The organism is Pseudomonas sp. GM48 (assembly GCF_000282335.1).
GTDB lineage: Bacteria > Pseudomonadota > Gammaproteobacteria > Pseudomonadales > Pseudomonadaceae > Aquipseudomonas.
Genome location: NZ_AKJM01000062.1, coordinates 1 through 40,994, shown reverse-complemented (window position 1 = coordinate 40,994; position 40,994 = coordinate 1). Strand labels below are relative to the sequence as shown.

At 60.1% G+C, this 40,994-nt stretch carries 31 protein-coding genes; 15 read left to right on the top strand and 16 right to left on the bottom strand.

All coding sequences use genetic code 11. The annotated features are described in order from the left end of the window. Nucleotides 1-178: 178 nt before the first annotated feature. Entirely contained in the window at nt 179-1,003 is an 825-nt protein-coding gene (locus tag PMI28_RS16815; RefSeq protein ID WP_007985985.1) for an SDR family oxidoreductase, read from the top strand. A gap of 118 nt (nt 1,004-1,121) precedes the next feature. Here the strand turns inward: PMI28_RS16815 and gbcB are convergent, their stop codons facing one another. Next, complete coding sequence (gene gbcB, locus PMI28_RS16820) at nt 1,122-2,222, bottom strand: glycine-betaine demethylase subunit GbcB (RefSeq protein WP_007985984.1); 1,101 nt, start codon at nt 2,220-2,222, stop codon at nt 1,122-1,124. A gap of 295 nt (nt 2,223-2,517) precedes the next feature. Here gbcB and gbcA point away from each other — a divergent pair, with 295 nt between their 5' ends. Next, a complete protein-coding gene (gene gbcA / locus PMI28_RS16825; protein WP_007985983.1) occupies nt 2,518-3,813 on the top strand; it encodes a glycine-betaine demethylase subunit GbcA in 1,296 nt (431 codons plus the stop codon). A 107-nt stretch (nt 3,814-3,920) separates the two neighbouring features. Here the strand turns inward: gbcA and PMI28_RS16830 are convergent, their stop codons facing one another. The 11 genes from PMI28_RS16830 to PMI28_RS16880 form a co-directional block, all read right to left on the bottom strand. After that, entirely contained in the window at nt 3,921-5,165 is a 1,245-nt protein-coding gene (locus PMI28_RS16830) for a metallophosphoesterase (RefSeq protein WP_007985982.1), read from the bottom strand. Between the two features lie 27 nt (nt 5,166-5,192). Then, nucleotides 5,193-7,061: a hypothetical protein gene (locus PMI28_RS16835; RefSeq protein ID WP_007985981.1), complete on the bottom strand. Its 1,869-nt coding sequence runs from the start codon at nt 7,059-7,061 to the stop codon at nt 5,193-5,195. 192 nt (nt 7,062-7,253) lie between these two features. Next, nucleotides 7,254-10,706 (bottom strand): alpha/beta fold hydrolase, encoded by a 3,453-nt coding sequence (locus PMI28_RS16840; RefSeq protein ID WP_007985980.1) that lies wholly within the window; start codon nt 10,704-10,706, stop codon nt 7,254-7,256. 993 nt (nt 10,707-11,699) lie between these two features. Then, nucleotides 11,700-12,935, bottom strand: a complete 1,236-nt coding sequence (locus tag PMI28_RS16845) for a retropepsin-like aspartic protease (RefSeq protein ID WP_007985976.1) — start codon at nt 12,933-12,935, stop codon at nt 11,700-11,702. Nucleotides 12,936-13,105: 170 nt separating this feature from the next. Beyond that, a complete protein-coding gene (locus PMI28_RS16850) occupies nt 13,106-13,672 on the bottom strand; it encodes a GNAT family N-acetyltransferase (protein WP_007985974.1) in 567 nt (188 codons plus the stop codon). 148 nt (nt 13,673-13,820) lie between these two features. Beyond that, nucleotides 13,821-14,591, bottom strand: a complete 771-nt coding sequence (gene etfB / locus PMI28_RS16855) for an electron transfer flavoprotein subunit beta (protein ID WP_007985972.1) — start codon at nt 14,589-14,591, stop codon at nt 13,821-13,823. A 15-nt stretch (nt 14,592-14,606) separates the two neighbouring features. Further along, nucleotides 14,607-15,827, bottom strand: coding sequence for an electron transfer flavoprotein subunit alpha (gene etfA, locus PMI28_RS16860; RefSeq protein ID WP_007985970.1), 1,221 nt, complete (start codon nt 15,825-15,827; stop codon nt 14,607-14,609). After that, nucleotides 15,827-17,770: a dimethylglycine demethylation protein DgcB gene (dgcB, locus tag PMI28_RS16865; RefSeq protein ID WP_007985969.1), complete on the bottom strand. Its 1,944-nt coding sequence runs from the start codon at nt 17,768-17,770 to the stop codon at nt 15,827-15,829. Before dgcB ends, etfA begins: the two co-directional genes overlap by 1 nt. 162 nt (nt 17,771-17,932) lie before the next feature. Continuing rightward, nucleotides 17,933-19,993 carry a dimethylglycine demethylation protein DgcA gene (dgcA, locus tag PMI28_RS16870; RefSeq protein ID WP_007985967.1) on the bottom strand — a complete coding sequence of 687 codons (2,061 nt, stop codon included), beginning with the start codon at nt 19,991-19,993 and terminating at the stop codon, nt 17,933-17,935. Nucleotides 19,994-20,008: 15 nt separating this feature from the next. Continuing rightward, entirely contained in the window at nt 20,009-20,539 is a 531-nt protein-coding gene (locus tag PMI28_RS16875; protein ID WP_007975505.1) for a DUF5943 domain-containing protein, read from the bottom strand. Between the two features lie 162 nt (nt 20,540-20,701). Further along, nucleotides 20,702-21,679 (bottom strand): dipeptidase, encoded by a 978-nt coding sequence (locus PMI28_RS16880; protein ID WP_033052003.1) that lies wholly within the window; start codon nt 21,677-21,679, stop codon nt 20,702-20,704. A gap of 223 nt (nt 21,680-21,902) precedes the next feature. Between PMI28_RS16880 and PMI28_RS16885 the strand changes: the two genes are divergently transcribed. Then, nucleotides 21,903-22,304, top strand: a complete 402-nt coding sequence (locus tag PMI28_RS16885) for a lysozyme inhibitor LprI family protein (protein ID WP_007985963.1) — start codon at nt 21,903-21,905, stop codon at nt 22,302-22,304. A gap of 61 nt (nt 22,305-22,365) precedes the next feature. Then, a complete protein-coding gene (locus tag PMI28_RS16890; protein WP_007985961.1) occupies nt 22,366-22,782 on the top strand; it encodes a DUF3010 family protein in 417 nt (138 codons plus the stop codon). A 146-nt stretch (nt 22,783-22,928) separates the two neighbouring features. Here the strand turns inward: PMI28_RS16890 and PMI28_RS16895 are convergent, their stop codons facing one another. Continuing rightward, entirely contained in the window at nt 22,929-23,873 is a 945-nt protein-coding gene (locus tag PMI28_RS16895; RefSeq protein ID WP_007985957.1) for a GlxA family transcriptional regulator, read from the bottom strand. A 211-nt stretch (nt 23,874-24,084) separates the two neighbouring features. Between PMI28_RS16895 and PMI28_RS16900 the strand changes: the two genes are divergently transcribed. The 6 genes from PMI28_RS16900 to PMI28_RS16925 all read left to right on the top strand — a co-directional run bounded on the left by PMI28_RS16900 (nt 24,085) and on the right by PMI28_RS16925 (nt 29,661). After that, the gene (locus PMI28_RS16900; protein ID WP_007985955.1) at nt 24,085-25,029 is read left to right on the top strand and encodes a choline ABC transporter substrate-binding protein; all 945 of its coding nucleotides are present in this window, start codon (nt 24,085-24,087) and stop codon (nt 25,027-25,029) included. A 94-nt stretch (nt 25,030-25,123) separates the two neighbouring features. Next, nucleotides 25,124-26,011, top strand: a complete 888-nt coding sequence (locus PMI28_RS16905) for a 3-keto-5-aminohexanoate cleavage protein (RefSeq protein WP_007985953.1) — start codon at nt 25,124-25,126, stop codon at nt 26,009-26,011. A 216-nt stretch (nt 26,012-26,227) separates the two neighbouring features. Next, the gene (locus tag PMI28_RS16910) at nt 26,228-27,193 is read left to right on the top strand and encodes an L-carnitine dehydrogenase (RefSeq protein ID WP_007985952.1); all 966 of its coding nucleotides are present in this window, start codon (nt 26,228-26,230) and stop codon (nt 27,191-27,193) included. Between the two features lie 164 nt (nt 27,194-27,357). Further along, entirely contained in the window at nt 27,358-27,834 is a 477-nt protein-coding gene (locus PMI28_RS16915) for a thioesterase family protein (protein ID WP_007985951.1), read from the top strand. A gap of 13 nt (nt 27,835-27,847) precedes the next feature. Then, complete coding sequence (locus PMI28_RS16920; RefSeq protein WP_007985950.1) at nt 27,848-29,011, top strand: gamma-butyrobetaine dioxygenase; 1,164 nt, start codon at nt 27,848-27,850, stop codon at nt 29,009-29,011. Between the two features lie 386 nt (nt 29,012-29,397). Next, complete coding sequence (locus PMI28_RS16925; RefSeq protein WP_007985949.1) at nt 29,398-29,661, top strand: hypothetical protein; 264 nt, start codon at nt 29,398-29,400, stop codon at nt 29,659-29,661. A gap of 166 nt (nt 29,662-29,827) precedes the next feature. On the opposite strand, the gene PMI28_RS16930 is transcribed toward PMI28_RS16925, so the two are convergent. Both PMI28_RS16930 and PMI28_RS16935 read right to left on the bottom strand, forming a co-directional pair. After that, the gene (locus PMI28_RS16930; RefSeq protein ID WP_007975492.1) at nt 29,828-30,931 is read right to left on the bottom strand and encodes a GlxA family transcriptional regulator; all 1,104 of its coding nucleotides are present in this window, start codon (nt 30,929-30,931) and stop codon (nt 29,828-29,830) included. Nucleotides 30,932-31,453: 522 nt separating this feature from the next. Further along, on the bottom strand, nt 31,454-32,830 hold the full coding sequence (locus tag PMI28_RS16935; RefSeq protein ID WP_007985947.1) for an L-serine ammonia-lyase: 1,377 nt from the start codon (nt 32,828-32,830) through the stop codon (nt 31,454-31,456). Between the two features lie 437 nt (nt 32,831-33,267). Between PMI28_RS16935 and PMI28_RS16940 the strand changes: the two genes are divergently transcribed. The 3 genes from PMI28_RS16940 to choV all read left to right on the top strand — a co-directional run bounded on the left by PMI28_RS16940 (nt 33,268) and on the right by choV (nt 36,302). Then, the gene (locus PMI28_RS16940; protein WP_007985945.1) at nt 33,268-34,215 is read left to right on the top strand and encodes a choline ABC transporter substrate-binding protein; all 948 of its coding nucleotides are present in this window, start codon (nt 33,268-33,270) and stop codon (nt 34,213-34,215) included. Nucleotides 34,216-34,281: 66 nt separating this feature from the next. Beyond that, nucleotides 34,282-35,127, top strand: a complete 846-nt coding sequence (choW, locus tag PMI28_RS16945; protein ID WP_007985943.1) for a choline ABC transporter permease subunit — start codon at nt 34,282-34,284, stop codon at nt 35,125-35,127. Continuing rightward, nucleotides 35,124-36,302 (top strand): choline ABC transporter ATP-binding protein, encoded by a 1,179-nt coding sequence (gene choV / locus PMI28_RS16950; protein ID WP_007985940.1) that lies wholly within the window; start codon nt 35,124-35,126, stop codon nt 36,300-36,302. The genes choW and choV overlap by 4 nt, the downstream gene beginning before the upstream one ends. A 216-nt stretch (nt 36,303-36,518) precedes the next feature. Here the strand turns inward: choV and PMI28_RS16955 are convergent, their stop codons facing one another. Then, on the bottom strand, nt 36,519-38,459 hold the full coding sequence (locus tag PMI28_RS16955) for a BCCT family transporter (RefSeq protein ID WP_238540686.1): 1,941 nt from the start codon (nt 38,457-38,459) through the stop codon (nt 36,519-36,521). A gap of 381 nt (nt 38,460-38,840) precedes the next feature. Here PMI28_RS16955 and betI point away from each other — a divergent pair, with 381 nt between their 5' ends. Together betI and betB are read left to right on the top strand one after the other, a co-directional pair. Beyond that, a complete protein-coding gene (gene betI / locus PMI28_RS16960; RefSeq protein ID WP_007985937.1) occupies nt 38,841-39,434 on the top strand; it encodes a transcriptional regulator BetI in 594 nt (197 codons plus the stop codon). Between the two features lie 62 nt (nt 39,435-39,496). Further along, on the top strand, nt 39,497-40,969 hold the full coding sequence (betB, locus tag PMI28_RS16965) for a betaine-aldehyde dehydrogenase (RefSeq protein WP_007985935.1): 1,473 nt from the start codon (nt 39,497-39,499) through the stop codon (nt 40,967-40,969). Nucleotides 40,970-40,994: the final 25 nt, after the last annotated feature.

The window sequence follows — 40,994 nt, the reverse complement described above, 5'->3', positions numbered from 1 at the left end:
CTTGCTCGCGAAAGCGGTAGTACATTCAGCATCTGCGGTAACTGACCCACCGTATTCGCGAGCAAGCCCGCTCCCACAGAAGCCAATCCAGTCGCCCCTCATCGTTCGCACCTGAAGACTTCGTCTACATTGTTTGTCGAGCCGACCCGCTCACATAACAACAATCAGGAGCGTCAGCATGTCATTGCAAGGCAAAACCCTGTTCATCACCGGCGCCAGCCGTGGCATCGGCCGCGAGATTGCGCTGCGGGCCGCACGCGATGGGGCCAACATAGTGATCGCCGCCAAAAGTGCCGACCCCCACCCCAAGCTGCCGGGGACGATTTTCAGCGTGGCCCGGGAAGTGGAAGCCGCAGGCGGCAAGGCGCTGGCCTTGCAGGTGGATGTGCGTGAAGAGGATGCCGTACGTGAAGCGCTGGCCCGGGCCAACGAACATTTCGGCAGTATCGATGCGCTGATCAACAACGCCGGGGCGATCAAGCTGACCGGAGTCCAACACCTCGAACTCAAGCGTTTTGACCTGATGCACCAGATCAACACCCGTGCCGTATTGCTGTGCAGCCAAGCTGCTTTGCCCTATCTGAAGAAGTCCGGCGGCCATATCCTCAATCTTTCCCCGCCGCTGAACCTGGCCACCAAATGGTTCGCCCAATACAGCCCCTACACCGTCACCAAGTACGGCATGAGCATGCTGACCCTGGGCATGAGCGAGGAATTCAAGAACTACGGCATCAGCGTCAACTCGCTGTGGCCACAGACCATGATTGCCACTGCAGCCATCGAGTTTCAGTTGGGATCGCGCGAGTCATTCAAGCATGCGCGCACGCCTGCGATCATGGCCGATGCGGCGCATGTGATTCTGAGCAGCGCAAACCGTAGCTTGACCGGACGGTTGTTGATCGATGAGGAAATACTGCGAGAACACGGTGTAACCGAGTTCGAGCACTATCGGTTCGCGCCCGACAGCGATGCAGCACTGATGCCTGACTTGTTTGTAGATTGAAACACCGACCATTGTGGGAGCGGGCTTGCTCGCGAAGGCGTCGGATCAGTCAACATTGATGTTGAATGACACACCGCCTTCGCGAGCAAGCCCGCTCCCACAGGTTTTACGATGTGAATCAGTACTCGATGCGCACGTCGCCCTTCGGCACGCTGCAGCACGACAGGATGAACCCTTCGGCTTCGTCTTCCTCGGTGATCCCGCCGTTGTGTTCCATCTCCACTTCGCCGCCCAGCTTCAACACCTTGCAGGTGCCGCAGATGCCCATGCCGCACGCCTTGGGAATCATCAGGCCAACCTTCGCCGCCGCCGCATGCACGGTTTCGCCCGGGGCCACGCGGATGCTCTTGCCGGAGGCGGTAAATTCCACCTCGTGCAAATCCGCCGCATCGATTTCCGGTGCCTCGGCAGCCTGTTCGGCATTCTCCACGGCATCGGCGATCGCCTCTGGCGGCGTGGCGCCAAAGGATTCCTCGTGGTAGTGCTTCATATTGAAGCCGGCGTTTTCCAGCAGGCGCTTGACCGCGTTCATATACGGCGTCGGGCCGCAGCAGAACACTTCGCGCTCAAGGAAGTCCGGAACCATCAATTCGAGCATCTTGTGGTTCAGATAACCACGGTAACCGGCCCACGGCTCACCGAAACCGTGTTTTTCGCAAATCAGGTGCAGATTGAAGTTTTCGATCCGCGCCGCCATATGTTCCAGCTCGCGGTGATAAATGATGTCCTTGGGCGAGCGGGCGCTATGGATGAACGCCATGTCAACGTTGCCGTTGGTGTCGAAGAACCAGCGTGCCATGGACATGCACGGTGTGATCCCCACGCCGCCGCTGAGGTACAGCACTTTCGGGTTTGGGAAATCAATGGCGTTGAACAGCCCCACCGGGCCGTGCACTGCCAGTTCGTAGCCCTCATGCAGGGTGTCGTGCAACCAGTTCGAGACCTTGCCGCCCGGAACCCGCTTGATCGTCACCGAAAAGCTGTAAGGCACCGAAGGCGAACTGGAAATGGTGTACGAACGCATGATCGGCTGGCCTTCAATCTCCAGCTCCAGGGTGACAAACTGCCCCGGCTTGAAGAAGAACATGATCGGCTGATCGGCCATGAAGCAAAAGGTGCGCACATCCCAGGTTTCCTGGATGACTTTGACGCAACGGACGATGTGTCGACCATTGGCCCAGGTCTGGGTGGTTACCGGGTTCAGGAAGTTATTGGACATGCTGATCTCCACGGCCGACTGTCGGCCTTCATGTTGGCGATTCTGCGTATAGCGCGAACCACCCATTTACCTATCTGCGACATTGACATGCTTATCGCGACCAGCCCCCAACTGCCGGGGCTTGCGCGTCGGGAACAGATTGCACCATGTCGCCCATGGATAAGGTTCTGGCCGGCGCCGGCCCCACACTCGCCCCATACCAAGACATAACCTTTACACCTTGCGTAGCACCCTGAACAGCACACCTGATTAGCCACTTTCGCCGGCCACACAGAATGGCCTTGAGGATTAAACGATGGACGTCACTACTACCCTGAGCCTGGGCGATCCGCTGGAACCCGCACGCAAGGCCACCGCCCAGATGCTGCAAGAGCGCGAGCGCACGTTCTCGCTGCCGCAGCCGTTTTACTCTGACGAGCGCCTGTTTGATATCGACATGCAGGAAATCTTTCAGAAAGAGTGGCTGATCGCCGGCATGACCTGCGAGATCCCCACCAAGGGCAACTACCTGACCCTGCAGATCGGCAAGAACCCGATCATCGTCATCCGTGGTGCCGAAGGCGTGGTGCACGCGTTCCATAACGTCTGCCGCCACCGTGGCTCGCGCCTGTGCACCAGCGACAAGGGCAAGGTCGCCAAGCTGGTTTGCCACTACCACCAGTGGACCTACGAACTCGACGGTCGCCTGCTGTTCGCCGGCACCGAAATGGGCGCCGACTTCGACATGAATCAGTACGGCCTCAAACCGGTGAACGTGAAGACCGCCGGCGGCTACATCTTCATCAGCCTGGCGGAGAACCCGCCGGCCATCGATGACTTCCTGTCGACGCTCAACCATTACATGGAACCGTACGACATGGAAAACACCAAGGTGGCGGTGCAAACCACCTTGATGGAAAAGGCCAACTGGAAGCTTGTGCTGGAAAACAACCGCGAGTGCTACCACTGCAACGCGTCGCACCCGGAACTGCTGAAAACCCTGCTGGAATGGGACGACGTCACCGACCCGCGCGCCGACCAGGCGTTCAAGGACCACGTCGCCGCCTCCGCCGCTGCCTGGGAAGCCGAGAAGATTCCTTACGCCCACGCCAGCTTCGGCCTGCGTAACCGCATCGTGCGCATGCCGCTGCTCAAGGGCACCGTATCGATGACCATGGACGGCAAACAGGGCTGCGCCAAACTGATGGGCCGCATCAAGAACCCGGACCTGGGCTCGATGCGCATCCTGCACCTGCCGCACTCCTGGAACCACTGCATGGGCGACCACATCATTGTGTTCACCGTGTGGCCGATCAGCGCCCAGGAAACCATGGTCACCACCAAGTGGATCGTGCACAAGGACGCGGTCGAAGGCGTGGACTACGACGTGGAGCGCATGCGCCAGGTCTGGGACGCCACCAACGACCAGGACCGTCGCCTGGCCGAAGAGAACCAGCGCGGCATCAACTCCACCGCCTACCAGCCTGGCCCGTACTCCAAGACCTATGAGTTTGGCGTGGTCAACTTCGTGGACTGGTACAGCGAGCGTCTGCTGAGCAATCTTGGGGCCGAGCCTGCGCCGTACCTCAAAGGGGTTCCGGTTAGCGGCTGATCAAGATCAAAAGCTTCGCGAGCAAGCCCGCTCCCACAATGATTTGTGTCGCTCACAAAACCTGTGGGAGCGGGCTTGCTCGCGAAAACGGCCTCACATTCACCCCATCAGCTTGAAGACCACCGCACCGTCCCATTCTCGCCAATAAACGTCTCTTCGATGTTCTCCCCCACCAGCCGCACCTTCACATACCCGTTCAATACCCGATCCGGATAGGCCGGATCCCGCGCATTCTGCGTTTCTGACCACAACACCCGCGAATGCCCGTTCAGCTCACTGGCATTGCCATAGGGAATCGCCCCATGCCCGGCGCAACGTGCGTGCAACCCGCCCTGGGCCGCGTAGCAGATGCCATTATGCAAATGGCCCCAATACCAGTAGTCCGGCTCGCGCCCCAGTGCATCGCACACCGGTTGATACAGCGCGGTCTTGTTGTGCCCTGAGATGTCAAAGCCCTGATGATGACTGAGCACCATCAGTTTCTTGCGCTTTGGCAGGCTTTTCATCCAGTCGATCTGCGGTTGGTTCAGGGTGCCATCCATGTACAGGTTCATGGCGTCCGAGGCATACGCCGAGTCGAGGCCGATCACCAGCCAGTCGTCGTTGTACAGCGCGAAGTAACTGGTGCCCTGCTGCACCGGAAAACGCTCGGCCAGTTCCTTGAAATAGCCGTGGGCGCCGCTGTACATCTCGTGGTTGGAATTGAGCGTGAACGAACCCTGCGTGCCCATCGGCCAACCGGCCATGTCCGCGTCCTCCTGGGAACGGGTGCCGGCGTAGTACACATCCCCCAGGTGAATGGTGAAATTGGCCCGGGCCAGTTGCATCTGATTGGCCACCGCCACCGCCGGGGCATGGCTGTCGAATGGCCCGGTGCCCCAGTCGCCGGCGATCGCCAGGGTCACGTCGCGTTCCATTTTCACCAATGCCGGGTTCGTGGCGAACGGTGCGTGATGGCGCAGGTTTTCGATCCACTTCAGCAGCGCCTCGCTCCATAAAAGATCGAGTAGTTCCCATTTGCGGCAACCGAGCAGACTGCCGTCCTTCAGCACCTGGGTTTTCAGCTGATCCACCGATTGCGGCAACGGGCTGGCGTTACCGATGCGCAGGATCGACAAGCCGTGGGCCAACTCCCACGGCACGCTCGGCTGATCGTCCGGCAACTCACCGTGCTTGAGCACGTACTGCGCCTGATCATGACCCCGTTGCAGCAGCGCGATGATCGCCTGGAACTCCTCGGGCTCGAGCTCGCTGATGAGCTTCATCCAGGCTATTTCCACCCGTGCGAACAAACCGTGCAGGCGCACCTTGACCTTGTCGTATTCATGTTCCCAATGAGCAGCTAATGACATGTTGGCACTCCTCCATCCGTAGTGGATTCACAGGGTTTTCATGAACTCAATGAGCGCCCGCTTATCGAGTTCCGACAGTTGCGTGCCGTATAGATGGCCACCGTTGTGGTTGCCCTCCAGACGAGTGTCGTATTTGAAGTCCGCCGAGGCTTTCACTTGCTCGCCACTGGTGACGAAACCAACCTTGTCCTGGTCGTAAATGTCGGAGCCAGTGAAGAACACCTGCGGCCGTAGTTGCGGTGGTTGCAGCAAATCCCACAGTGTCGGCACCGAACCGTTGTGCAAGTACGGCGCGCGTAACCAGATGCCGTCGGTGGGCGTGTTGCTGTAGCTCTGGGTCTTGCGGTAGGCGCCAAAATCGAACGGCGATTTCTTGAAGCCGTGGAAGGCCGTCACCAGACCAGTGGTGAACGAATTCAGCCGATGGGGATCGGTACCCAGTTCATCAATGTTGGTGGTGACCTGACCGGTGTCGGTGCGGCCGAAATCATGGCAACCGGCGCAGTTGTTTTCCCAGACCGGCTTGCCCCGGGCGACCTTGGCCTGATCCAGCGCGAACGGCCAGGCCGGTGCCTTGTGGCCCAGCAGCCAGTTGGTCACCCGGTTGAAACTGGCCGGCAGCACCGACTCCGGCGTCGCGCCCACAGCCATGGCCGCCGCATAGTTGCGCTCGTGGATGTCGTTGTTGTTGCCGTCCCAGTGCAGGTACAGCGACTCCCGGGGTTTCTGGTTCCAGACTTGTGGCAAGTCGACGGTGCCGATGGTCGAGTCATCCGGGAAGCCGAATACCACCATTTTCGTCGGGTTGAAGGTGTCGGTGCGACCCGGCCCTTGCGGTGCGCGCAATTGTTGCCAGGCATAGGCCTGTTTCTGCTTGATCAGCGCGCTCGTGGCCATCGGGATGATCAGGTAGCGGTTGTACAACCGCTCGAAAAATCCGAGCTGGAACTTGCTGTTGATCGCCGCCATCACCGCATCGGTGGTGAATTTCGGGTCGCTGGCGCAATCGTAGGCGAACCACTGGAAGGCTTGCAGTTGCAGGGTGTTGGCCGGCGCACTGGCCACCGCAGTGGCGACGTCGCTGGCATTGGCGCGGTAGGAGCCGGTATGGCACAGCGCGCAGTTGGGCTCCACGGTCGGGTAGCCGATTTGTCGTTTGGCCATGCCGATCGGCAGATCCTTGCCGTTTTCGTAGAGGAAACCGAACACTTCGTAGCCGCCAGGCTTCGGCAATTTTTCCGGGCACATTTGCGGCAGCACGGCGAACAGGTAATACGGGATCCGCGCCTCAATACCGAGGCCAATGGCGGCGTACTTGTAGTGGTCTTCGTCGGAAGCGTATTGCTCGGCCGGCACCACCCGCAGCATCTGATACCAGGTCTGGTAACCGATGAACCCCAGCGCCAGCACCACGATCAGCGTGGCGACCTTGAAGCTGTGCTGCTGCCAGCGTCGCGCCCAGGCTGCACACCACTCGCGCCAGCCGTCGCGAAGCAACGCCCAGGGCCGATTGACCGGAGCGCTGCCCAGGTACAGCAGAATCCCGAGGATCAGAAACATGCTCAGATCGCCCAGCAGCATCGGCACGAATACCTGGGCCTGGTTGCTGGTGTTGATCAGGTAGATCCAGAACGCCACGGCGACCAGTCGCGACAACACGCACAACCACGAATGCACGACATAGCGCGGTGCGTTGAAGCCTGATGGCATGTAGAACAGGCTGATCCCCACCAGCAGCATGCCGGCATTTTCCAGCCACGGGTCGGAGAGTTGCGGCGGCATACCGAGCATCGAGGTCAGCAATGCCGGCGCAAAGAGCGCCGGGATTGCGAACACCATGTTCATTAAAATGCCTAGCCAGATGAAGCGTTGAAACCAGCGGATGTAACTGTCCATAGCATCCCTTTCCTTGTAGTCACCAATCCCAAGTCAGCACACGGCTTTTGTGGCGAGGGAGCTTGCTCCCGCTCGGCTGCGAAGCAGTCGTAAAACCAGAAAACGCGGTGTATCCGATAGATCGCATCCTCAGGTTTTGGGGCTGCTACGCAACCCAGCGGGAGCAAGCTCCCTCGCCACAGGTAAGCAGTGCTAGCCGAGAGCTGTTTTCTCCAGGTGTCCAAGGATGATCGGGTACACATCCACCACCGCGTTCTTGCCGAACATGCAGTCGATGTGGCCGTAGCCCGGCACCACATGCCGGCTGTAGCGCTCCGGTCCGTGGACCTTGCATACCCGCTCGTAGGTCTTGAGCGTGCTTTCCGGCAGGTAGCATTGGTTGTCGGCGCCGCTGATGAAGCAAATCGGCATGCTCAAGCGCTCGAAGTGCGGCATGTACACGTCATGACCCTTGAAGTCCACCAGATGCCCCTTGCGCACAATCAGCGCCAGATGCTCGAAGGTGTGCATGTTCGACTCACCAAACAGCTCGTGTAGGTTGTCGTGCAGGGTTTCATTGAGGGTGTCGTGGCGGTACAGCGAGGCGTACATGAAGGTGATGCGGTGGCACACCGGGTTGGTGCAGTAACCCTGGGCTTCGATCCGCGCATAGCCGTTGAGGGCTTTGTCGTAGAGTTTGTTGAACCAGTTCTCCTTGCTGTCGGCATAGGCAGTCAGTGATTTGATGCCGACCGCGTCGAGCATCCCCGGCAGGTGCAGCCCGGCCTTCAACCCTGTCGCCGTGGCGACCACGGTGTCGGCGGCAATCTGCGAGCAGACCACCGAGCGCACGCCCTGCAACCCGGCCAGCAGCGACATGAAGAACGTCGTCGCGCCGTAGCAATGCACCACGCACTGCACATCGTCAGCCTTGGTTTCCTGCTGGATCCGAGCGATGGCCGCCTTGAAATCGTATTGGGCAATCTGGTCGCCGTTCCATTCCCGCTTGCTCGCCGGTAGCAGAATGCTCACCCGCAAATCCAGCAACCAGACGTCGTAGTCATGCTTGCACAGGTATTCCAGCAGGTTGGTCTGGATGGTGTCGGTGGAGAAAATGTTCGAACCCACCCCCAAGCCATGCACCAGCATCACCGGGCCTTTTGTGCCGCCCTGATAGCGGGTCAGCCTTAGTTCGACGCCATCCTCGGTGGAAAAGAAATGCACGCTCGGTGACGGTGCATCCAGCGGTCGTTTTTGCCGTGGCGGTGCATCGGGGTTGAAGTAGATGTCACCGGCGAACACCCCACCGTAGCTTTCCCAGAGGATGCCGGCGAAGAACTTGCCGAAGCGCGCCAGACCGTCGATGCGCTCGCGCTCGTTGCGGGCGTTGAGCACCTTCATGGTGGTCATCTGTTTGGCGAAATCGGTCGGGTGGATGTGCATCACCCCGCAGCCGATCACCTCGCCACTCTTGTCCGGCCCGCGATACAGCGTGATGTAGAGGGTACTGGTGTCGTGCCAGATGTTCAGCACGCCATTGTCTTCCGGCACGGTTTTGAAGGCGCTGAAGAAATAATCGCTGCCGTCCTCGGCGGTCAGCTTCATGTCGTAGTTCATGTGGCGCACGCCGACCTGTTGCTGATACTGCTCGAACAGGTTGAACACACCATTGCTGGCGGTCAGCGGCTGAGGCGACAACGCCGGAGCGTTAACCGTGCCGACCAGGGTTGCGGCATGCTCCGGCTCCTTGATCATACGATTGAGGTCGGCGGCAGTGATGGTCAGGGTAAAGTCGATCGGTGAATTGTCCGCTTCGCCACGCTTGGCCGCGGCTTCATAGACTTTCAGGTCGGTGCTTTGCGCAGCGCTGAAGGCCCGGGAGAAATAGCCCTTCATGGTTTCGGTGAACTGCACGCCGAGAGTCTGCGGCACCGACGGTTTACGCGGCGCCGACGGCAGTGTGTAGTCGATGTGCCAGCCGCGGTCAGCCGCCAGCAGTCCCATATTGCGCTCGCTCACCGCCGAGATGGTCAGCAGTGGGTTGACCGCCAGCGACGTCGGGATCACCGCACCGTCGGTCACATACAACGAGGCGTACACATCGCTGCCGCTGGCACCACTGAACACCTGCCCCTTGTGGTTGACCACGCCTTGCGCCGCGTCCTCGCCCATCACGCAACCGCCCAACGGGTGTACCGAGACGATGCTGTGCTTGAGCAACTTGGTCCAGATCGGATTTTCCACCCAGATCCCGCCCAGCGCCTTGGTGCTCTGGTGCAGCCGTTCGTTGCCGAGTTTGACGTTTTCCTGCTCGCCGACACCCGGCCAGTCGATACGCAGTTGGTCCTTGCTGTCGAGCAGCATGCGTCCGTTGCCGCTGTCGTGACTCATGATCAGGTAGGTCTGCATATTGTGCAGCGCGCCGTAGTACGGGCCACGCAGGAAGCTCTCGACTTCGCGTTCCTTGTACTTCAACTTGGCGCTGAACGTGTCGTCACTCGGCACGCCAATCAACTCGGCGAACCCGGCCATGCTCGGCACCATCGGCCGGCCAAGGGCGCCGGGGATCGAACCTTCTTCGATGACCATGCGGCTGCGCCAATCGCCTTCGGTACGCATGTCGATGATCGAGGTAATGCACGGACCGACCGGGTGCAGTTCCTTGGCCGGATGCGCGCCGAAACCGATACCGTTGATGCTCTGTTCGCAGTTGTGGCCGAAGCCGAGGATGTCACCGTTGCCGCTCATGTTCTCGCCAAGCTGGCCGGACATTGCCAGGCCTTTGTCGCGAGAGCGCAGGAGGATTTCGGTGGAGCCGAGAGTACCGGCAGAAACCACGACGATGTCGGCTTTGACGAACAGGGTCGGCGCGGAAAACTTTTCGCGACCGCTGTCCAGGTACTGGAAGTGCACGATCCAGCCATCGCCGTCGCGCTCCAGATACCGCACCTCGGCCTGACAGAAAATCTCCGCGCCATGGTTCCAGGCGTCCGGCAGGTAATTCATCAGCGTGGTGTTCTTGGCCTTGTTGTTACAGCCCGAAACACAGTCGCCGCAGTGATTGCACGGCAGCTGCTCGACGCCGACGTGGTTGGTGTTGTTTGGCAGTTTGTCGAAGGTCACGTTGATCGGCGGCTTGTAGAAATGTGCGCCCTGCTTGAGGTAATCCGCGGACTTTTTGTTGGCGTCGAGTTTGGGCAGGTTCGGCGCAGTGTTCGGATAGGGATTGGGCTTGAGCATTTCCCGGGCACGGGCGTAACCGTCCTTGAGCAGGGTGTCACGGTGTTCGCGCACTTGTAGCGGCCAACGCGGGTCGTCAAACACCCCGGGCTCCGGTTCCAGGGCGACGTTGGCGTTGATCAACGACGTTCCACCGAGGCCGCAGCCCACCACCACGTTCTGTTGGGCATTGACGTGCAAGTCGAACAGCCCGGTGCGTGACCCGATGTGGCCGTCCGGATCATGCACTTGCAGCTCTTCAGTGGCGGCGAGCATGGTGTTGGGGTACTCGCCGGGGCGGATTTCCCGACCTCGCTCCAGCAGGCACACCCGTTTACCGGCCCGGGACAGCCGCGACGCGGCAATGCCGCCGCCGTAACCGGAACCGATGACGATCACGTCGTAGTGTTCCTTGATCTCGCTGATGGGCGTTGCAATCCGTGTCATGAGTAGGTTCCTCTCAGGCAAATCGGGCAACTCTGAGGTTGCCTGCAATCAATGGGCGAACGGGCACCTGGCCTCCGGGCGCACCCGGCGGCAGCACAACGGTTTGGGGAGGGTTCAGGCGCTATAGGCGAGCGCGCTGGTTGGCGGTACGACGCAGCGTACGTTTGCGCGGCAACGGCGTCGTCAGCAAAGCGCGGAACGTACAGGGATTAGGGGACGAGCGATGGGGCTGGCTATCCATCATGTGTTCTCCCTGAACCTGATGTGGATAAGTGACGGCTGTCCTTGTGCCATTGGAGTGAAGACAGGCGACAGATTGAAGTCAAGGCATTGACCTAGAACTGTACGAAATCTGAGCTATCGCGTTGCGCACTATAGCCGGCGGGGCTTGCGGGGTTTGGCGAACAAGTTATCCACATAGCCACCCACAGCAAATGGGGACAACTATGCAAATGCTGGAAACTTTCTCCACAGAAACTGAAGAAAATCCGTGACTTATTCAAAACCAGAGTTCTCGGCGGGCATAGATCATTTTTTGATCAACACTATGAACGCCACGTTCTACATGGCCTGTAGCGGATGACAAACACCTTATCCACAGAAGCGCCAACAGACTTTGGGGGCAACTTCGAAGGGGCTGTGGAAAACCGCTGATAACCACGGACTTTCTGAGTTTGCGGACGGTATAACCGTGAAAACAGGTCAGTTGATCGTTTTTTAACCAAATACCTGAAGAGCACGTTTTATAAGGCTCGTAGCGGTAAGCGAACATCTTATCCACAGAAGCGCCAACAGAGATTGGGGGCAAGTCCTTGCTCTCGCATGCACTCATTCAGTGGAAAAGTCGTTCAAAAACCGCAGGTTAAGCTGGGTGTTTTTTGATCTAAGGGCTGTAGCCCCCGATTTGTATGGGCTGTAGCGAGGGGCGAACATGTTATCCACAGAAGCGCTAACAGGGATTGTGGGTAAACACCTGGGGGTGAACTGAAATGGTTAGATCTTGTTAAAACACGACCGCCCCGACTCGATATCCAGATTCAATTCAAAGTCCTTGAATGCACGCCACCCGAGCAGAATCGAAGGCACGTATCGCCCAAGCACCAACGACGGCGGGATGGTGAAGCCTGGATAGTATTTGTAGTGAATTGCCATGGTATTGCCCGGCAAGGTCAATACGCCTTTGAAGGTCTGGTAGCGCTCTTGAGAGGCGGCGCTGATGGGTGAGCTGCCAGGGGTCAGGGACGCGACGACGTTCATCGGACTGCCCGGCGAAGCCGACGTCAGGTAATCGATATTCCCGGTATCCACAATCGCCAAAGTCACCCGGTTGTCCAGCCTCGCGGTGATGGCCAGTCGTTGGTTGATATCCATACGGGTGTAGATAATCGGCGAGTCACAGCGCTCGGAAGGCGCGGCATTGAGCTCCAGCGTTTTCCTGGTGATTTTCAGCCGCCCCAGCTTGCTGATCAAATCCAGCCCCAACAAGTTGTCCCTATCGCTGACAAAGACCAGGACGTTCCTGAATTCGCTTGCTCCTACTTTTATGGATTCAAGTATCCCGAGCCTGGCAGACACGTCACGCTCACCATAAAAAGTGCTGTAGGCATAGTGCGAGTCGGTTAACAGCCTGACCCCCATCCGTTTCGCAGTTTCGTTGTTGACTCGGGTTTGCGGCGCACCCGTATCAAGAATGAAACGTGAGGAATAACCATTTGCCGCGCTGACATCAATGAATGGCAGCACCTCTTCGGTGATGGAAAACTCACTGGAAAAAGGATGAATCGCCAGCACTTCCCGCTGCCTGGTTCTTTCCACAGAGAAATCGTCGAGGGCTCTCAGGGTCGAGAGAGATTCGTTGCCGAACATTGAAAACAATGCTTTGAGCTCTGGATCCCTTTCGATCGCCAGAGCGTGTTTACGCTTGATTGCCAGATAATATTCGGGGAGCTGATTTGCGGCTTTGGCCTCGAATATTCTGGCTAGCACCGACACAGAGCAACTGAGGTTTTCTGCAGCATCCAGCACTTTCTCGCACTGCTGCCTAAGTTGCACCAGAGACGCTTTCTGCCCCTGCTCAGACTCCATCCACTGATAGAAATCCGCAACGCCATCGGCACCTGCCGCGGGAGCTTTTGTCTGGATGGCAGACATCAATCCCGAAGACAGACACATAGCCGATGCAAAGAGCATCAGCGCCCGACCGCAAGCGTTCATATTCAACCCATTCATAAAAGCCAGGTTTTATGAGTAAGCGCTGAACGTCAGATAGCTCCCGAAACCGTGCTGCACCCTTAAACAGCGCCTAGAAAACTGTAGCTCAGCAGGCTGGGGTACGCAGGGTGACAGAGGTTATCCATGGGGTTGTGGATAACCTCCGTTTGCACTTTCACGCGGCAGGCTCAGGGCCTGTGCATAAGATAGGCGTCGCCGGTGACGCGGATCATTGGATGAGGGGTGACCTGGCAGGTTTTGATGATCCCGAAACCGTGCCGCTCGTAGAAGCGCCGGGCGCCAGTGTTGGCGGCATAGTCGATCAGGCTCAGGCCATTGAGCCCCAGCCGCTCGGCACGTTCTTGAGCATGGGCGAGAAACTGCACGCCCAGCCCCCGATTGCGCCAGCCTTCATGCAGGGCCAGGCTGGAGATGTACAGGGTATCGGGCACCTCCATGTCGGCGTAAGGCGCCAGTACCGGATCGGTCGTCGGCTCCGCCAGTGGATCGTGACGCATCACGTAGCTGTGCATCATGCCAATGACTTGGCCATCGGCCTCGGCAATCAGGCAGTTCTGGTAGGAAAAATCCACGTCGTCGCGGGCATACCGAATGGCGCCGACATCCAACAGATCCTGGCCGGGCTCTGCGATCTGGCTCCAGATGTAATCTGAAGCGCCCTCGGATGAAATCTGGAACAAGCGCGCAATCTCACGCGCATCGGCGCGCACTGCCGAACGAAATTCAACTGCCATTGTTCCCCCATAAATGTCGGTGAGATGAAGCTTTTCTGTGGGAGCGGGCTTGCTCGCGAAAGCGGACTGTCAGTCAACTTAAATGTTGAATGTGACAACCTCTTCGCGAGCAAGCCCGCTCCCACATTTGATCCGGCGTGACTATTTGTCAGCGGACCACACCCTCTTCAATCAGCAACTTGAGGATCGCTTCAGCCCCCGCTTGTGCCGTAACGCCCTTGAGCACCTGCCCGCCTCCGCCACTGGCCTTGGCCGTCGCGGCTTTCATGCGGTCGGCACCGCTCTTGGCCTTGATCACCTTCAGGCGCTTGGGCCGTGGCTTGGCCGGTTGCAGGCTGGCGACCGCGAGCAGTTCATCGTCGATGACTTCAACCTCCTGCGCTTGCAGCACGCCGCGTCGGGCCGGGCCATAGGCACTCTGCCGAGGCTTGGGTGCAGCATTGTCCACCGTCGCCAGAAACGGCAGGCGTACCTTCAGCCGACGACGTTGACCGCGCGGCAAGGCTTGCAACACCAGCGCCGAACTGCCATCGATGGACTCGACCTGCGCCAGTCCCACCACCAGCGGCCAGCCCAGGCTTTCGGCCAGCAGGAACGGCAACATGCCCGAGCCTTCACCGGTTTCCGCCTGGCTGCCAGTCAACACCACCTGAGCACCGGCATCGCGCAGATACTCGGTCAGTGCCGGTAGCGCGTCGGCGCCTTGCGGTTGTTCCAGCACATGCAGTTGCTCCAGGCCCATCCCCAGGTAAGCGCGTAATGCAGGCTCGGCAATGTCGCCGGCATGCAGCACTTGCAGGTTATCCCCAGCCAGTTGCAGGCCCAGTTCCACCGCCCGTGCATCCTGTTCCGCGCGACGCGGCCGACCGGACGTCGGGTGGGCGCCGATGGACACCAGGCTGATGATTTTCGTGCTCATAACCCTTTCCTTCCCTTAAGCCGCATCGCGCTTGGCGTCGTTGCGGTAAGCCTCTACCGCCTCGATCAAGGCTTGAAGAATCTCCGCACTCTCGCCGATCACCGAGAGGTCCGCGCGCTTGATCATGTCGCAGCCAGGGTCGAGGTTGATCGCCACCACCTTGTCGCAGGCACCAATGCCTTGCAGGTGCTGGATCGCCCCGGAAATCCCCACCGCCACATAGACCCGTGCGGTGACCCAGGTGCCGGACGCGCCGACCTGACGGTCGCGAGCCATGAAGCCATCGTCCACCGCCACCCGGGATGCGCCCTCCGTCGCGCCGAGGGCTTCGGCGGTCCTGTGGAAAAGTCCCCAGTCCTTGACCCCGTTGCCGCCAGAGAAAATGAACTCGGCTTCGGCCATGGGAATGGCTGCCGGATCGACTGCCACCGCGCCCAGGTCCTCGATCCGCGACAGGCTGCGTGCCACGGTTGTGGATAACTCCACCGGTAAGGCTTCGTGACGGGTTTCGCTGACAGGTTCAGCGCACTCGGCAGCCGCCAGGATCAAGCGCGCCAGCGGACGGGCAAGGTCTTGCAGACCCGCGCCGGCGCGGCCGATGCACTCTTGATCCTTGACTTGCCAGACCCGCGTGGCCGGGCGTTCGCCCAGTGCCGCAGCAAAACGCCGGCCGAGTTCGCCGCCACCACTGCGGCTGTCCGGCAGCAGCCAGTGACGCGGGCTGAACTGGTTATCCACAGCCCGCAGGCCCTGGACCCGTTGTTCCGGTGCATAACCGTTGAATTCTTCACCTTCCAGCACCAGCAGACGGTCGACGCCCGCCGTTGCAAACGCGTTTTCCTTGTGCTCACCGAACACCACCGCCAGCACCGCGCCGTCCTTGCCGGCCAGTTGATGCGCGAGGCCCAGCAAGTCGCGGTCGTGACTGCTCAAGCGACCGCCAACCATGTCCGGCACCACGCTGATGTAAAACGCCGGCGCGGCCACCTGATGCAATGGCAATTGCACTTCGACAGCGGCTGAACGTTTAGTCGCCCCGCCCTGCTGGGCGCCGCTGCGGTCGATGCGCTTGATGCCGTTGGGGCCGATAAAGCCAATGCCATGGGGATTCTTGCGGATGACGCCGTTAGGCCCCATCCAGCTGTGTTGCGCCGGCTGCATGGCCGCGTGCAGCGGATGCAGACGGTTGCGGGCGATCCATTCGGCCCGGGGGTCGCGGCGGATAATGTCGCTCATCAGTGGGCCTCCGCAGGTTCGCGCTTGGCGGGTGTCTTGGCGGGCGCGGCGTCGTCGAGCAACGCGTCAGCCACCAGTTCGGCAATGTCCTTGATCAGCGGTCGGGGTTCGACCACGCCTTCGAGCATCGCCGTGCATTGTGGACAACCCACGGCCACCAGTTCGGCACCGGTCTCGCGGATGTCTTCCATGCGCATGTCGGGAATGCGTTGCTTGCCGGGAATGTCGGTGATCGGCGCGCCGCCACCGCCGCCGCAGCAGCGCGAACGGAAGCCGGAACGTTGCATCTCCTTCACTTCGATCCCGAGGGCGCGCAGTACCTCGCGCGGTGCCTCGTATTCGCCGTTGTAGCGACCGAGGTAGCACGGGTCGTGGTAGGTCACGCTGTCGCCTTTGTGCTGACCGAGGTTCAGCGCGCCGGCCTGGATGATTTCCGCCATGTAGGTGCTGTGGTGCTGCACCAGGTAGTTGCCGTCGAATGCGCCGTACTCGTTTTTCAGCACGTGGAAGCTGTGCGGATCGCAGGTGACGATGCGGTTGAAGCTGTACTTGGCCAGGGTCTGGATGTTGCGCTTGGCCAACAGCTGGAAGGTTGCTTCGTCGCCCAGGCGCCGCGCCACGTCACCGCTGTCGCGTTCTTCGAGGCCGAGCACGGCGAAGTCGATTTTCGCCGCCTTGAGCACTTTGACGAAGGCGCGCAGGGTGCGCTGGTTGCGCATGTCGAAGGCGCCGTCGCCAACCCAGAACAGCACGTCGGTGGATTTCTTTTCGCTGAGCAGGTTGAGGTTCAAGTCTGCCGCCCAGTTCATCCGCCCGCCCGGCGCAAAGCCGCCCGGGTTGTCGGTGGCGATCAGGTTTTCCAGGACTTCCGCGCCTTTGTTCGGCGTGGCGCCCTTTTCCAGGGTCAGATGACGGCGCATGTCGACGATGGCATCGACGTGCTCGATCATCATCGGGCATTCCTCGACGCAGGCGCGGCAGGTGGTGCACGACCACAGGGTTTCAGCGTCCACCAGACCGTTGACGATCGGTTGATGCGGATTACCGGCGTGCTCACCGATGGCCTTGCCCGGATACGGACTGCCGGCGAACTTCGCATCGGTACCGCCAGCCAGGCCGACGACCATGTCCTGAATCAGTTTTTTCGGGTTCAGCGGCTGGCCGGCGGCGAACGCCGGGCACGCTGCTTCGCATTTACCGCACTGCACGCAGGCATCGAAACCGAGCAACTGGTTCCAGGTGAAATCCTTGGGTTTTTCCACACCCAGTGGCGCAGTCAGGTCGCTAAGATCCAGCGGCTTCAAACCAGTGGAACGGCCGCCACCGAAGCGCTCGGCGCGACGGTGCCAGGCCAGGTGCAAGGCACCGGCAAAGGCGTGCTTCATCGGCCCGCCCCAGGTCATGCCGAGGAACAGTTCCGACACGCCCCACAACACACCAACCCCGAGAATCGCCGCCAACAGCCAGCCACCGAAGTTTTCCGGGAGGATGCCCGCCACCGGCAGAGTCACCAGGAAGAACGAGGCCGAGAACGCCAGCAGGCTTTTCGGCAGGCGCATCCACGGGCCTTTCGACAGACGCGCCGGCGGGTTGCGCCGACGCAGGTAAACAAAGATCGCGCCGACGAACATGACCGCCGTCATCAGCAGCAGCGCATAGCCGAGGAAACGGTTATGCAGGCCGAAACCATGCACCAGAATCGCCAGCACGACGGACGCTACCGCTCCGCCAGCCGTGGCGACGTGGGTATTGGCAATGTATTTGTCCCGCGCCACCACGTGGTGCAAATCGACCATGTAGCGCTTGGGCATGGCGAACAGGCCACCGATCAGGTCGACTTTCGAAGCCCGGCCCCGGCGCCACATAGCCACCCGCCGCAACGCACCCAGGACACCAAGGCCGATGGCTGCGAACAACAGGATTGGAAGAAGGGTGTTCAACATGGTGAAGCTCCCAAAGACCGCAGGATCTTGCAGGTCGAGATGCCTTACTCGGTTCCTGCGGGAGCGGGCTTGCTCGCGAAAGCGGCAGGTCAGTCAATTCATGTGCGACTGACAGAATGCATTCGCGAGCAAGCCCGCTCCCACAGGGTCATGTGCAAGCCTTTAGAAGTCTTTGCACAACCGCAGCGCGTCATAGATCGCCGCGTGTACGTTACGCTGGGCCACGCAGTCGCCGATGCGGAAGAGTAGGTAGCCGTCGCCGCTCTGTTCCAGGCATGGCTGCGGCTTGATCGCGAACAAGGCTTCGACGTCGATCTGACCTTTGTTACGCGAGCCATCCTTCAGCGCGTAGTAGATTTCTTCGTCCGGGCGCACGCCGTTTTCAACGACCACCTGGTCCACCACCCGCTCCTCTTTGGCGCCGGTGTATTCGTTCTCCAGCACCGCCACCAGCTTGTCGCCTTCGCGGTAGACCTTCTCCAGCATCATGTCGCCGGTCATGATCACTTCTTTCGGATACATGCTGCGGTAGTACGTCGGGAACGAAGTACCGCCAATCGCCACACCAGGCTTGATGTCGTCGGTGACGATCTCGACCTGACTGCCCTTGTCGGCGATGAAGTCGGCGGTCGACATACCGGTGAATTCGCAAATGGTGTCGTAGACCAGTACGTTCTTGCCCGGTGCTACCTTGCCATCGAGAATGTCCCAGCTGCTGACCACCAGACCTTCAGCCGCGCCCCAGTGCTCGTTCTGCTCGATGAACGGATGACCGCCGACCGCCAGCACCACCACATCCGGACGCAGGTCCATGATGGTCGGCGCATCCGCCGCGGTGCCCAGGCGCAGGTCGACTTTCAACCGTGCCAGTTCCAGCTGATACCAGCGGGTGATACCGGCGATCTGGTCACGCTGCGGCGCTTTCGACGCCGTGGTGATCTGCCCACCGATGAATTCCTTTTTCTCGAACAGGGTCACGTCGTGACCACGCTCGGCGGCCACACGAGCGGCTTCCATCCCCGCCGGGCCGGCACCGACCACCACCACCTTGCGTTTTTTACCGGTGGTTTTCTCGATGATGTGCGGCACGCCCATGTATTCACGGGAGGTCGCCGCGTTCTGGATGCACAACACATCCAGGCCCTGATACTGACGGTCGATGCAGTAGTTGGCACCGACGCACTGCTTGATCTGGTCGACCTGGCCCATCTTGATCTTGGCGATCAGGTGCGGGTCGGCGATGTGCGCGCGGGTCATGCCGACCATGTCGACGTAACCGCCTTCCAGAATACGGGTGGCCTGGTTCGGGTCCTTGATGTTCTGCGCGTGCAGCACGGGAACCTTGACCACTTCCTTGATACCGGCCGCCAGGTGCAGGAACGGCTCCGGTGGATAACTCATGTTCGGAATCACGTTGGCCAGGGTGTTGTGGGTATCGCAACCCGAACCCACGACGCCGATGAAATCGAGCATGCCGGTGTCGTCGTAATACTTGGCGATCTGCTTCATGTCCTCGTGGGACAGGCCATCGGGGTGAAATTCGTCACCGCAGATACGCATGCCCACGCAGAAATCGTCACCGACCTCGGCGCGCACGGCCTTGAGCACTTCCAGACCGAACTTCATGCGGCCTTCGAAGGTGCCGCCCCATTCGTCGGTACGCTTGTTGACCCGAGGGCTCCAGAACTGGTCGATCATGTGCTGGTGCACGGCCGACAGTTCGACGCCGTCCAGGCCACCGGCCTTGGCGCGACGCGCAGCTTGTGCGTAGTTGCCGATCACCCGCCAGATTTCTTCCGGCTCGATGGTTTTGCAGGTGGCGCGGTGCACCGGTTCACGTATGCCGGACGGCGACATCAGCGTCGGCCAGTTGAAGCCGTCCCAACGGGAGCGACGGCCCATGTGGGTAATCTGAATCATGATCTTGGCGCCGTGCTTGTGCATGGCGTCGGCCAGATTCTGGAAGTGCGGAATGATGCGATCGGTGGACAGGTTCACCGAACTCCACCATTCCTGCGGGCTGTCGATGGCGACTACGGACGAACCGCCGCAAATCGCCAGGCCGATCCCGCCCTTGGCTTTCTCTTCGTAGTACTTGACGTACCGGTCGGTGGTCATGCCGCCGTCGGTCGCATAAACCTCGGCGTGCGCGGTACTGAGCACGCGGTTACGGATGGTCAGTTTGCCGATCTGGATCGGCTGGAACATTGCTTCGAAAGCCATGGCGGGTTCCTCGACTTACAACGGCTTGACGATGAACAAGCCGTCTTCGTGGCCCTCTTCGGAGCCACCGTAGACTTGCTCGGCCACGGTGCGGATCTTGCTGCCGCGAGCGGCGAGAATCTGATCCATCGCACCGGCAAACCATCCGGTGAACATGTAGTCGACCTTGCGCCCGACCTTGCCGTACACGTAGACGAACGCCGAGTGTTCGAGCTTGACGCTGGCGGTGCCTTTGTCGAGGTCGATGTCCTGGATCTTGAACAGACCCCAGCCGCGCTGCGACAGGCGCTTCATGTAGTGCTCGAACACTGCTACGCCTTCCAGGCCGTGGCATTCGGCTTCTTTTTCGCACCAGTGCCAGGCGGACTTGTAGCCGGCCTTGTAGAGGATTTCGGCATAGGCTTCAGCGCCCAGCACTTCCTCGATGCCCATGTGGTTGTTGACGAAGAAATGGCGCGGTACATACAGCATCGGCAGGGCGTCGGAGGTCCAGACACCGGTTTCGCTGTCGACTTCGATTGGCAATTGCGGGGCGATCTTGGCCATGGAAACTTAACTCCAGAAAATTCGTTGTGTGTTTTGCGTAGCAGCTGCCGAGGTACGAGGCTGCGTTGCGTGTCCGTAGGACCGCCCTCGGGGGCCGCTTCGCAGCCCGACGCAGCCTCGTACCTCGGCAGCTGCTACAAGGGATCGTTGTTCAAAGTGGGCTTATTCGCCCCAAACGTCTTTCAGGACGTTTACCCAGTTCTCGCCCATGATCTTGCGTACCACGCGCTCGGAGTGGCCGCGCTTGAGCAGGGTCTCGGTCAGGTTCGGAAACTCGCCCACGGTGCGGATGCCCAGCGGGTTGATGATCTTGCCGAAGCTGGTCAGGCGGCGGGCGTAGCCCTTGTCGTGGGTCAGGTATTCGAAGAAGTCCTGGCCATGGCCCTGGGTGAAGTCAGTGCCAATGCCGATAGCGTCTTCGCCGACGATGTTCATCACGTACTCGATGGCTTCGGCGTAGTCGTCGATAGTCGAATCGATGCCCTTGGCCAGGAACGGCGCGAACATGGTCACGCCGACAAAACCGCCGTGGTCGGCAATGAACTTGAGTTCTTCATCGGACTTGTTGCGCGGGTGCTCCTTGAGCCCCGAAGGCAGGCAGTGGGAGTAGCAGACCGGCTTCTTCGATTCGAGGATGACTTCTTCGGAAGTCTTGGAGCCAACGTGGGACAGGTCGCACATCACACCTACCCGGTTCATCTCGGCGACGATTTCGCGACCGAAGCCCGACAGGCCGCCATCACGCTCGTAGCAACCGGTGCCCACCAGGTTCTGGGTGTTGTAGCACATCTGCACAATGCCAACGCCGAGCTGCTTGAACACCTCGACATAGCCGATCTGGTCTTCATAGGCGTGGGCATTCTGGAAGCCGAAGAGGATGCCGGTCTTGCCCAGCTCCTTGGCCTTGCGGATGTCGGCGGTAGTGCGCACCGGCATCACCAGGTCGCTGTTCTCGCGGATCAGCTTCTGGCTCGCGGCAATGTTGTTGACGGTGGCCTGAAAGCCCTCCCACACCGACACGGTGCAGTTGGCTGCGGTCAAACCGCCCTTGCGCATGTCTTCGAACAGTTCACGGTTCCACTTGGCAATAATCAGCCCGTCGATAACGATGCTGTCGGCGTGCAATTCGGCTGGGCTCATCAGGCTGTCCCCTATTAGCGATTCATGCGCCGAATCGTCTGCCGGCGCTTTGGGGCCAGCATATGCCTGAGGGACGGTGCAGCCGGGTGCAAAAACGACAGGGGGTTTGCCGAAAGCGTCAATCCGCGACAAAGGGTCGTCTTCAGCCACGATCGCCTCCCTGTTCAAGGCCCTCGGCTTGGGCCAGAATTCGCCGCATCACTGGAATAGAGCGGCGACCTGAATGAAATCCATCCTTCTGGCTTTGGCACTGATTGCGACCGGCGTACACGCAGCGCAGGAGTCCGACGACAACCCGTGCGACAAAGTCGAAAACGACGTCCAGACCCTCGAGTGCTCGGCCTTCAGCAAAACCACCGCCGAAGACCTGCTCAAGGAAAACTTCAAGGGCCTGACCGAGCGCATGCAGTCGCAGTACGGCAAAAACCCGTCGCAACTGGCCGACATCACCGCCAAGCTCAAGGCCGCCCAACAGCAATGGCTGAAGACCCGCGACGCAGACTGCGCCGTCGAAGCTTTCCCGGCCACCGGTGGCAGCAAGGCGTTCACCATTGCCCAGAACGATTGCATCGCGCGGATGAGTGACGAACGGTCAGAGTTTTTGGAGTCGATTGGGCAGGAGTAATGCAATCGCCAGCCAGCTTGAGCTGTAAGCTGCTCACCCTCTGTCACTAATGGGATTGAACATGAAAGTCTGCGGCATCGAAATCAAGGGCAGCGAAGCGATCATCGCCGTGGCCACGCTGGACGGCCAGGCGCTGAACCATGTTGCGCTCGCCACCAAGAAAATCGCCCTGGACGATGACGACGAAGCTGCCAACGTCAAAGTGTTTGCCGCTCAGGTCGCCTCGTTTGTCCGTGAGAATTCCATCGACCGCATCGCGATCAAGAAGCGCAGCAAGAAAGGCGAGTTCGCTGGCGGGCCGACCACGTTCAAGATCGAAGGGGTTTTCCAGCTGCTGGAGAATTGCGAAGTGACCTTGCTGTCGCCGCAGACCATCAATGCCCAGGCCAAAAAGCACAATTTCGAACTGCCGGGAGCGCTGAACAAATATCAGCATGAGGCTTATAAGGCAGCGTGTTCGGCGTTGATGAAGAAGTAACCCCCTCTCCAGACGCAAAAGATCAAATGTGGGAGCGGGCTTGCTCGCGAATGCGGTGCATCAGTCGACAACAATGTTGAATTGACTGGCCTCTTCGCGAGCAAGCCCGCTCCCACACTGGCCATGTGTTTAGCCTCAAAACTCAATCAGGCTTTCGCGGTACGCCGATCCTCCCGCGGGCACCGCGCATATTTCGCCCGATAACTGCGGGTGAAATACGACGGCGATTCAAACCCGCAGGCAATGCTCACCTCCAACACGCTCATGTCAGTCTGACGTAGCAACTGCCGGGCCTTTTCCAGCCGTAAACGCAGGTAGAAGTTGCTCGGCGTGTCGTTCAAGTGCAAGCGAAACAGGCGCTCCAGCTGCCGTCGCGTCACCTTGATCGATTCCGCCAGTTCCAGGGTGCTGAGCGGCGGTTCGCTGTGCTGCTCCATCTCGCCGATCACGTGCACCAGTTTCTTGTTGCTGATGCCATAACGCGTGGCGACTTCCATGCGCTGGTGGTCTTTGCGCGGGCGGATACGGCCGAGTACGAACTGTTCGCTGACCTGGATCGCCAGCTCGGGACCGTGGGCCTGGGCGATCAGATCCAGCATCAGGTCAATGGAAGCGGTGCCGCCGGCGGAGGTGATGCGTCGGCGGTCGATCTCGAACAATTCCTGGGTGACGCTGAGCTGTGGATAAGACTCCTTGAAGGCGTCGATGGCCTCCCAGTGCAGGGTCAGCCGATGGCCATCGAGCAAACCCGCCTCGGCGAGGATGAAGCTGCCAGTGTCGATGGCGCCCAGGGTCACGCCTTCGTTGTCCAGGCGCCGCAGCCAGTGCTCCAGCGCCGGAGTGGCGAATTTCAGGGGTTCGAACCCGGCGACCACCAGCAGCGTCGCGCCTTTTTTCAACGGTTCCAGCGCCGCATCGGCGTTGACCGACATGCCGTTGCTGGCCAGCACCGCCCCGCCATCGGCACTCAGTACATGCCAGCGATACAGCTCGCCGCGAAAACGATTGGCGACCCGCAACGGCTCGATGGCCGAGATAAACCCAATGGCCGAGAAACCCGGCATCAACAAGAAGTAGAAATCCTGGGACATGGAGCGCACTCGCTTAGCAGGTAACAAGAGGGCGGGTAGCGTGAGGACGTTGATACGCCACTTGCGAGCGGCATACAAGAGCACAGGTCGCTGCAGTGCAAGAGCTGGTCGCCGCAGTGCGCTTTCACGGGCGCTTAGCTGCGTAACTTGGCATCACCGGCGCACAAAGACGACCGGACCCACAATAATGAAACTGCCGAGGAACCTGAGAATGAAACGACTGATCAGCAGCTGTGTTCTTGCACTCAGTGGTACCGCATTACTGAGCGCCAGTGTCATGGCCGCCGAACCCGCCGCATGCCAGAACGTGCGCATGGGTGTAGTGAACTGGACCGACGTGATCGCCACCAGTGCCATGACCCAGGTATTGCTCGATGGCCTCGGCTACAGCACCAAACAAACCAGCGCCTCCCAGCAAATCATCTTCGCCGGGATCCGCGACCAGCGTCTGGACCTGTTCCTCGGGTACTGGAACCCGCTGATGACCCAGACCATCACCCCGTTCGTCGATGCCAAACAGGTCAAGGTGCTTGAGGCGCCAAGCCTGAAAGACGCCCGCGCGACCCTCGCCGTGCCGACCTACCTCGCCGACAAGGGCCTGAAAACCTTCGCTGACATCGCCAAGTTCGAAAAAGAACTGGGCGGCAAGATCTACGGCATCGAGCCTGGCTCGGGCGCCAACACCCAGATCAAGGCAATGATCGCCAAGAACCAGTTCGGCCTCGGCAAGTTCCAGCTGGTCGAATCCAGCGAAGCCGGCATGCTCGCCGCCGTGGATCGCGCCGTGCGTCGCAACGAAGCCGTGGTGTTCTTCGGCTGGGCGCCGCACCCGATGAACGTCAACGTGAAAATGACCTACCTCACCGGCAGTGAAAACGCCCTTGGGCCGGATGAAGGCAAGGCCACGGTATGGACAGTCACCGCGCCGACCTACGCCGAGCAATGCCCGAACATCGGTCGTTTGCTGAGCAACCTGACGTTCACCGCCGAAGACGAGAGCCGGATGATGCAGCCGCTGCTGGATCACAAGGACGCTTTCGAATCGGCCAAGCAATGGATCAAGGATCACCCGCAGGACAAAAAACGCTGGCTTGAAGGCGTCACCACCTTCGATGGAAAACCGGCCGCTGAAAACCTGCAACTGACCAGTAAATAAACCGAACGAACCTCCGACTCGCAGCCCCAACGGGCTGCGAACGGGATCACCACGCCTGGCCAAAACCAAAAACTCGCCTGTAAGGAACCGCCAAATGAACCACGACGTCATCATCACCTGCGCACTCACCGGTGCTGGCGACACGACCAGCAAGAGCCCACACGTGCCGGTCACCCCGAAACAGATCGCGGCCGCCGCCGTGGAAGCCGCCAAGGCCGGCGCCACCGTGGTTCACTGCCATGTGCGCGACCCGCAAACCGGCAAGTTCAGCCGTGACGTGGCGCTGTACCGCGAAGTGATGGAGCGCATCCGCGAGGCGGACGTCGACATCATCGTCAACCTCACCGCCGGTATGGGTGGCGACCTGGAAATCGGTGCCGGCGAGAATCCGATGGAGTTCGGTCCGAATACCGACCTGGTCGGCCCACTGACCCGCCTGGCCCACGTCGAAGAATTGCTGCCGGAAATCTGCACCCTCGATTGCGGCACCCTGAACTTCGGCGACGGCGACACCATTTACGTCTCCACCCCGGCCCAGCTGCGCGCTGGCGCCAAACGCATCCAGGAACTGGGTGTGAAAGCCGAGCTGGAAATTTTCGACACCGGTCACCTGTGGTTCGCCAAGCAGATGATCAAGGAAGGCCTGCTCGACAACCCATTGTTCCAGCTGTGCCTGGGCATCCCGTGGGGCGCGCCGGCGGACACTACCACCATGAAAGCCATGGTCGACAACCTGCCCGCCGATGCGGTCTGGGCCGGCTTCGGTATCGGTCGCATGCAGATGCCGATGGCGGCGCAAGCGGTATTGCTCGGCGGCAACGTGCGCGTCGGCCTGGAAGACAACCTGTGGCTGGACAAGGGCGTGCTGGCGACCAACGGCCAACTGGTCGAACGCGCCACGGAAATCCTCAGCCGCCTCGGTGCCCGGGTACTGACCCCGGCTGAAGGCCGGGCAAAAATGGGCCTGACCAAGCGCGGTTAATTCACAACAACTTTCCCCCTGTGGGAGCGGGCTTTTGTGGCGAGGGGGCTTGCCCCCGTTGGGTTGCGAAGCGGCCCTAAAACCAGCAACCGAGGTGTTTCAGACACACCACGTGCAACGGTTTACGACTGCTTCGCAGTCGAACGGGGGCAAGCCCCCTCGCCACAAAAGCTCGCTCCTACAGTTTTTTTTCCGAGCCAAATTCAGGAATTGACCATGAGCTTCATCACCGAAATCAAAACCTTCGCCGCCCTGGGCAGCGGTGTCATCGGCAGCGGTTGGGTATCCCGCGCCCTCGCCCATGGCCTGGATGTCGTGGCCTGGGACCCGGCACCCGGCGCTGAAGCAGCCCTGCGTAAACGCGTTGCAAATGCCTGGGGCGCCCTGGAGAAACAAGGCCTGGCCCCCGGCGCTTCGCAGGATCGCCTGCGCTTTGTCGCGACCATCGAAGAGTGCGTGCGCGATGCCGATTTCATCCAGGAAAGCGCCCCGGAACGACTGGAGCTGAAACTGGAACTGCACAGCAAAATCAGCGCGGCGGCCAAGCCCAATGCGTTGATCGGTTCCAGCACCTCCGGCTTGTTGCCGAGTGAATTCTACGAAAGCTCCACGCACCCGGAACGCTGCGTGGTCGGCCACCCGTTCAACCCGGTTTACCTGCTGCCGCTGGTCGAAGTGGTCGGCGGTAAAAATACCGCCCCCGAAGCGGTGCAAGCCGCGATGAAAGTCTATGAATCCTTAGGCATGCGCCCACTGCACGTGCGCAAGGAAGTACCGGGCTTCATCGCCGACCGTCTGCTTGAAGCGCTGTGGCGCGAGGCGCTGCACCTGGTCAACGACGGCGTGGCGACCACTGGCGAGATCGACGATGCCATCCGCTTCGGCGCAGGCTTGCGCTGGTCGTTCATGGGTACGTTCCTGACCTACACCCTCGCCGGTGGCGATGCCGGCATGCGTCACTTCATGGCCCAGTTCGGCCCGGCGTTGCAATTGCCATGGACCTACCTGCCGGCGCCGGAGCTGACCGACAAACTGATCGATGACGTGGTCGATGGCACCAGCGATCAACTGGGCAAACACAGCATTTCGGCGCTGGAGCGCTATCGTGATGACTGCCTGCTGGCGGTGCTGGAGGCGGTGAAGACCACCAAAGAAAAACATGGGATGGCCTTCAGCGAGTAACCCAAAGCTGCGGGGCCAGCAGGGCTGGCCCCATCGCGAGCAAGCTCGCTCCCACAGGGGACCTGCTGAGTGACATTGATTGTATTCACACCTCAAATCACTGTGGGAGCGAGCTTGCTCGCGATAGCGGCAGTCCAGTCACCACACAAATTGGATCAGAAACCATGCCCAGCCTCACCACCTACCAAACCACCATCATCCCCGACTGGGTCGACTACAACGGCCACCTGCGCGACGCCTTCTACCTGCTGATTTTCAGCTACGCCACCGATGCCCTTATGGATCGCCTGGGACTCGACAGCAACAGCCGCGAGGCCAGTGGCAACTCGCTGTTCACCCTCGAACTGCACCTCAACTACCTGCACGAAGTGAAGCTCGACGCTCAAGTCGAAGTGCACACCCAAATCATCGCCCACGACAGCAAGCGCGTGCACCTCTATCACAGCCTGCATCTGGTCGGTGATGACCAGGCGCTGGCGGGCAATGAACAGATGCTGCTGCACGTGGATCTCGCCGGGCCGCGTTCGGCACCGTTCAGCGACCTGTCCTTGAGCCGGCTGCAAGCCATCGTCGCCGAACAGACGGACCTGCCCACGCCCGAGTACATTGGCCGAGTGATCGCATTACCCCCAAAAAAATAACAAGGAGATCGCCATGAACACCGCCGCTGCATTTGCCGACTTTCGTACTTACCCGTTGATCAGCGCGCTGACTGGCGTGCAGACCCTGGCCGACCGTGTTCTGGTGAAGTGGGCCGACGATCGCGTCAGCCCTTTCCACCATCAATGGCTGCGGGACAATTGCCCGTGCCCGCAGTGCGTCTACACCGTAACCCGCGAACAAGTGCTGGAAATCGTCGATGTGGCTCATGACCTGATGCCCGATAACGCCCTTATCGACAGCGATGGCTGCCTGACGGTGGATTGGCAGGACGGACACTCAAGCCGCTTCGACCCTGGCTGGCTGCGCGCCCACGCCTATGACGATGAATCCCGCGCCGAACGCCTGGCAGGCAAACCGAAAGCCAGGCTCTGGCATAACGACTTGCAGTTGCCGGTGTTCGAATATCAAGCACTGATGAACGACCCTGACGCCTTGTTGCAATGGTTGTTGGCGGTGCGCGATGTCGGCTTGACCCAGGTTCGTGGTGTGCCCACCGAGCCCGGTTCGCTGAAACTGATCGCCCAACGGATTTCCTTCATCCGCGAGAGCAATTTCGGCGTGCTGTTCAACGTGCAATCCAAAGCCGATGCCGACAGCAACGCCTACACCGCGTTCAACCTGCCGCTGCACAGCGATTTGCCAACCCGGGAGTTGCAACCGGGGCTGCAATTTTTGCATTGCCTGGTCAATGACGCCGAGGGTGGCGAGAGCATTTTTGTCGACGGTTTTGCCATTGCCGACGCCTTGCGCCGGGAAGACCCCGAATCCTTCAAAAGCCTCTGCGAAATCCCCGTGGAGTTTCGCAACAAGGACCGCCATAGCGACTACCGCTGTCTCGCCCCGATCATTGCCCTGGACGCCTTGGGGCAGGTGTCGGAAATCCGCATGGCAAACTTTCTGCGCGGGCCGTTCGATGCCTCAGTTGAGCAGATGCCCAAGCTCTATCAAGCCTACCGGCGCTTTATCGCGATGACCCGCGAGCCCCGATTCAGATTGATGCAGCGGCTCAATCCCGGTGAGCTGTGGTGCTTTGACAATCGTCGCACCCTCCACGCCCGCAACGCCTTCGACCCCGCCACCGGGGCGCGGCATTTCCAGGGCTGCTATGTCGACCGGGATGAGCTGTTGTCGCGGATTCTGGTGTTGCAACGCTAGACCGCGTCATCGTTTTTCGCGAGCAAGCCCGCTCCCACATTCGACCGCATTCCCCTGCTGGGACTCGGTCAACGGTGGGAGCGGGCTTGCTCGCGAAAGCGGTCTATCTATCGACACAAAACCCATTGATTCACAAACAAAAAAAAGCCCCGATCAAGCCGTGACAGGATCGAGGCAGAGGGTACTGTTGAGGAGCCGCCATGCGAGGGTGACCAAACCTTCGTGAAGCGAGCTGGGCCCAGTGTGCCCACTCCTCTGCACGGCAAGTTAGCCGAAAACGACCTGTTCATAGGTATTGCGGCCATTGCGACAATTCGCCCTTGCCGCCACCTTGTGGCCCTACCAGAATCGAGCCACGACACCGTTCCCTGAAGAAGGATTGCGTCATGATGCACGCTGATTTGATAGACCAGGAAGACCTGTTGGGCCAGCTCAAGTCGTTGGGATTCGAAGTGCCCACCGGCTCCACCGCCGAGCAGGCCTGCGAGTGCGCGGTACGAGGATTGAATGATGTGCGGGCGATGACGCTGCGGACCATGGTCAAGCAGATGTACACCAGCAGCGCGACCATCCTGCCGGCGGTGCGCCAGGCGATCGACAAGCAGTTGTTGCCGGCGTTGGCGGAGTACCAGCAGAGCCACCGCACCTGACTGTCGAAGCGAGAACACTCTGTGGCGAGGGAGCTTGCTCCCGCTCGAGCGCGAAGCGGTCGCAAAACCGGTAAATGCGATTTACCTCAAGGAACGCATGTACCGGCTTTGGGGCTGCTGCGCAGCCCAGCGGGAGCAAGCTCCCTCGCCACAAAAGCGCCTCGGTTTAGAGCCTTACGCTGGCAAACGTCGACTCATTGCGCGCCTGGCTCAGCGCCGACAACGGCCCGGACAACGGCGACAGCACCAGCGCCTGTGGCAACGGCATCATCGCCACTTGCTGGGTAGTGTTGGAGCCTACGCGCTCGTCACGCGGCGGAATGCCGAAGTATTCGCGGTAGCACTTGGAGAAGTGCGGCGTGGATACGAAACCACACACCGATGCCACTTCGATGATCGACATCGGCGTTTGCTTGAGCAATTGCCGGGCGCGGATCAGGCGCAGCTTCAGGTAGTAACGCGACGGCGAGCAGTGCAGGTATTTCTGGAAGAGGCGTTCGAGCTGCCGACGGGATACCGCGACATACACCGCCAGTTCGTCGAGGTCGATCGGCTCTTCGAGGTTGGCTTCCATCAAGGCAACGATTTCCTGCAACTTCGGCTGGTTGGTGCCGAGCATGTGCTTGAGCGGCACACGCTGGTGATCCTGCTCGTTGCGGATACGCTCGTAGACGAACATTTCCGAAATGGCCGCCGACAGTTCACGACCGTGATCGCGGCTGATCAGGTGCAGCATCATGTCCAACGGCGCGGTACCGCCGGAGCTGGTGAAACGGTTACGGTCGAGGGTGAACAGACGGGTGCTCATGGCCACCCGCGGGAAAGCTTCCTGCATCGCTGCCAGACATTCCCAGTGCACGCTGCAATCAAAACCGTCGAGCAGGCCGGCGCAGGCCAGGGCCCAGCTGCCGGTGCACACCGCGCCGAGGCGGCGGGACTGGCGGGCCTGGCTTTGCAGCCAGGACACGTGTTCGCGGGTAACAGTGCGCTGGATGCCGATACCGCCGCACACAATGACAGTGTCCATTGGCGGGGCTTTGTGCATGGAGGCGTCGGGGGTGATCTGCAGGCCGTCACTGGCCCAGACCTGGCCGCCATCGACGGTGAGGGTGGTCCAGCGATATAGCTCGCGACCGGACAACTGGTTGGCCATGCGCAGGGGTTCCACTGCGGAGGCCAGAGAAATCAGCGTGAAATTGTCCAGCAGCAGAAAGCCGATGGATTGAGGCGCACGGTTCTGGGGTTGGGCCCCGGAGTTGAACGTCGTCATCGCGGTATCTCCTCACACAAAGCGGGTGATGGCCTCAGGCGGAGGCTCTTTTTATTGCCATCGTTCTCGCGTGGGAGACGGGCTTTGTAATGACAGAGCAATTGCCATGCCTAAAATTGAATGCGCGTTCAATAACTCCTAAAAACGACGTCGGAATGTGTCTATATATGTCTTACAAGGCGTTGGGATTTAAATGGCCATCAGGACTGGCAAGCGCCCCGGCCCACGAGCTGTGAGCAATTCGGTAGCACTTGTGGGAACGGCGTTGCGCCGCGTCGGAAAGGAGTGTCACCGCAGGCACGGGTGACGAGTGGTCGAGGGCTTGATGGCGCCCGATCAGCGGTCAGACGATTTATCTGGGAGCGACGCGCTAAAAGGTGGCGCGTTTTAATCCGGGTGTTCACTTAACGCGCAATTTTGACTGGTCTCGCCCCTTCGCGAGCAAGCCCGCTCCCACATGTGGAATGCATTCCCCTGTGGGAGCGGGCTTGCTCGCGAAGAAGGCGACCCGATATTACTGACTCAACACTCCACCGCACTCACCGCCAACCCACCCCGCGATGTCTCCTTATATTTGTCATGCATGTCGGCACCGGTATCGCGCATGGTGCGGATCACCCGATCCAGCGAAATAAAGTGCTGGCCATCGCCCCGCAATGCCATTTGCGCAGCGTTGATCGCTTTCACTGCGGCAATCGCGTTGCGCTCGATGCACGGCACCTGGACCAGTCCACCCACCGGGTCGCAGGTCAGGCCGAGGTTGTGTTCCAGACCGATTTCCGCCGCGTTGCACAGTTGCTCTGGCGTGGCGCCAAGGATTTCCGCCAACCCGGCCGCCGCCATGGCGCAGGCCGAACCGACTTCGCCCTGGCAACCGACTTCAGCACCGGAGATCGAGGCGTTCTTCTTGCACAGGATTCCCACTGCCGCCGCACTGAGGAAATAGTCGACGACATTGGCGTCGGTCACGGCCTCGCTGAATTTCATAAAGTAGTGCAGCACTGCCGGAATGATCCCCGCCGCGCCGTTGGTCGGTGCCGTAACCATGCGCCCGCCAGCGGCGTTTTCTTCGTTGACCGCCAGGGCGAACAGGTTGACCCATTCCATGGCGCTCAAGGTCGAGCCGATCACGTTGGGTTTGTTCAGTTCCTGCAAGCTGCGATGCAGCTTGGCCGCGCGGCGACGCACGTTCAGGCCACCGGGCAAGATGCCTTCGTGTTTCAGGCCTTGTTCGACGCAATCCTGCATCGCGCGCCAGAGCTTCATCAGGCCGCTGCGGATTTCCTCTTCGCTGCGCCAGACTTTCTCGTTGGCCATCATTAATTCAGCCACGCGCAGGTTGTGCTTCTTACACAGCTGCAACAGCTCGGCGGCGCTGGAAAAGTCATAAGGAAGTACGGTGCGATCCAGATCCACGACACCGCTGGAGGCTTGCGCCTCATCGACGACAAAACCGCCGCCGACCGAATAGTAGGTGTCGCGATGCAGTTCGCCGTCATCACCTTCGACAATCAGGGTCATGGCGTTGGGGTGGAACGGCAGGTTTTCGTCGATCAGGCGCATGTCCCGAGCCCAGACGAACGGCACCGACAGACGACCGTCGAGCAACAGCGTGTGGGTTTCGCGCAAGGCCTGGATACGAATGCCGATTTGCGACGGATCGATCGCATCCGGCCACTCGCCCATCAAGCCCATGATCACGGCATTGTCGCTGCCGTGGCCGATACCGGTGGCGGACAATGAGCCGAACAGCTGGACTTCGACACGCCGCACCTGTTCCAGCAACCCTCGCTCGCGCAAGCCCTGCACAAACAACGCCGCCGCCCGCATGGGCCCCACGGTGTGCGAACTGGAAGGACCGATGCCGATTTTGAACAGGTCGAAAACACTGATAGCCATGACTGCCGAACTCCTGAATGGGCCCACTGCGCACGCAAGAGCGCACGGTGACGGAGCTGCTACGCTCACAAGCTGCAATCCGCCGAGATGACCGCATCATCAAGCTTTTATCGTGTTGTCCGACGTCTCTAACCGACGCACTCATGCCCACCAACGCCGCGTGTCTTTTACGCCGTGTTTTCGCCGTTTTTTTGCGGTTCAGAGGGAAAAAAAGGGCTGAAAAAATCTGTAAACGACGTCACCGACACTGGATGCGACCATCCCTGTACTGGATACGACGCACCCTGTAGGCGTCAGATTTTCACTGGTACATGATCATATCGACTCGATTGCAAGGCGCAGTGGTAGAGCTGTCTCCAGAACGCCATCCAACCGCAACCTATAAGTGCGGTGGTCCAGTCGGAACACTGCCAAAAAAAACACCAAGGAGTCCATCCATGAAAGGTTCCCCGTCGTTGTTGTTGGCCGCCATGCTTAGTCTGCCGGTTCTGGCGCAAGCCGCAGAGCCGGCGCAGTGCAGTACCGTAAACTTCTCCGATGTCGGCTGGACCGACATCACCGCGACAACTGCGACCACCAGCGTCGTGCTCGATGCCCTCGGCTACAAGACCAAGACCACCATGATTTCCGTGCCCGTGACCTACAAGTCCCTGGCCGACGGCAAGAACATGGACGTGTTCCTGGGTAACTGGATGCCGACCATGGAAAACGACATCAAGGCCTATCGCGACGCGGGCACCGTGGATGTCGTGCGCACCAACCTCAAGGGCGCCAAGTACACTCTCGCCGTTCCTCAGGCGTTGTACGACAAAGGGCTGCATGACTTCGCCGACATCGCCAAATTCAAGAAAGAACTCGACGGCAAGATCTACGGCATCGAGCCTGGCAACGACGGCAACCGCCTGATCCAGACGATGATCGACAAGAACGCCTTCGGCCTCAAGGACGCCGGCTTCAAAGTCGTCGAGTCCAGCGAAGCCGGCATGCTCTCGCAGGTCGACCGCGCGCAGAAACGCGACACCGCCGTGGTGTTCCTCGGCTGGGCGCCGCATCCGATGAACAAGCGCTTCAAGATTCAATACCTGACCGGTGGTGATGACTTTTTCGGCCCGGATTTCGGTGCCGCCACCGTGGCGACCAACACCCGCAAGGGCTACACGCAGGAATGCAGCAACGTCGGCCAGTTGCTGAAGAACCTGGAGTTCACCGTCGACATGGAAAGCTCGCTGATGGGCAACATCCTGGACGACAAGATGAAGCCTGACGCGGCCGCCAAGGCCTGGCTGAAAAACAATCCACAGGTGCTCGATACCTGGCTCGCTGGCGTGACCACCATTGACGGTAAACCAGGCCTGGAGGCCGTGAAAGCCAAACTGGCCAAGTAATCGCTTATGCCGGGCGGCCTCGGCCGTCCGGGCTGTTTATTTCCTTGCATGCGGACGTTCACTACCATGCTGATTGATCAGAAAATCCCCTTAGGCCAGTACATCGCGGGCTTCGTTGAATGGTTGACGCAACACGGCGCCAGCACCTTCGACGCAATCGCCGTGACACTGGAAACGATGATCCACGGCGTGACGTTTGCGCTGACCTGGTTCAACCCGCTGGTATTGATCGGCGTAATCGCACTACTGGCACACTTCATTCAACGCAAATGGGGCCTGACCGCGTTTGTCGTTGCCTCCTTTCTGCTGATCCTCAATCTGGGGTACTGGCAGGAAACCATGGAAACCCTCGCCCAGGTGATGTTCGCGACCCTGGTCTGCGTGGTCATTGGCGTGCCTCTGGGCATCGTCGCCGCGCACAAGCCGATGTTCTATACTTTAATGCGTCCGGTACTCGATCTGATGCAGACCGTACCGACGTTCGTGTACCTCATTCCTACCCTGACCCTCTTCGGTCTGGGTGTGGTCCCGGGTCTGATCTCCACGGTGGTGTTCGCGATTGCCGCGCCCATCCGCCTGACCTACCTGGGTATCCGCGATGTTCCGGAAGAGTTGATGGACGCCGGCAAGGCCTTTGGCTGCTCGCGCCGTCAGTTGCTCTCGCGAATCGAACTGCCCCACGCCATGCCAAGCATCGCGGCCGGCATCACCCAGTGCATCATGCTGTCCCTTTCGATGGTAGTGATCGCGGCACTGGTAGGCGCCGATGGCTTGGGCAAACCGGTGGTCAACGCACTGAACACTGCTGATATCGCCCTGGGCTTCGAAGCAGGCCTGGCGATCGTACTGCTGGCGATCATGCTCGACCGTATCTGCAAACAACCCGACGCCAAAGTAGGGGGTGATGCATGAGCATTATTCGCTTTGATAACGTTGACGTTATCTTCTCCAAGGATCCACGCGAGGCGCTCAAGCTGCTGGATCAGGGCATGACCCGCAACGAAATCCTGAAAAAGACCGGGCAGATTGTCGGCGTTGAAAAAGCCAGCCTGGATATCGAGAAAGGTGAGATCTGCGTACTGATGGGCCTGTCCGGCTCCGGTAAATCCAGCCTGCTGCGCTGCATCAACGGCCTCAACACCGTCAGCCGCGGCAAGCTGTTCGTCGAGCACGAAGGCAAGCAGATCGACATTGCGTCCTGCACCCCGGCAGAACTGAAAATGATGCGCACCAAGCGCATTGCGATGGTGTTCCAGAAGTTCGCCCTGATGCCCTGGCTGACCGTTCGCGAGAACATCAGCTTCGGCCTGGAGATGCAGGGTCGTCCCGAGAAGGAACGCCGCAAGCTGGTGGACGACAAGCTTGAGCTGGTGGGCCTGACCCAGTGGCGCAACAAGAAACCCAACGAGCTGTCCGGTGGTATGCAACAACGCGTGGGCCTGGCCCGTGCGCTGGCGATGGACGCCGACATCCTGCTGATGGACGAACCGTTCTCGGCCCTCGACCCGCTGATCCGCCAGGGTCTGCAAGACGAACTGCTGGAACTGCAACGCAAGCTGCACAAGACCATCGTCTTCGTGAGCCACGACCTCGATGAAGCGCTGAAACTGGGCAGCCGTATCGCGATCATGAAAGACGGCCGGATCATCCAGTACAGCAAGCCGGAAGAAATCGTCCTCAACCCTGCGGACGACTATGTGCGGACCTTCGTGGCCCACACCAACCCGCTGAACGTACTGTGCGGCCGCAGCCTGATGCGTACGCTGGACAACTGTAAGCGCATCAACGGTTCGGTATGCCTCGATCCGGGCGGCGATTCGTGGCTGGACCTGGCCGAAGGCAACACCATCAAGGGCGCACGCAAGAACGGCTCGTCAATGGACCTGCAGAACTGGATTCCGGGGCAAGCCGTCGAAGGCCTGGAACGCAAGCCGACGCTGGTGGACTCCAATATCGGCATGCGCGATGCGCTGCAGATTCGTTATCAGACCGGTAACAAACTGGTGCTGCACGACAACAACCACGTAGTGGGGATTCTGGGCGACAGCGAGCTGTATCACGCACTGCTCGGCAAGAACCTGGGGTAAGACGACAGACACAAAAACGCCGCGAGAATATCGCGGCGTTTTTGTTTATGGGGTGTCGGGGCAAACAGCTTTGCGGCTGATGGCCCCTTCGCGAGCAAGCCCGCTCCCACATTCGACCGCATTCCTCTGTTAGAACTCGGTCACCTGTGGGAGCGGGCTTGCTCGCGAAGGACGCAACGCGGTGCTTCAGACAGAAACACCGCGCCCTATTGCTACTTAGCTATACACCCGGCCAAGGAGCTGCCGATGGCTTTCAAACTGATCGAGCACGTCACGGGTGATCTGATCCTGGGTGAAGCCCATCAAATCGTAGTCCTGGCTGCCGTTGTGCAGGTACACCTCGGCACGGTAGTAACGCTGACGCGCCTCATCGGACTGAGCCGACTCGGTTGGCGTGGCCAGGTAACCGTCCAGGCTTACTTCGTAGACAAACGGGTTGCCCTCTTCCATCTCGACCCGTACGCCCATGCAACGCTTGGACTTGCCCAGCAGCGTCTGAACCTCCAGACCTTGAGCACGCATTTGCGCCGTCGCATCTTGCAATGCCGGGCTGACATGCTTGTCCATGAAGCGCTGAACGATCGACTGGCTCGGTTGCAGGTCCAGTTGGGTCAAACGCTCGCTGAAACCACGACGACCGCGTGCCGCCAGTTCCGCTTGCTCCTGTTCGATCTGCACGTCCTGGCGCATGGCCTTGTGCAAGCCGAACATGAAGAACACCAGCACCACCGAGAACGGCAGACCGGCCAGCACCACCATGGTTTGCATGGCTTCGAAGTTGCCGGCGAACAGCAGGCCGATGGTCACCAGGGTGATCACCACCGACCAGAAGATCCGCAGCCAGTGCGGCGCGTCTTCATCGACGGTACCGCCCTTGCAAGACAGGTTGGCCATCATCACCGCGCCGGAATCCGCCGGGGTCAGGAACAGCACGAAACCGACAAAGATCGACACGCCGATGACAACTTTCGACGCCGGGTAATGCTCAAGCAACTGGTAGATCGCCATGGACGGCTGTTCCAGCGCCGTCTTCCCGAGCTCCACCGCCCCGTGATTCATCACCAGGTCCAGGGCCGAGTTACCGAAGATCGACAGCCACGCCAGGGTGAAGCCCAGTGGAATCAGCAGCACGCCGGCTACCAGTTCGCGCACGGTGCGACCACGGGAAATACGTGCGATGAACATGCCCACGAATGGTGCCCAGGAAATCCACCAGGCCCAGTAGAACAGGGTCCACAGGCCCAACCAACGGTCGGACTTCTCACTGTCGCCTTCGTACACATAGAGGTCGAAAGTCTTCAGCACCACGCCGTTCAGGTAGTCACCGACGTTCTGCACGAAACCGTTGAGCAGGTGCAGGGTCGGCCCGAACAACAGGACGAAAATCAGCAGGCCACTGAACAGCACGATGTTCAGATTGGACAGACGACGGATGCCGTTTTCCACGCCCGACACGGCAGCGATGGTCGCCACGGTGCTCATCACAATGATCACGATCAGCAGGTTGGTGTTGCTGTGTTCCATGCCGAACAGGTTTTCCAGCCCCGACGACACTTGCAGCGAACCAATCCCCAGGTTCGTCACCAGTCCCAGCAGGGTCACGAACATGCCGAAGCCGTCCACCGCATGCCCGGCCGCGCCCTTGACCCAACGCTCGCCCACCAGCGGATACAACGCCGAACGCAACGCCAGCGGCTGGTTATGCCGGTAGGCAAAATACGCCACGGCCAACCCCACCAACGCATAGATCGCCCAGCCATGCAGGCCCCAGTGCAGGAATGTCAGCTGCACGGCCTGACGTGCCGCCAGGTTGCTGCCGGCCACGCCTTCCGGCGGGTTGAAGTAGTGGTCCAGCGGTTCAGAGGCACCGAAGTACAGCAACGAGATGCCGATACCCGAGGAGAACAGCATCCCCGCCCAGGCGCCGTAGCTGAAGTCCGGGGTGTCATCCTTGCTACCCAGTTTCAGTTTGCCGTAGGACGAAAACGCCAGGCCGACGACGAAAATCAGGTAGGCGGCAATCACCACCATGTAGTACCAGCCGAAGCTGCGGGACAACCAGGCTTGCGCCATACCCAGCATTCTGCCGGCCTCTTGCGGGGCGATGATCAGAATGGCGGTCAACAACAGAATCAACGCGGTAGAGGTGTAGAACACCCAACCGTTGACCGTCACCTTCTCGGGTGGGGTCTTTATTAGCGAGGCAGAACTCATGGCACAGATGCTCCGGGCAGTGCGAGAGAAGAACGCAAGACAAACGAGTTACCCGACCAATCGGTTAGTGGGCAGCCGACCGGCGGGTGATATAAAGACAGCCCGAAAAAAGCCCGAAGCCCTTGAGACGCCGTGGCGTATAGGCTTCGAGCTGTTTCAGATGTCGGTTTGTCGCCATTTACACGTAGGAAAAATCTGTAAGCAGCGACGATTTGTCGCAGATCTTATTCTTTGTTGATTGAACGTTCAATCAAAACAAAATAGACTGGCCCTCAAGCCGATAGACGTTCTGCGTCTGCCGGAAGGCCTAAGGAGATGTGCAAGATGCCCAAGGTCGGTATGCAACCCATCCGCCGCCAGCAATTGATCGAAGCCACTTTGCAGGCCGTCGATCAGGTCGGAATGGGGGACGCCAGCATTGCGCTGATCGCCCGTTTGGCCGGTGTCTCGAACGGCATCATCAGTCATTACTTTCAGGACAAGAACGGCCTGATTGCCGCCACCATGGGGTACCTGATGACCGTCCTGAGCGAGAACGTCACCCTGCGCCGTCAGGCGCTGACAGATGACAGCCCGCGGGCGCATCTGCAGGTGATCATCGAAGGCAACTTCGACGCCAGCCAGGTCAATGGCCCGGCAATGAAAACCTGGCTGGCCTTCTGGGCCACCAGCATGCACCAGCCGTCTTTGCACAGGTTGCAGCGGATCAACGATCACCGTCTGTATTCCAACCTGTGCTGCCAGTTCCGCCGTGTGCTGCCGCTCAATGATGCGCGCAGCGCCGCCCGGGGTCTGGCAGCGTTGATCGACGGTTTATGGTTGCGCGGTGCGCTGTCGGGAGATGCTTTCGACACCGAGCAGGCGCAACAGATCGCTTACGAATACATGGATACCCAACTGGCCAAGCGGGTGAGTTAGAGCACACATAAACGCTCAACCACCGAACCGCGCCAGCCACTTAATGCTCTTGCGAGGACTTTATGGCCCGTTTCGAACTGCAAAAACTCTACATCGATGGCGCGTACAGCGACGCCAGCAGCGACGCCACTTTCGAAGCCATCAACCCGGCTAACGGTGAAGTCCTCGCAAAAGTACAACGCGCGACCAAGGAAGACGTAGAGCGCGCCGTAGTCAGCGCCGAAAAGGGCCAGAAAATCTGGGCTGCGATGACCGCCATGGAGCGTTCGCGCATCCTGCGTCGTGCCGTGGAAATCCTGCGTGAGCGCAACGACGAACTGGCGGCCCTGGAAACCCTGGACACCGGCAAGTCGTACTCCGAAACCCGCTACGTCGACATCGTTACCGGCGCGGACGTACTCGAGTACTACGCAGGCCTGGTACCGGCCATCGAAGGCGAGCAGATTCCGCTGCGCACCACTTCGTTCGTCTACACCCGTCGCGAGCCGCTGGGCATCGTGGCCGGTATCGGCGCGTGGAACTACCCGATCCAGATCGCCCTGTGGAAATCCGCGCCGGCCCTGGCCGCCGGTAACGCGATGATCTTCAAGCCAAGTGAAGTCACCTCGCTGACCACCCTGAAACTGGCCGAGATCTACACCGAAGCCGGCCTGCCAGCAGGCGTATTCAACGTCCTGACCGGCAGCGGCCGCGAAGTCGGCACCTGGCTGACCGAGCACCCGCGCATCGAGAAAGTTTCCTTCACCGGCGGCACCGACACCGGCAAGAAAGTCATGGCCAGCGCTTCGAGCTCTTCGCTCAAGGACGTGACCATGGAACTGGGTGGCAAGTCCCCGCTGATCATCTGCGACGACGCCGACCTCGATCGCGCCGCCGACACCGCGATGATGGCCAACTTCTACAGCTCCGGCCAGGTCTGCACCAACGGCACCCGCGTGTTCGTACCGGCCCACCTGAAAGCCGCTTTCGAAGCCAAGATCGTTGAGCGCGTTGCACGCATCCGCATCGGCAACCCGGAAGACGAAAACACCAACTTCGGCCCGCTGGTCAGCTTCGCCCACATGGAAAGCGTGCTGGGCTACATCGCCAAGGGCAAGGAAGAAGGTGCACGCCTGCTGTGCGGCGGCGAACGTCTGACCGACGGCGATTTCGCCAAAGGCGCGTTCGTGGCCCCGACCGTGTTCACCGACTGCACCGACGACATGACCATCGTCCGTGAAGAAATCTTCGGCCCGGTGATGGCGATCCTCACCTACGAAACCGAAGAAGAAGTGATCCGTCGCGCCAACGACACCGAATTCGGCCTGGCCGCCGGTATCGTCACCCGCGACCTGAACCGCGCGCACCGCGTGATTCATCAACTAGAAGCCGGTATCTGCTGGATCAACGCCTGGGGCGAGTCCGACGCGAAGATGCCGGTTGGCGGCTACAAGCAGTCGGGTGTCGGCCGTGAAAACGGTATCAGCTCGCTGAACAACTTCACCCGCATCAAATCGGTACAGGTCGAGCTGGGCGATTACGTCTCGGTGTTCTAAGACCCGAGACCTGTATTGCTCGCGA

Coding starts and splice junctions, on each gene's coding strand:
- PMI28_RS16910 (WP_007985952.1), top strand. CDS start 26,228: ATGAGCTTCATCACCGAAATCAAAACCTTCGCCGCCCTGGGCAGCGGT.
- PMI28_RS16940 (WP_007985945.1), top strand. CDS start 33,268: ATGAAAGGTTCCCCGTCGTTGTTGTTGGCCGCCATGCTTAGTCTGCCG.
- PMI28_RS16815 (WP_007985985.1), top strand. CDS start 179: ATGTCATTGCAAGGCAAAACCCTGTTCATCACCGGCGCCAGCCGTGGC.
- PMI28_RS16920 (WP_007985950.1), top strand. CDS start 27,848: ATGAACACCGCCGCTGCATTTGCCGACTTTCGTACTTACCCGTTGATC.
- PMI28_RS16890 (WP_007985961.1), top strand. CDS start 22,366: ATGAAAGTCTGCGGCATCGAAATCAAGGGCAGCGAAGCGATCATCGCC.
- PMI28_RS16905 (WP_007985953.1), top strand. CDS start 25,124: ATGAACCACGACGTCATCATCACCTGCGCACTCACCGGTGCTGGCGAC.
- PMI28_RS16925 (WP_007985949.1), top strand. CDS start 29,398: ATGATGCACGCTGATTTGATAGACCAGGAAGACCTGTTGGGCCAGCTC.
- PMI28_RS16935 (WP_007985947.1), bottom strand. CDS start 32,830: ATGGCTATCAGTGTTTTCGACCTGTTCAAAATCGGCATCGGTCCTTCC.
- PMI28_RS16850 (WP_007985974.1), bottom strand. CDS start 13,672: ATGGCAGTTGAATTTCGTTCGGCAGTGCGCGCCGATGCGCGTGAGATT.
- betI (WP_007985937.1), top strand. CDS start 38,841: ATGCCCAAGGTCGGTATGCAACCCATCCGCCGCCAGCAATTGATCGAA.
- choW (WP_007985943.1), top strand. CDS start 34,282: ATGCTGATTGATCAGAAAATCCCCTTAGGCCAGTACATCGCGGGCTTC.
- PMI28_RS16880 (WP_033052003.1), bottom strand. CDS start 21,679: ATGAGCCCAGCCGAATTGCACGCCGACAGCATCGTTATCGACGGGCTG.
- PMI28_RS16835 (WP_007985981.1), bottom strand. CDS start 7,061: ATGGACAGTTACATCCGCTGGTTTCAACGCTTCATCTGGCTAGGCATT.
- choV (WP_007985940.1), top strand. CDS start 35,124: ATGAGCATTATTCGCTTTGATAACGTTGACGTTATCTTCTCCAAGGAT.
- PMI28_RS16845 (WP_007985976.1), bottom strand. CDS start 12,935: ATGAATGGGTTGAATATGAACGCTTGCGGTCGGGCGCTGATGCTCTTT.
- PMI28_RS16900 (WP_007985955.1), top strand. CDS start 24,085: ATGAAACGACTGATCAGCAGCTGTGTTCTTGCACTCAGTGGTACCGCA.
- PMI28_RS16875 (WP_007975505.1), bottom strand. CDS start 20,539: ATGGCCAAGATCGCCCCGCAATTGCCAATCGAAGTCGACAGCGAAACC.
- gbcA (WP_007985983.1), top strand. CDS start 2,518: ATGGACGTCACTACTACCCTGAGCCTGGGCGATCCGCTGGAACCCGCA.
- etfA (WP_007985970.1), bottom strand. CDS start 15,827: ATGAGCGACATTATCCGCCGCGACCCCCGGGCCGAATGGATCGCCCGC.
- PMI28_RS16840 (WP_007985980.1), bottom strand. CDS start 10,706: ATGACACGGATTGCAACGCCCATCAGCGAGATCAAGGAACACTACGAC.
- dgcB (WP_007985969.1), bottom strand. CDS start 17,770: ATGTTGAACACCCTTCTTCCAATCCTGTTGTTCGCAGCCATCGGCCTT.
- betB (WP_007985935.1), top strand. CDS start 39,497: ATGGCCCGTTTCGAACTGCAAAAACTCTACATCGATGGCGCGTACAGC.
- PMI28_RS16915 (WP_007985951.1), top strand. CDS start 27,358: ATGCCCAGCCTCACCACCTACCAAACCACCATCATCCCCGACTGGGTC.
- PMI28_RS16830 (WP_007985982.1), bottom strand. CDS start 5,165: ATGTCATTAGCTGCTCATTGGGAACATGAATACGACAAGGTCAAGGTG.
- etfB (WP_007985972.1), bottom strand. CDS start 14,591: ATGAGCACGAAAATCATCAGCCTGGTGTCCATCGGCGCCCACCCGACG.
- PMI28_RS16895 (WP_007985957.1), bottom strand. CDS start 23,873: ATGTCCCAGGATTTCTACTTCTTGTTGATGCCGGGTTTCTCGGCCATT.
- PMI28_RS16930 (WP_007975492.1), bottom strand. CDS start 30,931: ATGACGACGTTCAACTCCGGGGCCCAACCCCAGAACCGTGCGCCTCAA.
- dgcA (WP_007985967.1), bottom strand. CDS start 19,993: ATGGCTTTCGAAGCAATGTTCCAGCCGATCCAGATCGGCAAACTGACC.
- PMI28_RS16885 (WP_007985963.1), top strand. CDS start 21,903: ATGAAATCCATCCTTCTGGCTTTGGCACTGATTGCGACCGGCGTACAC.
- gbcB (WP_007985984.1), bottom strand. CDS start 2,222: ATGTCCAATAACTTCCTGAACCCGGTAACCACCCAGACCTGGGCCAAT.